The organism is Pontibacter mangrovi (assembly GCF_006385705.1).
GTDB lineage: Bacteria > Bacteroidota > Bacteroidia > Cytophagales > Hymenobacteraceae > Pontibacter > Pontibacter mangrovi.
Genome location: NZ_VFRQ01000001.1, coordinates 461372 through 519042, shown reverse-complemented (window position 1 = coordinate 519042; position 57671 = coordinate 461372). Strand labels below are relative to the sequence as shown.

At 52.3% G+C, this 57671-nt stretch carries 48 protein-coding genes and 1 tRNA gene (2 of these 49 running past the window's edge); 23 read left to right on the top strand and 26 right to left on the bottom strand.

Translation table 11 applies throughout. The features are described from left to right. The 5 genes from FJM65_RS02300 to FJM65_RS02280 form a co-directional block, all read left to right on the top strand. A protein-coding gene (locus FJM65_RS02300) for a cation diffusion facilitator family transporter (protein WP_140618995.1) crosses the window boundary here: on the top strand, positions 1 to 779 show its 3' portion. Its footprint begins 118 nt before the window's first position; the window shows 779 of its 897 coding nt (coding positions 119–897); its start codon lies beyond the left edge, outside the window; the stop codon is at positions 777 to 779. Between the two features lie 40 nt (positions 780 to 819). Further along, complete coding sequence (locus tag FJM65_RS02295) at positions 820 to 1839, top strand: cation diffusion facilitator family transporter (protein ID WP_140618993.1); 1020 nt, start codon at positions 820 to 822, stop codon at positions 1837 to 1839. 253 nt (positions 1840 to 2092) lie between these two features. Next, on the top strand, positions 2093 to 2671 hold the full coding sequence (locus tag FJM65_RS02290; protein ID WP_140618991.1) for a DUF305 domain-containing protein: 579 nt from the start codon (positions 2093 to 2095) through the stop codon (positions 2669 to 2671). 404 nt (positions 2672 to 3075) lie between these two features. Beyond that, complete coding sequence (locus tag FJM65_RS02285; RefSeq protein WP_140618989.1) at positions 3076 to 4218, top strand: hypothetical protein; 1143 nt, start codon at positions 3076 to 3078, stop codon at positions 4216 to 4218. Positions 4219 to 4608: 390 nt separating this feature from the next. After that, a complete protein-coding gene (locus tag FJM65_RS02280; RefSeq protein WP_181163616.1) occupies positions 4609 to 5136 on the top strand; it encodes a DUF4142 domain-containing protein in 528 nt (175 codons plus the stop codon). Positions 5137 to 5348: 212 nt separating this feature from the next. Here FJM65_RS02280 and FJM65_RS02275 read toward each other — a convergent pair whose 3' ends face one another. From FJM65_RS02275 to FJM65_RS02230, 12 genes are all read right to left on the bottom strand, one after another. Beyond that, positions 5349 to 5906 (bottom strand): hypothetical protein, encoded by a 558-nt coding sequence (locus tag FJM65_RS02275; RefSeq protein WP_140618984.1) that lies wholly within the window; start codon positions 5904 to 5906, stop codon positions 5349 to 5351. After that, the gene (locus FJM65_RS02270; RefSeq protein WP_219855934.1) at positions 5899 to 6999 is read right to left on the bottom strand and encodes a PQQ-dependent sugar dehydrogenase; all 1101 of its coding nucleotides are present in this window, start codon (positions 6997 to 6999) and stop codon (positions 5899 to 5901) included. Before FJM65_RS02270 ends, FJM65_RS02275 begins: the two co-directional genes overlap by 8 nt. Positions 7000 to 7041: 42 nt before the next feature. Then, positions 7042 to 7401, bottom strand: a complete 360-nt coding sequence (locus FJM65_RS21435) for a hypothetical protein (RefSeq protein ID WP_219855933.1) — start codon at positions 7399 to 7401, stop codon at positions 7042 to 7044. 427 nt (positions 7402 to 7828) lie between these two features. After that, positions 7829 to 8602, bottom strand: a complete 774-nt coding sequence (locus FJM65_RS21620; protein WP_219855932.1) for a cation:proton antiporter domain-containing protein — start codon at positions 8600 to 8602, stop codon at positions 7829 to 7831. Next, positions 8556 to 9050 (bottom strand): cation:proton antiporter domain-containing protein, encoded by a 495-nt coding sequence (locus FJM65_RS21615; protein ID WP_219855931.1) that lies wholly within the window; start codon positions 9048 to 9050, stop codon positions 8556 to 8558. Before FJM65_RS21615 ends, FJM65_RS21620 begins: the two co-directional genes overlap by 47 nt. 888 nt (positions 9051 to 9938) lie before the next feature. Beyond that, complete coding sequence (locus tag FJM65_RS02260; RefSeq protein ID WP_181163615.1) at positions 9939 to 11180, bottom strand: alpha/beta fold hydrolase; 1242 nt, start codon at positions 11178 to 11180, stop codon at positions 9939 to 9941. Between the two features lie 407 nt (positions 11181 to 11587). Next, positions 11588 to 11659: transfer RNA gene (locus FJM65_RS02255), tRNA-Glu, on the bottom strand. A gap of 111 nt (positions 11660 to 11770) precedes the next feature. Continuing rightward, positions 11771 to 12664: an immunoglobulin domain-containing family protein gene (locus FJM65_RS02250; RefSeq protein ID WP_140618980.1), complete on the bottom strand. Its 894-nt coding sequence runs from the start codon at positions 12662 to 12664 to the stop codon at positions 11771 to 11773. Positions 12665 to 12933: 269 nt separating this feature from the next. Then, positions 12934 to 14055: a hypothetical protein gene (locus tag FJM65_RS02245; protein ID WP_140618978.1), complete on the bottom strand. Its 1122-nt coding sequence runs from the start codon at positions 14053 to 14055 to the stop codon at positions 12934 to 12936. Positions 14056 to 14144: 89 nt separating this feature from the next. Beyond that, complete coding sequence (locus tag FJM65_RS02240) at positions 14145 to 14936, bottom strand: FRG domain-containing protein (RefSeq protein ID WP_140618976.1); 792 nt, start codon at positions 14934 to 14936, stop codon at positions 14145 to 14147. 67 nt (positions 14937 to 15003) lie between these two features. Beyond that, a complete protein-coding gene (locus FJM65_RS02235) occupies positions 15004 to 15849 on the bottom strand; it encodes a DUF3298 and DUF4163 domain-containing protein (protein WP_140618974.1) in 846 nt (281 codons plus the stop codon). Positions 15850 to 15917: 68 nt separating this feature from the next. Continuing rightward, on the bottom strand, positions 15918 to 16982 hold the full coding sequence (locus FJM65_RS02230; protein WP_140618972.1) for a PA0069 family radical SAM protein: 1065 nt from the start codon (positions 16980 to 16982) through the stop codon (positions 15918 to 15920). 298 nt (positions 16983 to 17280) lie between these two features. Here FJM65_RS02230 and FJM65_RS02225 point away from each other — a divergent pair, with 298 nt between their 5' ends. The 3 genes from FJM65_RS02225 (at position 17281) to FJM65_RS02215 (ending at position 23568) form a co-directional block, all read left to right on the top strand. After that, positions 17281 to 20724: a pyruvate carboxylase gene (locus FJM65_RS02225; protein WP_140618970.1), complete on the top strand. Its 3444-nt coding sequence runs from the start codon at positions 17281 to 17283 to the stop codon at positions 20722 to 20724. A 266-nt stretch (positions 20725 to 20990) separates the two neighbouring features. Continuing rightward, on the top strand, positions 20991 to 23228 hold the full coding sequence (locus FJM65_RS02220; RefSeq protein WP_140618968.1) for an ATP-binding protein: 2238 nt from the start codon (positions 20991 to 20993) through the stop codon (positions 23226 to 23228). A 43-nt stretch (positions 23229 to 23271) separates the two neighbouring features. Beyond that, a complete protein-coding gene (locus tag FJM65_RS02215) occupies positions 23272 to 23568 on the top strand; it encodes an antibiotic biosynthesis monooxygenase family protein (protein ID WP_140618966.1) in 297 nt (98 codons plus the stop codon). 714 nt (positions 23569 to 24282) lie between these two features. On the opposite strand, the gene FJM65_RS02210 is transcribed toward FJM65_RS02215, so the two are convergent. Beyond that, a complete protein-coding gene (locus FJM65_RS02210) occupies positions 24283 to 24615 on the bottom strand; it encodes a tetratricopeptide repeat protein (RefSeq protein WP_140618964.1) in 333 nt (110 codons plus the stop codon). A gap of 66 nt (positions 24616 to 24681) precedes the next feature. Here FJM65_RS02210 and FJM65_RS02205 point away from each other — a divergent pair, with 66 nt between their 5' ends. The 4 genes from FJM65_RS02205 (at position 24682) to FJM65_RS02190 (ending at position 28437) form a co-directional block, all read left to right on the top strand. Next, on the top strand, positions 24682 to 25422 hold the full coding sequence (locus tag FJM65_RS02205) for an electron transfer flavoprotein subunit beta/FixA family protein (RefSeq protein ID WP_140618961.1): 741 nt from the start codon (positions 24682 to 24684) through the stop codon (positions 25420 to 25422). A gap of 2 nt (positions 25423 to 25424) precedes the next feature. Beyond that, entirely contained in the window at positions 25425 to 26405 is a 981-nt protein-coding gene (locus FJM65_RS02200) for an electron transfer flavoprotein subunit alpha/FixB family protein (protein ID WP_140618959.1), read from the top strand. A gap of 19 nt (positions 26406 to 26424) precedes the next feature. Then, a complete protein-coding gene (locus FJM65_RS02195; protein ID WP_140618957.1) occupies positions 26425 to 27027 on the top strand; it encodes a bifunctional nuclease family protein in 603 nt (200 codons plus the stop codon). Positions 27028 to 27135: 108 nt separating this feature from the next. Beyond that, positions 27136 to 28437 (top strand): NupC/NupG family nucleoside CNT transporter, encoded by a 1302-nt coding sequence (locus tag FJM65_RS02190; RefSeq protein ID WP_140618955.1) that lies wholly within the window; start codon positions 27136 to 27138, stop codon positions 28435 to 28437. Between the two features lie 90 nt (positions 28438 to 28527). Here FJM65_RS02190 and FJM65_RS02185 read toward each other — a convergent pair whose 3' ends face one another. Further along, positions 28528 to 29295, bottom strand: coding sequence for an ABC transporter ATP-binding protein (locus tag FJM65_RS02185; RefSeq protein WP_140618953.1), 768 nt, complete (start codon positions 29293 to 29295; stop codon positions 28528 to 28530). A 70-nt stretch (positions 29296 to 29365) separates the two neighbouring features. Further along, positions 29366 to 30097 carry an MlaE family ABC transporter permease gene (locus FJM65_RS02180; RefSeq protein ID WP_140618951.1) on the bottom strand — a complete coding sequence of 244 codons (732 nt, stop codon included), beginning with the start codon at positions 30095 to 30097 and terminating at the stop codon, positions 29366 to 29368. Between the two features lie 112 nt (positions 30098 to 30209). Between FJM65_RS02180 and FJM65_RS02175 the strand changes: the two genes are divergently transcribed. The 7 genes from FJM65_RS02175 to FJM65_RS02145 all read left to right on the top strand — a co-directional run bounded on the left by FJM65_RS02175 (position 30210) and on the right by FJM65_RS02145 (position 37979). Then, the gene (locus FJM65_RS02175) at positions 30210 to 30917 is read left to right on the top strand and encodes an SDR family oxidoreductase (RefSeq protein ID WP_140618949.1); all 708 of its coding nucleotides are present in this window, start codon (positions 30210 to 30212) and stop codon (positions 30915 to 30917) included. Positions 30918 to 31019: 102 nt separating this feature from the next. Beyond that, positions 31020 to 31724 carry an SDR family oxidoreductase gene (locus FJM65_RS02170; protein ID WP_140618947.1) on the top strand — a complete coding sequence of 235 codons (705 nt, stop codon included), beginning with the start codon at positions 31020 to 31022 and terminating at the stop codon, positions 31722 to 31724. Positions 31725 to 31850: 126 nt separating this feature from the next. Next, the gene (gene gldA / locus FJM65_RS02165; RefSeq protein ID WP_140618945.1) at positions 31851 to 32768 is read left to right on the top strand and encodes a gliding motility-associated ABC transporter ATP-binding subunit GldA; all 918 of its coding nucleotides are present in this window, start codon (positions 31851 to 31853) and stop codon (positions 32766 to 32768) included. An 80-nt stretch (positions 32769 to 32848) separates the two neighbouring features. Continuing rightward, positions 32849 to 33577 (top strand): gliding motility-associated ABC transporter permease subunit GldF, encoded by a 729-nt coding sequence (gene gldF, locus FJM65_RS02160; protein ID WP_140618943.1) that lies wholly within the window; start codon positions 32849 to 32851, stop codon positions 33575 to 33577. After that, a complete protein-coding gene (gldG, locus tag FJM65_RS02155; RefSeq protein ID WP_140618941.1) occupies positions 33571 to 35262 on the top strand; it encodes a gliding motility-associated ABC transporter substrate-binding protein GldG in 1692 nt (563 codons plus the stop codon). The genes gldF and gldG overlap by 7 nt, the downstream gene beginning before the upstream one ends. Before the next feature lie 107 nt (positions 35263 to 35369). After that, positions 35370 to 36494 (top strand): DNA polymerase III subunit beta, encoded by a 1125-nt coding sequence (gene dnaN, locus FJM65_RS02150; protein ID WP_140618939.1) that lies wholly within the window; start codon positions 35370 to 35372, stop codon positions 36492 to 36494. Positions 36495 to 36653: 159 nt separating this feature from the next. Next, positions 36654 to 37979, top strand: a complete 1326-nt coding sequence (locus FJM65_RS02145; RefSeq protein ID WP_140618937.1) for a sensor histidine kinase — start codon at positions 36654 to 36656, stop codon at positions 37977 to 37979. Positions 37980 to 37991: 12 nt separating this feature from the next. Here the strand turns inward: FJM65_RS02145 and FJM65_RS02140 are convergent, their stop codons facing one another. Further along, the gene (locus tag FJM65_RS02140; protein ID WP_140618935.1) at positions 37992 to 39029 is read right to left on the bottom strand and encodes an endonuclease/exonuclease/phosphatase family protein; all 1038 of its coding nucleotides are present in this window, start codon (positions 39027 to 39029) and stop codon (positions 37992 to 37994) included. Positions 39030 to 39102: 73 nt separating this feature from the next. Between FJM65_RS02140 and gldC the strand changes: the two genes are divergently transcribed. Beyond that, complete coding sequence (gldC, locus tag FJM65_RS02135; RefSeq protein ID WP_140618933.1) at positions 39103 to 39456, top strand: gliding motility protein GldC; 354 nt, start codon at positions 39103 to 39105, stop codon at positions 39454 to 39456. 98 nt (positions 39457 to 39554) lie between these two features. Here gldC and FJM65_RS02130 read toward each other — a convergent pair whose 3' ends face one another. From FJM65_RS02130 to FJM65_RS02105, 6 genes are all read right to left on the bottom strand, one after another. Next, positions 39555 to 39890, bottom strand: coding sequence for a hypothetical protein (locus FJM65_RS02130; protein ID WP_181163614.1), 336 nt, complete (start codon positions 39888 to 39890; stop codon positions 39555 to 39557). 300 nt (positions 39891 to 40190) lie between these two features. Continuing rightward, positions 40191 to 40727, bottom strand: coding sequence for a dCTP deaminase (gene dcd / locus FJM65_RS02125; RefSeq protein ID WP_140618929.1), 537 nt, complete (start codon positions 40725 to 40727; stop codon positions 40191 to 40193). 138 nt (positions 40728 to 40865) lie between these two features. Then, entirely contained in the window at positions 40866 to 42164 is a 1299-nt protein-coding gene (gene hemL, locus FJM65_RS02120; RefSeq protein WP_140618926.1) for a glutamate-1-semialdehyde 2,1-aminomutase, read from the bottom strand. A gap of 31 nt (positions 42165 to 42195) precedes the next feature. After that, on the bottom strand, positions 42196 to 43896 hold the full coding sequence (locus tag FJM65_RS02115; RefSeq protein ID WP_239022790.1) for an ABC transporter substrate-binding protein: 1701 nt from the start codon (positions 43894 to 43896) through the stop codon (positions 42196 to 42198). Positions 43897 to 43989: 93 nt separating this feature from the next. Next, positions 43990 to 45519, bottom strand: a complete 1530-nt coding sequence (gene guaA, locus FJM65_RS02110) for a glutamine-hydrolyzing GMP synthase (protein ID WP_140618924.1) — start codon at positions 45517 to 45519, stop codon at positions 43990 to 43992. A 199-nt stretch (positions 45520 to 45718) separates the two neighbouring features. Beyond that, the gene (locus FJM65_RS02105; protein WP_140618922.1) at positions 45719 to 46267 is read right to left on the bottom strand and encodes a serine acetyltransferase; all 549 of its coding nucleotides are present in this window, start codon (positions 46265 to 46267) and stop codon (positions 45719 to 45721) included. 254 nt (positions 46268 to 46521) lie between these two features. On the opposite strand from FJM65_RS02105, the gene FJM65_RS02100 reads away from it, so the two are divergent. The 3 genes from FJM65_RS02100 (at position 46522) to FJM65_RS02090 (ending at position 50969) form a co-directional block, all read left to right on the top strand. Further along, entirely contained in the window at positions 46522 to 47469 is a 948-nt protein-coding gene (locus FJM65_RS02100) for a manganese catalase family protein (protein WP_140618920.1), read from the top strand. 14 nt (positions 47470 to 47483) lie between these two features. Continuing rightward, positions 47484 to 48272, top strand: coding sequence for a DsbA family protein (locus FJM65_RS02095; RefSeq protein WP_140618918.1), 789 nt, complete (start codon positions 47484 to 47486; stop codon positions 48270 to 48272). A gap of 102 nt (positions 48273 to 48374) precedes the next feature. After that, the gene (locus tag FJM65_RS02090) at positions 48375 to 50969 is read left to right on the top strand and encodes a phosphoenolpyruvate carboxylase (RefSeq protein ID WP_140618916.1); all 2595 of its coding nucleotides are present in this window, start codon (positions 48375 to 48377) and stop codon (positions 50967 to 50969) included. A gap of 13 nt (positions 50970 to 50982) precedes the next feature. On the opposite strand, the gene FJM65_RS02085 is transcribed toward FJM65_RS02090, so the two are convergent. The 4 genes from FJM65_RS02085 to FJM65_RS02070 form a co-directional block, all read right to left on the bottom strand. Further along, the gene (locus tag FJM65_RS02085) at positions 50983 to 52632 is read right to left on the bottom strand and encodes an alpha-amylase family protein (protein WP_140618914.1); all 1650 of its coding nucleotides are present in this window, start codon (positions 52630 to 52632) and stop codon (positions 50983 to 50985) included. A 73-nt stretch (positions 52633 to 52705) separates the two neighbouring features. Continuing rightward, positions 52706 to 53851: an App1 family protein gene (locus FJM65_RS02080; RefSeq protein WP_140618912.1), complete on the bottom strand. Its 1146-nt coding sequence runs from the start codon at positions 53849 to 53851 to the stop codon at positions 52706 to 52708. A 51-nt stretch (positions 53852 to 53902) separates the two neighbouring features. Continuing rightward, on the bottom strand, positions 53903 to 54736 hold the full coding sequence (locus FJM65_RS02075) for a M48 family metallopeptidase (protein WP_140618909.1): 834 nt from the start codon (positions 54734 to 54736) through the stop codon (positions 53903 to 53905). A gap of 203 nt (positions 54737 to 54939) precedes the next feature. Beyond that, positions 54940 to 57671, bottom strand: partial view of a M16 family metallopeptidase gene (locus tag FJM65_RS02070; protein ID WP_140618907.1) — the 3' portion only. The gene runs 118 nt beyond the window's last position; only the last 2732 of its 2850 coding nucleotides appear in the window; the start codon falls outside the window, past its right edge; it ends in the stop codon at positions 54940 to 54942.

The window sequence follows — 57671 nt, the reverse complement described above, 5'->3', positions numbered from 1 at the left end:
GCCTGGCCCTGCTGGCCGACGCGGGGCACATGCTCACAGACGTGGGTGGCATTGTCTTCGCCCTTGTAGCCATTAACCTGGCCGAGCGGCCCGCCTCGCCGGAGCGCACGTACGGTTATTACCGGGCTGAGATATTGGCGGCGCTGGCCAATGCTGTGGTGCTGATCGGCATCTCACTCTACATACTTTATGAAGCATACGAGCGTTTCAGGAACCCGCCGGAGGTGGAGAGCAAAGCCATGCTCATAGTGGCGGCGGTTGGGTTGGTGGTGAACCTGGCCAGCATGTTTATACTTCGCAAGGGATCTGAAGAGAGCCTGAACATGAAAGGGGCTTACTTTGAAGTGCTCTCCGACATGCTCACCTCCATCGGCGTGATTGTGGCGGGCGTGATCATGTGGACTACCGGCTGGTACTATGCCGATCCGATCCTTTCTGCTGGCATTGGCCTGTTTATACTTCCGCGGACGTGGGTGCTGCTGAAGGAGGCGGTGGGTGTGCTGCTGGAAGGAACGCCGGCAGACGTGAACATCAAGGAAGTGCGCACGTGCCTGGAAGGCGTGGCCGGCGTGGAAGAGGTGCACGACCTGCACGTGTGGTCGCTGACCACCGGCGTAAACGCCCTGAGTGCGCATGTGGTGGTGTCGCCTGATAGTTCGGACGCCTATAACCAGATTTTAACCAAACTCAACAAGGCCGTTACCTCGAAATTCAAGATCTCGCACACTACCATACAGCTGGAGGGCAGCGGGCTGGAAGAAGGCGAAACGCACCTGTAGCATGGCCCATTACCCCTGGGCCTAAACTTATAATCACACGATGGCTGAACAGAAGAAAAGTAAAAGCGTCCGGACGGCTTTCCTGCTGAACCTCTCCTTTACCATTCTGGAGCTGGTGGGCGGGCTGATCTCGGGCAGTATCGCCATACTTGCAGACTCGCTGCACGACTTTGCCGACAGCCTGGCTTTGGGTTTGGGCTGGTACTTTGAGCGGAAGTCGGAGAAGGAGGAGAGCAACGACAAGTATACCTACGGCTACAAGCGCTTCTCCATGCTGAGCGCCCTCATCAACGCCCTGGTGCTGATGCTCGGGGCCATATACATTTTCTATGAAAGCACCCGGCGCATCCTGAACCCGCAGATGCCCAAGGTGGAGTGGATGATCGGGATTGCCATACTTGGCATGGCGCTGAACGGCCTCGGTGCCTGGAAACTGAAGTCGGGCAAGTCGCTGAACAGGAAAGTGCTGACCATACACCTGCTGGAGGACACGGTGGGCTGGCTGGCGGTGTTTGTGGTGAGTATCATCCTGCTGTTCTGGGACATTCCCGTACTGGACCCCATACTTGCCATTGTCATCAACCTGGCTGTGCTCATACTTGTCACCGTGAAGATGGTGGATGTGGTGAAGGTTTTCCTGCAGCGGGTGCCGGAGGGGGTGAACGTGCCCCTGCTCCGGCAGAAGATCCTGTCGCTGAAGGGGGTGGAGCGGGTGAACCATTTCCACGTCTGGGGCCTGACCTCGCAGAAAAAGGTGGTGACGGTGCACGTGAAGATAAAGGACATGGATTTGGCGGACCAGAAAATCCTGAAGGAGAGGATCAGCGAGGTATTCCAGGGCATGGACACCGAACACGTTACCATCGACCTGCAGGACTATACCTCTTATGTCGCCTCCCTGTTTGAGGATCATCAGCCACGGCTTAATGTGCTGGAAGACCTGACCCGAAGTATGGCCCTGCGCTACGCCGAGGAAATGTACAACGATAAACATTGCTCCAAAGAAGAGGCCCTGGAAAGGGGTATCGTGAAGGCGGAGATGAGTTTGAAGAATTTATAAGTAGCTGTGGAAGGTAAAGAACAAGCGGGTCATCTCTGTGCCTCTATACGCAGCCAAGTTTAGTATCAGCTCATTAATTTTAAGAAACGCTTATAGTATAAGTGCCCTCCTACTAAAGAACTTTCTGCAAAGTATGCTAAAAGTATCTAAGTATGTTTTTTAGGCTATAGAACTTATTTTGATGATAAATGTCATTAAACCGTTTAAATTAATGTTCGTTTATTTATATAAATGAAAACGAACTTATATTTAAATGAAAACAAACTTTGTAAGTATAAAGAGTATTGCCTGTTTACTGGCAGCTTCACTTGCTTTCTCAAGCTGTGATAACGAGTCGGAGACTGTCGCGCCTGTTTCCGTAACCCCGACAACAGAAGCTTCGAAGGACGCAGGCAAGGTGGCGGACGATTTGTTTGATAAAGAGGTGCAACAGGCTATAAGCTCTACTATAAAAGCCATTAGCCAGATGGAGAGCACCTGTGATAAAAGCATAGACCACGCTTCTGTAATGCTCATACACCACGAACTGATGCTGAAGTTGGCAGAAGCTGAGATAAAGTATGGGGATGACCCTAACGTTCTCTTAATGGCGGATAAGGCTAAATCTGCTCATACAGCCAAAATATCAGAGCTAAAAGCTTTTTTAGAAACACAGCCTGTACCGGTTCCTCTGCCACAAAACGAATGTAGTTTATACCTGGCATCGATGAAGCAGCACACGATGGACATTATACAATGCATGAAAAAGGTAAAAGACACTCCAGACCCCGATGCAGATTATGTAGCTTTGATGAATTGCCATCCTGAAGGGTGCAATTGCAAGGAGGGTTAAGCGAGTTAACGTTTGATAAATAATTGTCTGCCTCAAATTTCAATTCGTCGGGCTGTTTTTACAGCAGAGCATATTTTAATGAACTAATATTTGCAAGAAGTTGAAGTGCTTATAAAATTGAATAGCTGCTTAACTGCGTGACAAATATAGATTAAAGATCATCTGTCACTGGACCTTTAGCTTATACCGCCTACGCTCCAATACGGGCTGTTAAAGAACATCGGCCTTGGTGCCACAGGAATTGGTATTAACTCTTCCTCCTGATACTATAACTTTTTCATTCTCCCAAGCTCAAGTTCCTGTACTACATACAGTAGTATAAAATATCCTACCTGTTGGTTCTTCCTGAGAACTGTTCCTTTTGATTACCAAACTTTTATTTTTCCTGCTAATCTTTTCAAGGTATGAAGACAACCAAATCAATCCTTATTGCTGGCATTCTCTTGGCCGGCATGAACTTCTTTACATCCTGCGAGGATGAAAACTTTGCACCCGACACCTTCCAGGCTTCGAGTGGCCAGGATGCGCAAGGTGGCGGTAAAGGTCCGGGCGGCGGCGGTAGCGGCGGCAATGGTGGTGGCGGTGGCGGAACCGAAAGCACGGGCAACAACCTTTCCTTCCCGGTTATCTGGTCTGAGGGAGTGCCTTTAGTGCTCAGACCAGCACTAAACGGTGTACAACTTGGTGGCGATTGGTGGTATGTTTGGGGCGAAAATCCAATTGATCCGAGCTCTCCAATCTATAGCTGTAACCCGGATATTTCAGATCCTTGCTATCCTGCAGGCACTCCAGATGTGTATAAGGCGTACCTTCAGAAAGACGCAGCAAATCAATGGCAAGCTTCTAACTTTAATGCTACGGATGTTATCAACGTTGATGCTATTGACTGGGGCGACAACCTGGAGTCGAGCGACTGGAGCGTGACCTCTAAAGTGCGCACAGAGGTGGTGCTGTATGAGAACCTTGTTACTCCTGTAACAGAGTATGCCATGCGCCATGTATCCGGTTGGGGCATTGATGAAGTGCATGGCCTACAGGTTGAGTTAGATGGTGATGTTGTTTACGGCCCTGGTACGCAGGCTACCGTATTCTCGCCACTGGCCAGGCTTACTATCCAGCAGCTTACTTCCACTACTCCAAGCCTTACCTGGGATGCAAGTGTGCATGCCTGGACCGGCGATGTAAGCGCCCCACTCTTCAACAAGGCGGTATATGAGGCGGCAGATGGCCCTGGTTACTATAATGGAGAAGTGAACGTGAAAGGAAAAGTAATTTATGGCTATACCTGGGATGTGAAGAAGCTCGGTATGGGGCCAGGCACCTACCGCATCACCTTTAGCTTTGATCAGACCGGAGGAGGCGCAAATCTCAACACCTTCTTTGATAGCGGTACTACTATCATGCTGCCAGTAGAAGAAGTGGTTGCAGCCGAGGAGCCGGGCGGTGGCGGTACAGCAGTTGTTGACGCTACAAACAACCTGACTTTTATCGACGTGAATATAACTGCTGCAGGCGGTGGCAAAGGTGGCGGTAAGAAAGCGAAATAAGAAATATCTGGTTAGAGGAAGGCAAGGGTTATCATACAACTATCGATGCAGCAGTAACTCTTGCCGACTCTAAATTCTCATAAACCGACTGCCATCAACACTACAATAAAGCAAATAATGAAAACCTGGCTTTGAAGGTATTGCGGGTATTTTGCCTGTGTCAGCTAGGGAGCAGCAAAGAAATGTTGAGCACCAGTAGTCGCAGCGTGGCAGGACCAGGTAAACCAAAGAAAAAAGCAGGCTCGGTAGCGCAGTACGCCTAGTGCACAAAATAGCTGATATTCACGTATTTATAGTAATTTAAATATGATTTAACCTCTTTGAATTTTTAAAATCCAAAGTATGGAGGTATCATTTTTACTAACCCTAGACCAATAAGTTATGAAACAGATGAGAATTAAGAGATGGAACATCCTTCTCCTTTTGGTACCTTTTATTTTTTTTACAGCATGCGATGACGATGAGGATGTTGACGTAGATGTGATGACGCCTACTGCCTTTATTCAGGAAGCGGCTGCCATTGATACCTTTGAGATTGTAACGGCCAACCTGGCTTTACAAAACTCCACTCAGGCGGAGGTGCAGGAATTTGCGCAACTGATGCTGCAGGAGCATACTGCTACGCGTGCCCAGCTAAGAACCATGGCGCGGGAAAGAAACATATCCCTGCAAATGAACATGACCCAGGAGCGGGAGAGGATTAGAACCAGACTGCAGAGCCAAACAGGCACACCGTTCGACAAAGACTATGCAAATGTGCAGGTGGAGGCACATGAAGATGCCATCCAGTTCTATGAGCGGGCGAGAGACCGGCTTCAGGACCAGGACCTTAAAACACTTGCTGACCAAATTCTGCTAAGGCTGCGCGACCACCTGCGGGAGGCACAGCAATTAAAAGATTTTACAGACCAGCTTTAACAGAGAAAGGGACTGAAAAACAATAGAACATTTGTGCCTGCGTTAAAGGAGGTATGATTCGAAAGGTAGCTAATGATCTTACGTGGGCTTTAAAGTAAATCTCCAGGCGAGCCAGAGAGCATCGTTTAGGCCGGGAGCAGTATAAACAGACAGAAAGGGCACCCAACTTTATAAAGTGAGGCACCCTTTCTGTTTTTTACGTGAGAAGAAACCTAAAAGCTCTCCTTATAAAGTATGGACATGGAGCACATCTCCAGCACCGCTTCCTGCAGCAGCAGCTGGCTCGTGGATTTTTCCGCCACCACGCCAAAGGTGATATCCACCATGCGCGGGATACCTAAAGCCAACCCCAGCTGCTCTGCCACGGCAAAGGCACCCATCGAGTTATAGTTCGACAAGTATACCTGGTGCAGGTCTTGCCATGGCCCTTTGGCACCACCGGCCACCGCTATAAAGTCTCCGAGCGCCTGCCTGGCCTTGCCCATTACCTGCCCCAGCATTTGCCTTATATCCGACGGCTCCCGGTCGATCAGGGAGAACAGCTCGCGTGCTTTTTCCTCGTGCTGCTCCGCTTGCAGAGCCATTTCAGCCAGGTACTGTTTGATGTGCGGTTCCTCAATTTTCTCCACCGTGTCCTCCAGCAGCTTCCGGTGAGAGGCCTGTGTCAGGAGCACGTTATCGAGCCAGGACTTGGCGCGGTCCAGCTGCCGGTTCCTGGTTTCCTGGTCCAGTTCAATCAGTATGGTTGGGGTTTGCGTTGCGTTAGCCATTGTTTTCCTCCTTTCTTGTCACTTTCCATAATACCCCTGTATGGGCAAAAGCCAGCATATTGCCGGATGTTACGGTTGCCACGCCGAAGTCCAGCACGTACAGAGCTTTGCCGTCGGGGCTGAACTTGCAGGAGACAGGGCGCTCGATGCCCCCGGTGCCGTAAGTAGAGGCGGGCCCCATCTTCCGATTATGCATAAAAGGTTCTGCGGTGCCTTTTTCCACGTTTACCCGTATCACCCGAAAACCATGGTCCAGGTCCTCGGGGCGCGGGGAGTTGAGCGGTGCCAGCGTACCCCATTCCGCCACGAACAGTTCTCCTTTGTGGCCAAAGGCATCGGAGCGGGAAAAATCCATTTTGCACATGCAGGAATGCGGTTGTTCCAGGAAAACGGCAGGCCCGGCCCATTCCGGCGGGTTCTCCAGGAGCAGTTCCGCTGCTTTCCCACGGCTGGGCAGGTGGCTTTCGTGGTTCACCGGCAGGCCGTCGCCGCAGATATCCGGGAAGCCGTACCAGGCAGGAGTTTTAACAGACCCGAAAGGCAGGCTGGCGTTCTGAATGTGCCAGATGCGATCCGGGTCGTTGGCAACCGCGCGCTCTCCCTTCTCCTCAAAATCATTGTCCGACACGTACAACTCCCCGGCCTCGTTCATGGCCATGCCGAAGGGGTTGCGTACGCCCCAGGCCAACAGTTCCACATCGGTTCCATCAGGCCGCGACCGCCAGACAGCAGAATTACAGAACAGCTCCCCCTTTACCACTTCCCCCTTTTCAGCAGGCGTTCCAAATGGTTTGAACGCGCCGGTTTCGATCATGTAGGGGTAGGGGAGGCGGGGATCGCGGCTCCGGACGTTGTTGCCGGTTAGCGTCACGTCCTGGCCCGGCACATCGTGTGCGTTCGGGTGCTTGGCCAAGTCCACGGTAAAGCCTGCCGGCAGCGTCACGCCCTGCTGCGACACAGAGCCGTTGCCAAAGTACATCATGCCGTCCGGCCCAAAAATAGGTCCGCCCGGCTCGTGCCAGCCGCCACTGGGGAGTTGGTCTATGAGGATCTTCAGCTCACCGCTCGCCAGGTTATATTTTGCGATCTGCATGTGGTAGCCGCCTTTTAGCGCCATGTACAGTTCCCCGTTGCGCTAGGCAATGCCCCGGGGGCCAGCCTGCACGTTCATACTGATGGCCTCTGTTTCGCCGGAGGGGTGGCGCACCAGCACGCGTGCCGGCATGTAGGGGCGGGTAGGCCAGGAACTGCCGCCCTCGCTCACGAAAATAGTGCCGTCGTCGGCAAAGGCAAGATCGGTGGGGAAGGAGAGCCCTGCCATAACCGGCTCCACTTGATACCCTTCAGGCACCACCACATCAGCGGCATCCAGCATGGGTCTGGCCGGTGTGGAGAGCGTGCGAAGGTCCTGGGCCGAGGCAGTCGCTGTCTTGAGCTTAGTTTTGGAAATGGAGAAGCCGGTGTTTTTGCGTAATGATCTGTAGTCTGTTTCCATAGTATAAATTATTGGTGTATGCCTCAGTTACCGCAGCAAAGCGGGCAGCAAGTATAGCAAGTATGGTCGCCATGAGTCGGGTGGGTGGGGCAACTGATGTGTGGTAGAATGAAGGTGCGGTAGGTAATCAAAACGCTATCCCGTAGATAAGGTTGGATATGGAGTGTTTTGCAGAAGCTGACAAGTGTAGGTAAACAAAGAACACCTTAAACGGAAGACAAATATTGTTTTTGAGGCCTTATTCCTGTTGGAATTTTCATCTTCGGCTGGGCAGGAGGTGGATTTAGGCGGGGAGCGGAAAAACAGGTGTCTGATGGATGGAAAGCCAGCAAGACACTGTGTTGAACAACCTTACCTAAACAACCTCCACTTCTCGTAAAAGCGAATTTTACTTTTTCTCCTCTTTTTCATGCGTAGACCTGTATCCTTACAACTTTCCATACAGCTGCGTGAGCGGAGTAGAAGTTACCCCATGCACCACCACGGAGGCGCATATCACCAGGCTCACCACATCCCAGATAAGTGGCTCCTTTAGCTTGTGCTCAGCCATTGAAGCATAGTAGATGGCTGCCACCGCAATTGGTCCGAACCATCCCAGGAACAAGGCATCTTTTTTACTGCGCAAGTCGGGCAACAGGGGCTTGAGGAGGAGGAGCACCGGGGGGCGTCGTAGCAACAGTACCGCAACAACAAGCGCTATACCTTTCCAGCCAAGCTGAGCCCAACCCTCCCATGGGATTTCTGTGCCCAGTAACGCGAAGATTGGGTAGGAGAAGAACCTGTTTACTGCCTCCTGCCCTTTTTCCTCCTCACCTTGTTCCTTAGGGTTTACTACTTGTACAAAGGCGGCACCGGCTGCAAAGACCAACAACACTTCATCGCTTTTCATAAGTTTCCCGCCTCCTACGGCCAACAGCGATAGCGCTACGGTATACACGAGCCTCCAGTTTTCCTGCACCATCTCATACTTTTCTGCCAGCTTAAGGAGTTTACCAGCAACCAAGCCAAGTAGCAGGCCAAATATTGTGGCGCTAAGCACCTCCCAAAGAAATGTGCGCTTCAGCCACTCTTCCAGTGCCAGGTCAGGCCCAAGGGTAAGCATGAGGAGCGGCAGGTAGATGAACAGGTAGCTCAGCCCGTCATTCGCCCCCGACTCAAAGGAGATTGCATGCCTTATCCTTGGGCAGGTTCTTTTTGGCAACTGAGCCCGTCACAATGGGAGAGGCGGCAATGGGGTCAGTGGGCGTGATGATGGCTCCCAGCAAGGCGGAGAGCCAAAAGGAAGTGCCAAGTACAAAGTAGATGAGCATGGTGCTTATCACCCACATCAGCACCATACTGCCGCCGACCAGGATCGCCATTTGCCGCCAGTTCTGCCGTAGGTAAGCTGTGGGTATGCGTAGCGCTACTCCCACCAGGCCTACACCCAAGACAAGGTGTGCCGCACTCTCCAGTATAGTTGATTTATCGCCAAGCTCAGTCAGGTCTATTATGCCGAGAAACGCTGGCCCGATGAGGATACCGAACAACAGCGCGAGGAGTGTGGCTGGTATGGGACTTTTCTCCTGCTTTTTAGAAACCAGGGCAAGCAATAAAACCAAGCACCCTAATACAGTAACTATAACGTTTAGGTCGTCTTTGCCTATCATGCAGATGGTATAATTTGTCTGAGTATGGTGTTACGGCAGCAGGAGGAAAAGGTACAGGAGGAGGTTCAACTTGAAACCAAATGTAGATTGGCAGTGATGGAAGGCTTTGCTGCCGCAACCCCTAAATAAACTACGTTTATACTTTCCAGCCGATGTGGCGAAGCGGGGTTTTACTTCGTTATCTTGATTTTACATAAAGTAACAGAAGCTTGACTTAAGGTGGATATCAAAAGAATTCTTGAGTTTTCCCTCTATCCATAACAAGTTATTAACCTTTTCTGACCGAGAAAAGCCAACTCATGCTATCACTCCGAAAGCAAAAAATCTTTAATTTCGTTACAGTATACAAGTAAGATCATGATGGGCATGAGGGCTTTTAAGCTTTAGAAGCAGTTCCAGAAAATTAGAATTAGACAATGAGTACCAGATCAAGAGACCAACAGCGAAAGCAGCGCCAGAAAGAGTTCAAGGAAAGGAAAGAGCATCAGGAGTTGCTGAAAGCGGCTTCAAAAAAAGCCAAACGCGAATCAAATGGGAATGATGCTGAAACTAATTGAACCGTTAAAATCTTAGACTAGGCTTTACTCTTACAATTTCCCTCTCGGTTCTATATGCACCGTCACTGGTCCTGATAAAACAATTGCTCCTGGAAAGTAAGATTGGTGACTGAAACCTATAGAACCAAAAAAGCCGCTCCAGGTTTACCTGAAGCGGCTTTTGTAGCCCTAATAATGGAAATTTCGAATCATTTCTACAGGTATCTAGCCGCTGTAGGAGAGTGCTTCTCGCTGAAGAGTGCATTGTATATCTCCTCTTGTTTTGTTTAGCAGCTGCGACGGTATCTGCTCATGATAGAATCTTAGTGGTCTTTTGCCGGAGTAATCCGTGTCATTTTGATTTTTCGAGCTGGCTTAGTTTTTCAAGGTTGCTTTTGCTGGTTTCAAGCATAGCGTCATCATGGGCAGCAGTGGCCAGTTCGATGGCTTTGTTAAACTGTTGGGCTGCCTGCTTGAGCTTTCCCTGTTGCATCAAGGCCTCGCCATAGCTGTCGAAGGCATTGGCCGAAGCAGCATAAGTCACGGTATTGTACTTGAACAACAGCAGGGACATGTCAATGGTAGCCGGGTTGCTCAGCTGCTGGTAGGCCATGGTGTTGATGGTGCGCTCATCAAATCCGGAGACCTTCAAGGCGTCAAATACCACGTCTTCAGCTTTCTGTTCTTTTTGCTGTTTCAGGTATGCAGCTGCCTGCGCGAATGCAGCCTCCAAAGCCTTTACTTTCACTTCGTGCTCCTGCCGGCCCTTTTCCTTTTTGGCTGCTTGGACCACTTGGTTGATGGCCTGGATCACTAGTTCGGGCTCCTGGCGATGGATGTTGTGGCCGCTGGCAGTCGTTACGATGTGAGCGCCGTTGGTAAACTGGCTGAAGAACTCGGCGTGCAGGTTGCGCCATACTGCCACGCCTTCAGGTTCGTGCAGAAACAGCTCCGGCTTTGCCCTTTGCTGCACCGAGGTGAGCACCACTGCCGGCACCTGTGGCAGTTCTCCGAATTCCGGCAACGTGCCGGCTTCAAAGATTTGGTTGATCAGCTCGTTTTCCTGCTTAAATTCATCGGGCACAAAGCTGTTTTGCAGCTCGATATCTCTTACTGCTTTGGCAGGATTGACTTTCTTGAGCTCCAGCATCATTTTCTCATGCGCCGGATCGACAAAGACCAAGCCCTTTACCTGCTTTGGGTGCTGCGCCGCATAGGCCCGGATGATAAAGGCGCCGTACGAGTGGCCGACCAAAATAAAGGGTGGTTTAAGGTTAGCTCGCTTGATGAGATTGCTTAAATCCTGCACCGCCGCTTCGAGTGTTTGCGGCTGCGGGTTTGGCTCAGACTTGCCCGTGCCAGCCCTTGAATAGAGCAGGACCTGGTTTGTCTGCATCACTTCTGAAGCGACATTACCCCATACTTTGCAATCGGAGCCAAAGCCTGACTCAAAAATGATAGTATAGTCGCCTGTTCCTGCCTGTATCATTTCCAAGGAGTGGCCTCCGACGTTTAGCATCTGTGTTTGCTGTGCCTGGGCAAGAGCCAGAATTCCAAGGAAAAACAGCAGAAGAAAAATTCTTTTGGGCATCATAGTTTTGGTTGGTTTGAAAGAGGGCGCAACCGGTCTTAAAATAGAACTTCTATCGCAGCAGGTTAACATGCAGCAGATGCGGTAAAAGCAGGTATGGTTGCCTGAGGCAAATAGCTTTTTTGGAAAGTACTGCTGCAGAAGAAGCGGAACATACAGCGATGAGTGTTAGAAGTCGACAGCAGGTAGAAAAATATGCAGAAGGAAGGTGAGCTACTTCTTATGTGAGATTCAGAGGGTAGAAGGCAAGGTGTTCTCTACCAAAAGAAGTGGAGCCAGGCAGAAGTGGGAAGGAAATTTCTATCAGGGCGATGTCTCTCTGATATGTAGAAAGATCGACTATCCTAACAGAAGGGGGGAAGTTAGAGAATCCAAAAAAGCCGCTCCAGTTTTACCTGAAGCGGCTTTTGTAGCCCGTAGGGGAATCGAACCCCTGTTACCAGAATGAAAATCTGGCGTCCTAACCCCTAGACGAACGGGCCGTTCTGTCTGATTGTGGTGCAAATATAGCGGGTGCTTTTTAAACTGCAATAGTATGGCGTTGAAAAAAATACGTTAGAGGTGAAACGCTTTGTAAAACAGCGCCATAAATTTTATCGCTCAAAAGAAATCACACTATACATTTCCGGCTCCAGGAACGGGCCGCCAGGATAGTCCGCCGTGTAGTCGAAGTTAATCCAAAGGTCCTCGCCTGTTTCGTGGAAGTGGATCTTACCGCCTGCCACTTCATCGGGGAAAAGTGTGCGCACGGCATAACTCACTTTGTCAAGGTCGTCCACGTGGCCCAGCTTCACCTCTGTATACATGTGGTTGGGAGAGATAACCACGCGCGCCTCGCCGCCAATGGCCATCACCGAGGAAGCCATCAGAATAGCATAGTCGTCGCAGTCGCCGGCCAACAGCTGCATGCTCTCCGTAGGCGGAGAATAGTAATCCATGCCCAGCGGGTCGTTCACGTACCTCCAGTTCATGCGGATATGTTTGAAGAGAGAGAAGTAGCGCGTCATTTTGCCGAACTTGCGGTAATACTCATCGTGGAAGTAGCGGGTGGAGTTTTCGACGGCAAAGTCGCGCACTTTTGGGTGTGTAGCCTGCATCGCGCTTTTTACCCGCTGGTTCTGAAAATAAGTGCCGCGCACGGGTTTAAAGTAGGATACCTTGTGTGGGTTACTGGTCATGTTCACCAGCATGGCATTGTAATCATCATACACCCCTTCAAAGGTTTGCGCTTTAAAAGTGCTGTTAAAAGCAAACATGCCAAGCAAGCCCACAAACATCAGCACAATCAGCTTGCGACTATACTTGGTAACCAGCACCGAAACTGCCGCCGCCGCCATCAGGCACAGCAGAAAGTGCAGTTCATAGTTCATGGACTGGTAGGGCTCAATGTAGAAGCTCAGCAGCACGGCCATCGGGAACACAATGATGATCTGGATGAACCGCACGACAAAGTTCACGAGGTTGTTGCGTAGGTAGTGGTGCGTCATGGTTGATCCTTTGTTAGGTATTGGAAGCATCGGAACAAAGCGGTCAGCCCTAAGAGGTATGGAGTGAGTCGCTCTGTTATTCTAACGCAAAATCCAGGCCTTTTTGCTCCATCTATTCAGGATTTTTTCCTGTTTTTTTGTTTCGCCGGTACATAAAAGCCTGTTGCTTAGGAAAAGTTAAATATATGTGTTTTAGAATGAGTGGCTTATGTTTGAAAAGCGTAAATCGCAGCGCTTGTTCAGAAAATCCTGAACAAGCGCTGGCTTGGCTACTGATATTGTATGTAAAGCGGTTTAGGGTCGAGCGCGAGGATTTCTTCCGGTGACATCAGGCGAGGGCTTTTGCGCAGGTCGTTTTTGTAAAATAACTTGAAGCCGGTAAACTGCACAGGCTCTTTCTGGATGTAGCGGCGGTAGGTATCCTTTTTCAGCGCGGGATGTCCCCAACCGTCCATGTGCATCACCACCTGCGTTTCGGGCCGGAGCTCTATCTGATCATAGTTCGTGACCATGCCTTGGGTGAAGCGGTGCACGATCAGGAGCTTTGGCGGGATGTTATACTGCTTCACCAAGCTCGATAGGTATTCCGTCGCGTAGTTGATGTCCGCTGCGTCGAACGTGCCGATGCGGCTGCCCGGTACATTGCCTTCCTTCATCGAGAACTCCGGGTCGATACCCAGGTGAACGTCGGGCATTTTCAGGTATTTCTCCAGTTGCGGAAGCTCTTCTTGCAGCGTGCTGTGGCCTACCTGCACATCCAGGAAAACGATGGCATTGCGCTGGTGGGCCAGTTCGAGCACATCGTCGATCATTTTATGGGTCATCCGGAGCCTATATTTGCTGCCCGCGCTCGGGTGCCCCTGCGCCGTTACCACGATGGCGTGCAAGGCAGGCTGCACCGGTGTCAGCGAGTCGGCTTTTTGCCAGCTGGCCACCTCCTCATCCAATTTAGCCAGCATGTCCTGGGCAGGCAGCTCACCTAAAATCCCCATGCGCTTAGACAAAAGATTGCCATAGAACGCGATAATGCGCTTGCCGGGCAAAACCGCCCCCGGCAAAGGCTTTGGGCCTGGGTAGCTCCACTCTGTGGCAGCCGGCGATGCGGAGGCTAACGAAGTAGAGGTGGCAGTTGTAGCCGGAGTCGCTTGCTGTGGAGCAGCAGAGGCAGAATCCGGGGGAGTCGCAGGTGCTTCTGTTGTTTCTTCAACTGCCAGGTCAGAGGCAGCAGCTTCCTGCTCCTGCATACAAGCGGTTTGCAACAGCAACAGGCAGGCCGCACTGGCTCCAAAAGTATAACGAATGAAAGTATTGAATGAAGTTTTTCTGCCCTTGGCAGTTGTCTTGGTGGTGCGTGATAGGAGTGTTTCACGCAGCTCGCGGCACGGGATCATCAGCTCGGTATTAAAAAGTAAATGTCAGCCTTAAATTAGACATTTCCGCTGAAATTACCCGAAGCGAGATTAAAATTTCCGCAGAAAAATCAGGAGTGGGTATAATGCCGCTTTAGCCATTGGCTCAGGCCCGAGAGGCCCGGGAAAAGCACCCGCTCCGTAATGTTGGCCTGGTCCAGCTTGTCGCGTATTTCCCATTTGAGTTTTTTGGGGATGATGACCCGGAAATATAGCTCCGGATGCTGCTGCAGCCAGCCGCTCAGCTCGGCCTTTACATCGGACATCATAGAGAAAAGGGCATACTGGTGCACAATGCGCGCATCGAGTGACGGCGGCTCCAGAAACACCACGTAATCCTGATCCTGAAAGCTCTTCAAAGACTTAAACGTTGGCGCCACCGGCTGCAGCATCTCAGGTGTGAACACGTTAGAGCCTTCATCCTGCAAGGTGTCGCGAAGCTGGGGCGGCAGGAATTCCTTTGATTTAACATAATTAACGCACCATATACATCCGTCCTGGTCGTAACGGTCCAGATCGGCGGTGGCAAAGTGCAGGGCCACGTAAGGGGAGTAGGTCCAGTCGAGGAGGCGGGTGGGCAGGCCGTGGTGCTGGGCTACTGCCAGCCAGTTCCAGATGGAGTCGCCGGGGGCGGAGTTGCTGTAGGCATACTTGCGGAAGTTGCGCAGCAGGTGCGGTTCCAGCTGCTCATACTTAGGGCCGATGCGCATGATGCTCGTCTTCAGGTCGAAGGCTTTGTCCCAGGTGCCTCTATAAATATAGGAAGAACGGAAACGGCTGATGTTCTCGTCCCAGCTATGGTCGAAGAGGGCGGTCTGCAGTTCTGCCCAGGTGCTTACTACTATGTCTTTTCCGTGTTGCATGTTGTTTTTGTAGCGTTGCCGCCTAGGTTTACTTCTGCCGGAGGCGAAGGTTTCCGGACCGGTGCTTTTACCGGGGCCTATACTTGCTGCGCAGCAATCCGTGCAGCTGCGGGTAGGGCAGCAGTAGGTCTGTGGCGCCAAAAGCATAAGGCCCGATTTCATAGGCGTTATAGTATAAACTCAGGCCTTGGGCCGTAAGCCCCATCTCCTGGGGCAAGGGCAGTTGGTTGTCTTCAAGGAAAAGCCCGGCTTCGGAGAGGTGTTGGCCAGTTGGGATCTCCCGTACCCGCCGGAACTCCTGCTCCACCATCTGCTTGAGTTGCAGGGTGTCTGTCACGATGTCGGCTGGGCGCAGCTTCTTGCCTTCCATTTCAAAACTCTGGAGGCTGATGTAGGAGTTTGGGTGAGCCCCTCCCGCATAGGCGTAATAGCTTGACAGGATCGTGGTCACGGAGTCAGACTGAAACAAAGGCTGTACCTCCAGCTGCAGTTCCCAGGCTGCCGAGGCCGGAATCTCATCCATCTCCCTCACAAAGTCTTCCTGGGCTTTCACAAAAGCCTCGGCTACGGTTACCGCTGCTTTTTTTCCCACTGCCGAAGTGTCTGCGTCTGGGTTATAGTCTAGTAGCAGGCGCATAATATTCTGCTCCAGAAACTTATTAATACGTTGCCGAAGCTCCTCACTGCCTCCAAAAGCCTCCAGGTAGGTAATAGTAGCTTCTGCGCAGGCCTCAGGGCTTTGCCCGCAATAGCTTGAGCGGCGCGATACGGTTTGGGAGCGGAAGGAAAGCGGCTGCACCTCGGCTTGCTGCATCGCCTCGGGGGCGGTGGTGGCTTCTTCCGTGGAGCCGGACTGGCAGCTGTAAAGTATGGCTGTGGTGATTAGGCAAGTATAAATCAGGCGTTTTGGCATGCGAGGAGAAGTATGTTAGGTGCTCTGAAGCTAAGTTAGCAATTTATACTTTCAGCACATGCTGCTTATTAAAACAAATCCAGCTGTTTGCCCTTGCGCTGGCAGAAATGGCTGTAATTATAAGCTTTCATACTTCTGCCAGCCATATACTTCTGTTTACTTACTTTAAACAGCCTGTTAATCAGCTCCGCAAACTTTCCTTCGCCGTGCATGCGCACGCCAAAACGGCTGTCGCTTAATTGGCCGCCGTGGCAGTCAGCTATCTGGCTCAGCACTTTCCTGGCTTTATCGGGGAAGGCCTGCTGCACCCAGTCCTCAAAAATTTGCCCTACGCTGCCGTTGAGCCGCACAATGGTATACGCTACGTTGCTTGCTCCCGCCTCGGCGGATGCTTTGATCAAGGCAGGTATCTCAGCATCGTTCAGGCCCGGAATAACAGGTGCCACCATCACGTTAACCGGTATACCCAAAGCGCTTAGCTGGCGTACGACATCCAGGCGTTTGGCGGCGGAGGCGGTGCGCGGCTCCAGTTTCTGGCGCAGCTTCTCGTCCTGGGTGGTGATGCTGATGCTCACATGCACCAGGTCATACTTGCTTAGCGCCTGCAGCAGGTCCAGGTCGCGGAGGATGAGGGCGTTTTTGGTGATGATGCTAACCGGGTGGCGGTACTGCAGCAGCACCTCCAGGATGCGGCGCGTCAGTTTCTTTTTGGCTTCTATGGGTTGGTAGCAGTCGGTGTTGCCCGCCAGCATGATGGGCATCACCTGCCAACCCGGGCTTTCCAGTTGCCGGGCCAGCGTCTCGGGGGCGTTTTCTTTTATGATGATCTTCCGCTCAAAGTCAAGGCCGGCGCTGTAGCCCCAGTACTGGTGTGAGTTGCGGGCGTAGCAATACACGCAGCCATGTTCGCATCCCTGGTAAGGATTTAGGGAGTAGCCCAGGCCCAGGTCCGGACTATCCACTTTGTTCACCACCTTCTTCGGAAACTCGCGCAGAAACTCGGTCTTGGAATTTTGCAGCAGCGGCTCGTCCAGTCCCTCCACGTAGTCTGTTACATACTCCTGCTTCAGGTAAGGGTTGGCAGCATTCAGCTGAGCTCCTCTTCCTTTAAAATATGGTTCTGCTTTCTCCATAAACAACTATACTTTGGCTAAATAAATTAGTTTTGCTAATGTAGTTGGCTTTGTGATGCCGAGCAAATTTAAACGCAGGCACGCGGCGTTAAGTATGTTTTCGGCAGCTCCATTAGTGTCTCAACAGCTAATTTGGACTGCCGGAAGAAGTATAACCTTCTAAAGAAAAATTATGTACTACCAGCAGCCAGGCTGATAGGAAGTATGGCGAAAATCCGTGGCTGTTGCAGTTTGGGCATTGGGAGCCCTTAGTACTGCGCACGCACCAAAAACTAACTTATTTAAGCGCTCACCTTCTATGAAAATTAAAAAAGTACTCGTTGCCAACCGGGGCGAGATCGCAATCCGTGTTTTGCGTGCCTGCACCGAGCTCAACCTTGAAACGGTGGCCATTTATACTTACGAGGACCGTTACTCACTGCACCGCTATAAAGCCGACGAGGCCTACCAGATCGGCAAGGATAACCAGCCGCTGCAGCCTTACCTGGACATCGAGGGCATCATCAGAATCGCTAAAGAGAACAAGGTAGATGCCATACATCCCGGTTATGGCTTTCTGTCCGAGAATCAGCATTTCTCGCAGAAGTGCGCCGATAACGGCATAATCTTCATCGGGCCGAAGCCGCAGGTCATGGCCTCGCTGGGCGATAAAATAGCGGCCAAGAAAGTGGCGAAAAGCTGCGAGGTGCCCCTAATCCAAAGCAACGACCTGGACCTGAACACCTTTGAGACGGCGCTGGAGGAGGCGCACCGCATTGGGTACCCGGTGATGCTGAAGGCAGCGGCGGGCGGAGGCGGACGCGGCATGCGCGTGATCCGGGATGACGAGCAGTTGGAGAGAGGCTTTTTTGAGGCGAGAAATGAGGCGCTGAAAGCCTTTGGCGATGACACGGTTTTCCTGGAGAAGTACGTGGAGAACCCCAAGCACATTGAGGTGCAGATCGTGGCAGATGCCTACGGAAACATCACCCACCTCTTCGAGCGCGACTGCTCCGTGCAGCGCCGCTTCCAAAAAGTGGTAGAGGTGGCCCCGGCGATTAGTTTGGATGAGGAGACGCGCCAGAAGCTGTACGATTACGCGGTGCGCATTTGCAAAGCCGTGAACTATAACAATGTGGGCACGGTGGAGTTCCTGGTGGAACCGCATACCCACAACATCTACTTTATCGAGGTAAACCCGCGCATACAGGTAGAGCACACAGTCACGGAGATGATAACCGGCATCGACCTGATCAAAACGCAGCTCTACATTGCCGACGGCTATAGGCTGGACGATGAGGAGGTGCTGCTGGGGCCGCAGCATAGCGTACGGGCAAACGGCGTGGCCATCCAGTGCCGCATCACTACCGAGGACCCGGAAAATGATTTTAAGCCGGACTACGGCACTATCATCGCCTACCGCAGCGCCGGCGGCTTTGGTATCCGGCTGGACCAGGGCAGTGTGTACCCGGGTGCCAAGATCAGTCCCTTCTTCGACTCGCTGCTGGTTAAGGTTTCTACCCATGCGCCTACGCTGGCCCTGGCTGCCACCAAAATGTCGCGCACGCTGGATGAGTTTCGGATTAGAGGCGTAAAGCAGAACATCCAATTCCTGCAAAACATCATCAACCACCCAACTTTTATTTCAGGGGATGCCACTGTGGATTTCGTGAAAAACCACCCGGAGCTGTTTGTGTTTAAGCAGCGGAAAGACCGTGCCACCAAAATGCTGACGTACCTGGCCGAGGTGATCGTGAACGGTAACCCGGATGTGAAGAAGGTGGAGCCGGGGCGCGTTCTGCGTAAGCCGGACCTGCATGGCTTCGATTTGACCAAGCCATACCAGAAAGGCACCAAGGACCTGCTGACCGAGCTGGGGCCGGAGGAGTTTTCAAAGTGGCTGCGCAAGGACCCGCAGATCCACTATACCGACACCACCTTCCGGGACGCGCACCAGTCGCTCCTGGCCACGCGCATGCGTACCTTTGATATGCTGAAGATTGCCGAAGCTTATGCCAAAGACCACCCTCAGACCTTTAGTATGGAAGTATGGGGCGGTGCCACGTTTGACGTGTGCCTGCGCTTTCTGCACGAAGACCCCTGGGACAGGCTGGCGCAGATCAGGAAAGCAGTGCCGAACATACTTTTGCAGATGCTGCTTCGCGGCTCCAACGGCGTAGGGTACAAGGCATACCCGGATAACCTGATCGAGACGTTCGTGGAGAAATCCTGGGAGACGGGCGTGGACATTTTCCGCATCTTCGACTCGCTGAACTGGATGAAAAGTATGGAGCCCTGCATCAACTTTGTGCGCAAGCGAACACAGGGCCTGGCCGAAGGTACCATTTGCTACACCGGCGATATCCTGCATCCGAAGAAGACAAAGTATACCTTGGAGTACTACCTGCAGCTGGCTAAGCAGCTGGAGGATGCCGGGGCGCACATACTTGCCGTAAAAGACATGGCCGGCCTCCTGAAGCCTTACGCTGCCGCTGAACTGGTGACTGCGCTGCGGGATACGGTAAAGTTGCCGGTTCATTTGCATACCCACGATACATCCTCTATACAATCAGCTGCTTACTTAAAGGCAATTGAAGCTGGGGTTGATGTGGTGGACGTTGCCTTAGGGGCCATGTCGGGGCTTACGTCGCAGCCAAACTTTAACGCGGTGGTGGAGATGATGCGCTTTCAGGAGCGCCACCGGGAGTTTGACCAAAAGAGTCTGAACCGCCACTCCACCTACTGGGAAACGGTGCGGGAGTATTATTATCCTTTCGAGTCGGGGCTGAAGGCTGGCACGGCCGAGGTATACCGCCACGAAATACCGGGAGGGCAGTACTCTAACCTGCGCCCGCAGGCCAATGCGCTGGGGCTGGGCGATAAATGGGAAGAGATAAAAGAGACCTATGCCGAGGTAAACCAGCTGTTTGGGGATGTGGTGAAGGTAACGCCTAGCTCAAAGGTGGTAGGAGACATGGCCTTGTACCTGGTGTCGAATAACCTGACGACGGTGGATGTGCTGGAGCGGGGCGAGGAGATTTCCTTCCCGGAGTCGGTGCAGTCTTTTTTCAGGGGAGAACTGGGGCAGCCGGTAGGCGGTTTCCCGAGGAAGCTGCAGGAAATTATATTGAAAGGCGCGCAGCCATTTACAGACCGGCCAAACGAGCACCTGCAGCCAGTGGACTTTGAAGAGGGATTCGCAGACTTTCAGCAAAAGTTTGGCAAAGACACGCAATTCACTGATTTTCTGTCGCATCAGCTTTACCCTAAAGTATACGAGGCTTACCGCAAGCACCTGGAGCTGTATGGCGACGTGTCTAAGATTCCGACCCGCCTCTTTTTCTATGGCCTGCAGCCCGGCGAGGAGGCCATTATCGATATTGCCCGAGGCAAGTCCATTGTCGTCAAATACCAGTCGTTAGGCCATGTGGATGAGGACGGTATGCGCACCGTTTTCTTTAAACTGAATGGGCAGAGCCGCAACATTGACGTGCGGGACACGTCGGTGAAAGTGGAGCGTGTGGAGCATCAGAAAGTTGAAAAAGAAAACCCTAACCATGTTGGAGCGCCACTTCAGGGACTATTGTCTAAAGTACTGGTTGAGAAGGGACAAAAGGTAAAGCGAAACATGCCTTTGTTTATCATAGAAGCCATGAAAATGGAAACCACCATCACCGCTCTAAAAGACGCTGAGGTGGCCAGCCTGGTGCTGCCGGAGGGGGAACTGGTACATGCCGACGACCTGGTGCTGACCCTGAGTTAATGGCCATACTTGTAGTAGTGCGGGCCTGCCTCAAATCCATAAGTAGGCCCGCACACTTTATAGCCGCCCGTGTTTTTCGTAGTGCTTTTTACAGATGGGCAGGTGCGGCCTGTGCTGTATTTTCTTTTTTAATGCTTACCTTTCAGTTTCTAAACAAAAAAGACCGTTTGGCTTTTAGCCAGCGCATAGCGAGCGTGCGTAACGCCCTATCACTTTAAGAGGTTCGGCAGAACTGGTTTTATAGTGTCGCGCTCTCTTCTACGTGTATGCAGAACTATCAGAATTTTAACGTGGACCTCTCCAACTGCGACAGCGAGCCGATCCACCTTATCGGGCGCATACAGCCCCACGGATTTTTAGTGATACTGAACAGGCAGTCGCTCGTAGTGGAGCAGGTGAGCCAGAACATCGGATGCTTTCTTGCAGCTGACGTTGTCACATTGCCAGGGCAGCCACTGCAGGCGCTAACCAGCCCGGGTGAGTATGAGGAGCTTTTGGCGAACCTGAATGCGGGGGTGGCCGGAAACGCGCAGCTGCTTGAGTTGCAGGGTAAGAAATTCCTTGGGTTTCTGCACCAGTCGCAGGGGAGCCTGGTGCTGGAGTGCGAGCCCTACGAATCGCAGGCCAGTGATCGCGAGACGCTAGAACTGCTGTCTGCCTACAGCTCCTTGCAAGCCGAACTGGACCGTGTGTCGACGTTGCAGGAGCAGGCCGAGCTTACGGTTAAGTTTATACAGAAATTCATCACCTACGACCATGTGATGCTTTATCGGTTTGATGAAGACTGGCATGGCGAAGTAATAGCAGAGAAACTGCAGGGAGAAGGCCGTTCATACCTACACCATCATTTCCCGGCAACAGACATTCCTGCCCAAGCCCGCGAGCTACTGGTTAAGAAGACCGTACGGCAAATAGTAGATGTATCTGCCCCCGCTGTGGATATCAAGCCTTACCTCAACCCCGCCACAGGCCAGCCCTCTAATATTATACTTTCGGAGCTGCGCAACCCTTCAGAAATCCACCTGGAGTATTTGCAGAACATGGGGGTGCAAGCCACGCTTTCGCTTTCCATTGTAGTGGGAGGCAAACTGTGGGGCATCATTGCATGCCAGCACAAGTCGGCCCATTTCGTGAACTACTGGAAGCGGCAGGTCTGCAACAACGTGGCGCAGGCCTTTGCCAACAATGTGCTGGCCCAACAGGAGCATCGGGACGTGCAGCAGCTAAAAGTATACCGTCAGAAAAAAGACGCACTTGTGCAGCAGCTGATGAGGGCACCTGACCTTGGAGAGGAGCTACAGAAACAACCCGAACGCCTGCTAAGTATAAATGCGGCTGGCGGCGTGGCGCTGCTGCTCGGCGGCCACTACTTCAGTGCAGGGGCTGTGCCTGACAAAGAAGATGTGCAGGGGCTGGTGGATTGGCTATCGGCAAGTATGGCAGATGGCCTGTTTTGCACGCGCGAACTTTCAGCTCATTTTCCTGCAGCGTCTAAGTACAAGCAGCTTGGCAGCGGTCTGCTTGCCCTGGAGGTGTCCAAGTTTAACAACGAGTTCCTGCTGTACTTTAAGCCCGAGATTACTGAAGCGCGGATTTGGGCCGGCAAGCCCGAAAAGAACAAAGAAGAGGTGGCAGGTCGCATTCACCCGCGCAAGTCATTTAGCGGTTGGAGCCAGCAGATCAAAGAGAAATCGCAGCCCTGGGCGCTAAACGAGGTTGATGTGGCGCAAATGTTTGTAAAAGACTTAACGGCTATTATGTTGCGGAACCAGAAGAAGGACCTGCTGGACCTGAACGAAAAGCTGCAGCTGTCCGGGGAGATGATGCAAGCAAAAAACCGGCGCCTCGAAGACTTCACCAAGATCATCGCCCATAACCTCCGTTCACCTTTGTCTAATATGGAAGGTTTGACGGACCTGTATCTGGAGCAGCCTAGCGGGCAGGAGCGGGTAGAGATCGTACAGCATATGCGGAACGTGATCCGGAACATGGGCAACACGCTGGAGGATATGAACCAGATTTTGGAGAACGAGCTGAACCTGCACCTGTCTTTTACAGAAGTAAACCTGGCCGATGTAGTGGATAAGGAGCTGCAGAACCTGCAGGCCGCTCTGCTGGAAAGAAAAGCGCATGTGGAGAAGGACCTGCAGGTGGCAAACGTATGGGCTCCGAAAGTATACATGGAGAGCATAGCCCATAACCTTATTTCCAATGCGCTGAAGTATAGCTCACCGGAGCGTGTGCCGGAGATTTACATTAAGTCCTGGCAAGAAGCAGGGAAAGTATACTTCTCTGTCTCGGACAACGGCCTTGGCATCGACCTAAAGCGCCACGGGCACAAGCTTTTTGGTCTTTACCGGACCTTTCATGTGAACAAAAACGCTAAAGGCCTCGGCTTGTACCTCACCAAAGCCCAGGTAGAGGCAATGGGCGGCGACATTAAAGTGGATAGTGCTCCGAAGCAGGGCACCACATTTACCGTTATTTTAAATCAACTTACTTAACGAGTACAGAAGCCGCGAGCGGTCTGTGCCGAAATCCCAGAATATGTTTATAGCATCCAGTACCTTTACCATAGCCAACGACATGGCCCCCGAAGTAAGAGAAGCCTTCATCAACCGCCCGCACATGGTAGACAGTGCGCCAGGCTTTATTAAAATGAACGTGATGGTGCCGCAGGATAACCCCAATGAGATCTGGCTCCTGACATACTGGAGCGACGAGGGGAGTTACCAGGTCTGGTACAAGAACCACATGAAAGAAGCGCACAGCGGCATTCCGCAGGGCTTAAAGCTGGTGCCGGGCAAGACTAAGGTAAGATTCTTTGAGTTGGTAGGGGAGTAAGGGAGCTTGACCTTACCTGAGACCTGCTCCTTTTCCTACTCCTGTGCTTCATCAGGCTAGTGGCAGTTGACAATGTTTCCTGCTTCAAGCCCTTTTCACCCCACCCCAGCCCTCCCCTAAAAACAGGGGAGGGTTCGCAGTTTAAGGGGGAGTGTTCAGCAGAAGTAAGAATCCACCCTGGCCCCTCCCGGAACAAGTTCGGGATCCCTGACTTCGAAGGGGGACTTGGTTCAAGCTTCGTCAGAAGTGGCTATTGAACTTGATCCCAGTTCTTAGGTGGGGGTATCCCCCAAGAGCGCCTTCTAGATTTCCGGTGCCCTTAAGGACATTGCGACGTCAGGAGCAAAGGAAATGTAGAAGGCGCGATGCTCTTATTGAGCCCCCAAGGCGAGGCCACCCAGCCTTGAGAGCTCCAAAGTATGAGATGCATCTTTAGGCAAGAATGGCTGAGGATGAACGGCAGCTAGGAAGGATAGCTTGTATCAAGACGCAAATAGCGGCAGCTAAAGTATAAAGGTGCAAGCACCCGTTTATGTCGCTTTTATATACCTTTACATGTAATTTTACTGTCTGCACCAAATCTCAAAACTAAAGCATAACCCCGCTGTTGCTAAAACAAACGGTAACTGTTTCGGCAAGTATAAAGTATACTTGTAAATATGATGCATGCATACTATTTTTGGTGCATGCGCTTCAGGGGAAATTGGCAGCCGGTTAATCGTCCTCGTAGTCCAGGCCCATCATTTTGTTGAAGGCCTGCTGCAGCTCTGCAAAAGCATGCATGTTGCCTTCGCGGCGGCTGATGAGCATACCTTTCTTATAAGTTTGCTCGGCAACATCGTTTTGGCCCAGCTCCTCGTATAGCTTGGCAGAGTGATAGTAGGTGCCCACGTAGTTCTCGTGCTCGGTCAGCAGCTTCTCGTAATATTCCAGCGCTTTCTGCGGGTTTTCCTGGCGATATTCTGTCGCGATGGCGTACAGGGTAAAGGCATCATTCGGGTCGTCTTCCAGAAATTTGAAGAGCTGCGCTAATCTGCTTTCGTTCATTTCGAATTGGCTATATTTTAATTAACTTCGCACAAATCTAAATTTAAAAAGCTAACATTTCTAACCATGAAAATATTAGTTTGCATCAGTAACGTACCGGATACCACATCCAAGATAAACTTTACGGCTGATAACAAAGAATTTGACAAAAACGGCGTGCAGTATGTGATCAACCCATGGGATGAGTACGCACTGACAAGAGCCATTGAGCTGAAAGAGGCTAAAGGCGGCACCGTAACTGTATTAAACGTAGGCGAGGCGGACGCTGAGCCGAATATACGCAAGGCACTTGCCATTGGGGCAGACGACGCCATCCGCGTGAACGCAAAACCAGTAGACGCTTTCTTTGTGGCCCAGCAGATTGCTGCCGTTGCCAAGGAAAATAACTACGACATGATCCTGATGGGCAAAGAGTCGATTGACTACAACGGCTCGCAGGTGCATGGCATGGTGGGCGAGATCCTGGGTATCCCTTCTGTTGTTCCGGCCTTCAAGCTGGATATGGTAGACGATAGCACTGCCCGCCTGGAGCGCGAGATTGAGGGTGGCAAAGAAGTGGTGGAGGTGAAGCTGCCGTTCGTGGCCAGCGCACAGCAGCCTATGTCGGAGCCACGCATCCCAAACATGCGCGGCATCATGACGGCCCGTACCAAGCCGCTGAAAGTGGTGGAGCCAACAGGCGCTGAGGCCAAGGCCGAGTACGTAAACTACAGCAAGCCTGAGAAGAAGGGCGGGGTGAAGATGATCGACCCGGAGAATGCTGGAGAACTGATAACATTATTGAGAAACGAAGCTAAAGTACTATAACTATGTCTGTATTAGTATTTGTAGAAGGTCTTAACGGAGAGATCAAGAAGTCCTCTTTGGAGGCGGCATCCTACGGAAGCCAGGTAGCGCAGCAGCTGGGCACCACGGCCACGGCCGTGGCCATCGGCGAGGTGCACGAGGAGGCGCTGGCCAAACTGAGCGAGCAGGGAATCGGCAAAGTGCTGTACGACGCGGACGACCGCCTGAAGCAGTTTGTGGCTGATGCTTATGTGAAAGTGATCGCCAAAGCGGCGCAGCAGGAAAGCGCCAAAGTGCTGGTATTCTCCAACTCCAATATCGGAGCTGCCGTGGGCGCTAAGCTGGCGGTTCGCCTGAACGGCTCACTGGCTACCAACGTAACGTCGCTGCCAAAGACAGACGGTGGGCAATTTGTGGTAACGCGTGGTGTGTTCTCTGGCAAAGCCTTTGCTGATGTGAACCTGGCAGCCGATGTAAAGATCATCGCTGTTAAAAAGAACTCTTTTGAGATTTCCCAGAATGCGGGCAACGCCGCTACAGTAGAGAAACTGTCTGCCGACCTGACGGACGCGGACTTTGCCGCTGCGCCTAAAGAAACGGTGATGCAGGATACGGATGGCGGTGTGCTGCTGCCTGAGGCAGAGATTGTGGTATCGGGTGGCCGCGGCCTGAAAGGGCCGGAGAACTGGCACCTGGTGGAGGATCTGGCAAAAGCGCTGGGTGCTGCCACTGCCTGCTCCAAGCCGGTTTCTGACATGGACTGGAGACCGCACCACGAACACGTGGGCCAGACCGGTATCACGGTTAGCCCTAACCTGTATATCGCCATCGGCATTTCAGGCGCCATTCAGCACCTGGCCGGGGTTAACTCTTCTAAAGTGATTGTCGTTATTAATAAGGATCCTGAAGCGCCGTTCTTCAAAGCCGCTGATTATGGCATTGTAGGCGATGCGTTTGAGGTTGTTCCGAAATTAATTGAAGCTGCCAAGGCTTTAGACAAATAGACTTTAGAAGAAAGATACTGTGGATAAAATTCAGTTAGAGATACTCGGCCTTTCTTCCAGCCAATCGCAGACGGGATCGTTTGCGCTGGTGCTCGGGGAGAAAGAGGGAAACAGAAGGCTGCCCATCATCATCGGCATGTTTGAGGCGCAGTCCATTGCCATCCAGATTGAGAAGATAAACCCCAACCGCCCGCTTACGCACGATCTGTTTAAGTCGTTTGCCGAGGAGCTGGATGTGCGGGTAACAGAAATTGTCATTTCTGACCTGAAGGAAGGAGTTTTTTACTCTAAAATAGTATGCACCAACGGCTCCCGTGAATTTGAGCTGGACGCCCGTCCTTCTGACGCCATTGCCATTGGTCTGCGCTTTGGCGTACCGATTTATACGGTAGAGAGTGTGCTGTCGGAGGCAGGTATCATACTTAGCGATCTGGAAGAGGAAGAGGAGGAAGGAGAAGAAATGGCTGTGAAGAGCAGTACTGCCTCGGCAGGCTCCGGAGCCAAAGAGTCTCTTAGCCAGACCTCTGTGGATGAGCTGAACAAGATGCTGAACGAAGCCCTCGAAAAGGAGGATTACGAGAAAGCAGCCAAGATTCGAGATGAGCTGAATAAGCGAAACTAATTTGCACAAGTATAATTTCAGAAGGTTCGGCGCCGTAGGTGCCGAACCTTTTGTTTTGTAATATATTCGGCTTAATTTTGGCCGATTTTGTCTTTCAACCCACTTTAGATGTACGATATTTTGAGAGGTGCTGGCGGCTTGCTAGTGCTAATTGGTATAGCTATTCTCTTTTCTAGAAACAGAAAAGCTATAGATTGGAAATTAGTAGGCTTTGGTATCTTCCTGCAAGTTCTTTTCGGAGTTTTGGTAACACAGGTGCCTTTCGTGGCCGATATGTTTGCCTTTGTCAGCAAAGCCTTCGTAAAGCTGCTTAGCTTTCAGCAGGCAGGCGCCGAGTTCCTTTTCGGTAATCTTGCCAACCCCGCCAACAACAGTGGCTTAGGCTTTATCTTCGCCTTCTCCGTACTGCCCACCATCATCTTCTTTTCTACTGTATCGGCAGGCCTCTACTACCTGGGTGTGCTTCAGAAAATTGTATTTGGTATTGCCTGGGTTATGTCCAAAGGCATGCGCCTGTCCGGTGCGGAGAGCCTTTCTGCGGCTGGCAACATCTTCCTTGGGCAAACGGAGGCGCCGCTGCTGGTGCGTCCGTTCATCTCCCGAATGACCCGATCGGAGCTGATGTGCCTGATGACAGGCGGCATGGCAACGCTGGCAGGTGGCGTATTGGCTGCTTATGTCTCCTTTTTGGGGGGCAGCGACCCAGCACAGCAGGCAATTTTTGCGGCTCATCTGCTTACGGCCTCCATCATGAACGCCCCGGCAGGCATTGTGTTGGCTAAAATACTGGTGCCTGAAACAGAGCCGGAATTGATAAACACTGAGCTGGAGGTAAACGAAGAGCAACTGGGCGTAAACCTGGTTGATGCCTTAAGCCGCGGCGCCGCCGATGGACTGAAGCTGGCCGCCAACGTGGGCGGTATGCTGCTGGCCTTTATTTCGGTAATCGCCCTGTTAAATTACGTTTTGATTAAATTCGGTGCCCTTACCGGCTTAAACGGGTTTGTTGTCGCCAGCACAGGCGGCCAGTTTGATGGTTTCTCTTTTCAGTACATTCTGGGGCAGATTTTCCGGGTGTTTGCCTTCATCATGGGTGTGCCGTGGCAGGACACCCTGCAGGTGGGTAGCTTGCTGGGGCAAAAAACTGCTGTTAACGAATTTGTGGCCTATCTGGATTTGGCCAATATGAAGGCAGCAGGCACCCTTGGCGAGAAATCTCTCATCATGGCCACCTACGCCCTCTGCGGCTTCTCTAACTTCAGCTCTATTGCCATTCAGATAGGCGGCATCGGAAGTATGGCGCCCATGCAGCAGGGCAACCTGTCTAAGCTAGGCTTCCTGGCGCTGTTGGGAGCTTCTTTGGCTTGTATGATGACGGCCACCGTGGCTGGTATGCTATATGCCTTGTAACTGTCAGGCAAAGCGCTAGGCTGTTTTATAAGATAAAAAAGCCCCGGTTATGCGCCGGGGCTTTTTTTGTGTTTTGGCTCTAGGCTATCCTTATTTTGCTGCGCCTTTCTCCACTTTTTTTGCGTCGCGCATCAGGCGATTGGCAAAAATAAACTCTTTCAGCTCCGGTACCTCCGCATCTAATATATTGTCGCGGGAGCCTTCCCATATCTTTTTCCCCTCATAGAGGAACATGATTTTCTCACCGATCTCAATTACCGAGTTCATGTCGTGGGTTACCACAATGGTCGTGATGTTATACTCTTCTGTGATCTCTGCAATCAAAGCGTCAATTTTGAGGGCTGTCAGCGGATCAAGGCCGGAGTTAGGCTCATCACAGAAAAGGTAGGTACAGTTGGGTGCAATGGCCCTGGCAATGCCGACACGTTTTTTCATGCCGCCGCTAAGCTCGGAAGGCATTTTCTTATTGGCGTTTTCGAGCCCCACACGCTGCAGGCAGAAATTTACACGGTCCATACGCTCGCTTTTGGGCATGTGCGAGAGCATTTTAAGCGGGAACTCCACGTTTTCCTCCACTGTCATCGAGTCGAAAAGCGCTGAGCCCTGAAACAGCATCCCGATCTTCCGGCGGATTTCCTGACGAATGTCCAGCTTGTTATTCGTGAAATAGGTGCCATCGAAAGTAACGCTGCCGATATCAGGCTTCACAAGGCCTACAATGCACTTCAGCAGCACGCTTTTACCGGTGCCGCTGGCTCCCAGCAGCAGGTTTGTTTTGCCTGTCTCAAACACGCCGCTAATGCCGTCCAGCACCTTCTTGCCGTCAAAGCTTTTATGTATGTTATGTATTTCTATCATGTACAAAGATTCTATTCAAGCTAAACAGGGTCCTGCCTGTCGCTGAGGTAAATATGGCGAACAAGTGAGATCACAGCAGGAGCTGCGCACTGATAAAGTCTGCGATCAGCACCGCGATAACGCTTTGGGTTACCGCAGTGGTACTGGCAGCGCCAACCTCCAGCGCACCTCCTGAGGTGTTATAACCCCTGAAGGAGGAAATGGAGGAGATCAGAAAGGAGAAGATGACAGACTTAATCAGGGCAAAGACTACGTTATAAGGTATAAAGTCTATGCGAATGCCTGTGATGTACTCTTGCGCGGTCAGCTCGCCGGTTGCCGTGCCTGCCACATAGCCTCCGAGCAAGCCCAGGAACATGGCGATCACCACCAGCATCGGGAAGACAAGAAGCGAAGCCAGAATCTTAGGCAACACCAGGTAAGATACCGAGTTCACGCCCATGACCTCCAGGGCATCCACCTGCTCGGTAATCTTCATAGTTCCCAATCCGCCAGCTATACTAGAGCCCACCTTACCGGCCAACACAATAGAGGTGATGGTGGGGGCAAGCTCGAGGATCACCATCTCGCGCACGATAAAGCCGATGGTAGAGCGGGGAATCAGTGCGTTTACCATGTTGTAGGAAACCTGCACCGTGGATACCGCACCGATAAACGTAGACACCAGTGCCACAATAAAAACCGAATTGGTGCCGATAAGAATGGCTTCGTCTATGGTGCGTTTAAAAATTATCTTTAGAGATTCGGCCCGGGTGACGAGGGTCTTCAGGAAGAGTAAATACTGTCCGAAATTATGCAACATATAGGGATGCTCAGGTTATAAAGCTTGGTAAATTACCTCTATTAAAGCAAAAATACTGTTAAATACCTATATTACGGTTAAAATTGTAAAACATATAAAACTGCACAAAATCATGCAACAATACATTTTGGTAACAGGAGGAACGAAGGGCATCGGCAGAGCCATCATTGAACAATTTGCCAAGGAGGGCTTTCATATCATCACCTGTTCCAGAAACGGCTCGGACCTACAGAAGCTGAAGCTTGAGATTGAGCAGAATTATACTTTCTCCAAGGTTTTCTGTCAGGAGGCAGACTTAAGCGACCGCAGCTCCCTGAACCAGTTTGTAAAATATGTGCAAGGCCTGAAGGTGCCGGTAGACGTGCTGGTGAATAACAGCGGCCTTTTTATACCGGGCAAAGTAACCGAAGAAGACGATGAGGCGCTGCCGTTTATGATCAACACCAACCTGTACAGCGCCTACTACATCACCCGTGCCTTTGTAAAAAATATGATCTCCCGCCGTTCCGGCCACATCTTTAACATGTGCTCTACTGCAAGTATAACGGCATATACGAACGGCGGTTCGTACTGCATCTCTAAATTTGCCATGTATGGCATGAGCAAGGTGCTGCGCGAGGAGCTGAAAGAGCATAAAGTGCGGGTAACGTCGGTGTTGCCGGGTGCCACGCTCACGGCCAGTTGGGAAGGCGTAGACCTGCCGCCGGAGCGCTTCGTAAAACCAGAAGACGTGGCCATGGCCGTCTGGAACGCCTATAGCCTGTCAGAAAACAGCGTGGTGGAAGAACTCCTGATCCGGCCACAGCTGGGGGACCTTTAAGTGAGAGAGGTAGCGAGTTTAGGAATTGCGAATGAGTGAATGGCGGATGTGCTTGTTTTAAACAATTGACAATCAGCAACCAACAATTAAGCCTATAAAACGATGGAATTAAAAGGAAAAGTTGCGGTAGTGACCGGCGTTAGCAAGGGCATTGGCCTGGCTACTGTAAAGGCGCTTCTGGAGAAAGGAGCTATCGTGGCAGGCTGGGGGCGAAATGCGCCTGAGCTGCAGCACGCGCATTTCCACTTTTTTGAGTGCGATGTGCGTTACAGCGAGTCGGTGCAGAATGCCTTTGACCAGACCATTGCACGGCTGGCCACGCACGTGCAGGTGCTGGTAAACAATGCAGGCCTGGGCATAGCCGGTTATTTAGAGAATATGAGCCTGGACGATTGGCACCTGATGTTTGAAACGAACGTAAACGGCATCTTTTATAGCACGCGCCTGGTGCTGCCCGGCATGAAGGAACTGGGAGAAGGCCACATCATCAATATTTCTTCTATAGCGGGTACCACGGGCGTAGAGCAGATGGCTGGTTACTGCGGCACCAAGCATGCCGTGCGCGGCATTTCGCACTCGCTGTACAAGGAGGTGCGCGATTACGGCGTTAAAGTTACCTGCCTATACCCCGGCTCGGTGCAAACCAATTTTTTTGACAACATCGAAAGCGTGCAGGTAACCGAGAACATGATGCGCCCGGAGGACATCGCCTCTACTATTCTGCATGCTCTGGAGTCGCACCCGAACTACCACCACGTAGATATTGAAGTGCGGCCCCTCATGCCCAAAGGCAAGCGCACGAAATAAACTTTAAGTATGGCCAGGCTTTCGTAGCTTTGCAAGCCTACTAAATGAATAAGCAATAATGATGAGCGAATAATGGTGGGGCCGTAGCTGTTCAGCATTATTCATTATTCATGGATCGTTACACAGATGTCAGTTGAAGTAAAGAACCTTACCAAGTTATATGGCGCACAGCGGGCCGTGGACGATATTTCGTTTACGGTGGCGAAGGGGCAGATCCTGGGGTTTCTGGGGCCAAATGGAGCCGGCAAGTCTACCACCATGAAAATTGCCACTTGTTACCTGCCGCCCTCTTTGGGCACGGTGGTGGTGGCCGGCCACGATGTGGTGCAGGACCCGATGGCAGTGCGACGGAATGTGGGCTACCTGCCCGAGCACAACCCCCTGTACCTGGATATGTACGTGCACGAATACCTGCAATTTGTGGCGGCGGTGTATGGCCTTAAGGGAAAGCATGGGAAAGGGCGCGTGCAGGAGATGGTGGAGCTGTGCGGGCTCACGCTGGAGCAGGGCAAGAAGATCGGAGCGCTCTCGAAAGGTTACCGGCAGCGCGTGGGGCTGGCGCAGGCCCTGGTGCACGACCCGCAGGTGCTGATACTGGATGAGCCGACCACCGGTCTCGACCCAAACCAAATCGTGGAGATACGCTCGCTTATCAAGCAGATCGGCCAAAATAAAACCGTTATCTTCTCCACCCATATCATGCAGGAAGTTACCGCTATCTGCGACCGCGTGGTGATCATCAACCGGGGCAAATTAGTGGCTGATAGTGACGTGGCAAGCTTGCAGGCACAGGGTAGAAACGAGAAAATCACCTTAGTTGAGTTTGAGGCGCCTGTGGAAACGGAGGCTTTGCAAGGTATACCAGGTGTGCAGCGGGTGGAGCTGGCGCAGCCCCATACCTACCGCATCGTCTCCAGCACCGACGCCGATGTCCGTTCCAACGTGTTCCGAATCGCAGCCGAGCGCAACTGGCCACTCGTTGGCCTGAAGCAGGAGGAAAACTCGCTGGAGCAGATTTTTCAGCAACTAACCAAGAATGAATAATTAAGAATGAATAGTGAAGAATGGTGGCAGCGCAGTCGCTTCTAAGTCATTAATCATTAGTCATTACTCATTAACTAAAAATGCTCGCGATACTTAAAAAAGAATTTAACGGCTTTCTTAGCTCGCTGATCGCCTACATGGTGATTGGGGTGTTTTTGGTGGCCATTGGAATGTTTATGTGGGTATTCCCGGAGAGCAGCGTGCTGGAATACGGCTTTGCCGACATGCAGACGCTGTTTGCCATGGCGCCCTGGCTTTTTTTGTTCCTCATACCTGCCATTACCATGCGCACCTTTGCCGAGGAGAAGCGGGAAGGGACCATCGAGCTGCTGCTCACCAAACCCATCACCGATTTGCAGCTGATACTTGGGAAATACCTGGCGGCCCTGCTGCTGGCACTTTTTGCTTTGCTGCCCACACTGCTATACTATTACTCGGTGTATGAGCTGGGCAACCCGCAGGGCAACATAGACTCCGCCGCCGTGGTAGGTTCTTATTTAGGATTATTTTTCCTGGCAGGCGTGTTTGCGGCCATCGGCGTGTTTGCCTCTGCCATTTCCGATAACCAGATCATCTCCTTTGTGATAGCAGTTTTCCTGTGCTACATCATTTACACTGGCTTCGACCTGATAGCCTCTATGCCGGTGTGGGGGGGATACGGGTATTTTATAAGCCAGTTGGGCATCGCCTACCACTATAGCGCCATCAGCAAAGGCTTGATTGACTCGCGCGACGTGCTATACTTTCTCAGCGTCATCACGATCATGACCTTAGCCACTAAACTTGTATTGAGGAGCAGAAAATGGTAACAGAAACGAACAAGAGCAGGCGCGGCAGCGACATAATCCGTTTTCTGGCTTGGGTGGTAGGAATCATACTTCTGAATGCGCTGGCAGCCAGCTACTTCTTCCGGCTGGACCTGACCGAGGACAAGCGCTATACCATTGCGCCCGTAACCAAACAAATGCTGGGCAACCTGCAGCAGGAGGTAGTGGTGGATGTATACCTGGAAGGCGATTTCCCGGCAGGCTTTAAGCGGCTGCAGCAGTCGGTGCGCGAGACGCTGGATGAGTTTCGCATCTACGCCGGTGGCAACCTCCGCTATAATTTTATCGACCCCACCGACATTAACGACGAGAAAGAGCGCAACGCATTTTATACTTCCTTGGCCGAAAAAGGCATTATGCCCACGAACCTGCGGGCCACCGAGGAGGGCAAGCAGGTAGAGCGGCTGGTGTTTCCGGGCGCCATCGTAAAGTATGATGGCCAGGAAACGGCCGTAAACCTGCTGAAAGGAAACCTGGCCGCCACACCTGACGAGCGACTGAACCAGTCGGTGGAGGGCGTGGAGTATGAACTGGCCAGCGCCATTCGGAAAGTAGCCTTTAAAGGCAACAAGATCATCGGCTACATAACGGGCCAGGGGGAGTTGGAGCAGCAGTACGTTACCGATCTGCTGGGCTCACTGCAGGAGTATTACCGGGTGGCACGGGGTGATCTGGATCAGATTCCAAGCCTGGAGGGGCTGGACCTGATCATTGTGGCCAAGCCTACGAAGGCCTACAGCGAAGCCGACAAGTATAAGATTGACCAGTTTATCATGAAGGGCGGTAAAGCAGTGTTCTTCGTAGACCCGATGCACGCCGACCTGGACAGCGCAGCGGCGGGGGGCACGTTTGCCATGCCGTATAGCCTGAACCTCGACGACCTGTTCTTCCGTTACGGCATGCGCCTGAATTCCACGCTCATCATGGACCTCAACTCTGGTTTTATCCCGGTGGTAACGGGATATCTGGGCGATAAGCCGCAAACAGAGATGCTGAACTGGCGCTTTTACCCTTTGCTCAACAACTTCGCCAAGCACCCGATCACCCAAAACCTGGATGCGGTGTATTCTAAATTTGTGAGTACCATGGATACCGTAAAAGCCGATGGCATACGTAAGACGCCACTGGTTTATACTTCCACCTACTCAAGGGTAATGGAGGCGCCGGTGCCGCTGACCCTGGAAGAAGCGCGCATGGACGTAAACCCCGAGCAGTACCAGGCCGGGCAGCAGGCTGTGGGCTATTTGCTGGAAGGAAAATTTACTTCTCTGTTCCGCAACCGCAGGGCGCCCGCAGGCGTGCAAAACTCCCAGGTGCAGGAGCGGGGGGTAGCGAGCAAAATTGCGGTTTTTTCGGATGGTGACCTGGTGCGCAACGACGTGAACCCGCGCACCGGGCAGGCGTATGAGCTGGGCTTTGACAGGTATAACAACATGACTTTTGCCAACAAAGAACTGGCGATGAACACGATCCACTACCTGCTGGACGCCGAAGGCCTGATAAACGTTCGCAGCAAGGAAATCGCGCTGCGGCCGCTGGACAAAGTGCGGGTGCAGTCTGAAAAAACGTACTGGCAGCTGCTGAACCTGGTGGCCCCGATCGTGCTGCTGGTTGTATTTGGCCTCGCGCGCTTTTACTTGCGAAAGCGCAAGTATGAGCGCATATAAATTTATCTGCTTCTAACACAGCCTGCCACGAAAAAGGAGGGTGAAAAGTCTTAGGAGAAAAACGAAATATTTTTAACTTTGCCTAAATAACATTATAGGTATACATAATGAAATTCATCGTCTCTTCCTCTGCTCTTCTGAAGCAGCTATCCAGCATAAACGGGGTGGTTACCAACAATCCGGTGGTGCCAATCCTCGAGAACTTTCTGTTCGAGATAAACAACAGCAAGCTCACCATCACAGCCAGCGACCTAGAAACTTCCATGATCACGGAGCTGCCGGTGGAGGCGAAGGAGAACGGCCGCATCGCCGCCCCTGCCAAAATCCTGCTGGAGACCCTGAAGAACCTGCCCGATCAGCCGGTCACCTTCACCATTGACGAGGAAACGTATACCATCGAAATCAGCTCTTCCAACGGCCGTTATAAACTGTCTGGCGAGAATGCAACGGATTTCCCGCGCGTACCGTCCGTGCAGGGTGGCAACTCAATCGAGATTCCATCTAACGTGCTGGCAAGAGCCATTAACAAGACCATCTTTGCAGTGAGCAACGATGAGCTGCGCCCGGCCATGACGGGTATTTTCGTGCAGCTGCGTTCTGAGAATGTGACCTTTGTGGCCACCGACGGACACCGCCTGCTACGCTACCGCCGCACCGATGTTGGGACTGCCCAGGAGGCTTCTATCATCGTGCCGCGTAAGGCTTTTACGCTACTCAAGTCTACGCTGCCATCCGAGGCGACTGCTGTGCGCATGGAGTTCAACCAATCCAACGCCTTCTTCAGCTTCGACAACATCCGCATGATCTGCCGCCTGATTGACGAGCGCTACCCGGATTATGAGAACGTGATTCCGGTGCAAAACCCGAACAAGCTGGTAATTGACCGCTCGGACTTGTTGAGCTCTGTGAAGCGTATCTCTATTTATTCTAACAAAACCACGCACCAGATCCGCCTGAAGCTTACCGGCTCGGAGCTGCAGGTATCTGCCGAGGACCTGGACTTCTCGAATGAGGCGAACGAGCGCCTGACCTGCCAGTACGACGGCGAGGACATGGAGATCGGCTTCAACGCCAAGTTCCTGATGGAGATGCTCAACAACATTGACTCCGACGAGATCACCTTTGAGCTTTCCACCCCGAACCGTGCCGGTCTGCTGATGCCGATCGTGAACGAAGAGGCTGAGGACGTGCTGATGCTGGTGATGCCGGTAATGCTGAACAACTACGTGTAATAACATTCAAAAGTATACTTATTGATCAAAAGCAGGCGGGCCATTAAGGTTCGCCTGCTTTTGTTTAAGCTCTACTATAAATATAATTTCTAAATTTTTTAAAAATTGAATGTTATTATTTAAAGATAAGCTATCTTTGGAGCTTTATTCAGCTTGCCTATGAGGCTTTACTTTTACCACTCTGCTCCCAAGAAGTACCGTGCAGGCTTTCAGCTGTATATCCTTCCTTCAAATGTAAAATCGCTGCACCTCCTCTCCAGGCTGTGGTTTGTGATAGCTATGCTTGTTTTGGGTAGTGATATGGTATTTAATTACTCTGTTTACTTTAAAGGAGCCGCTCTTTACCGCATAGCTTATCTGAGTTATGCCATAGCTGGTGCTTTGGTGTTTGCCATAGCGCGGCTGCTCCGAAAGTGGCCTATCGAAGAGCGCCCCTTGGTCTATCGCTGGCTATACTTAAGCTATGCCTATATTTTTGCCGTTACCTGTCTGTTGATGTCGGTGGCGGTGCAGGGCAACCCCATGAACAACATGACGATGTACTTGTTCGGGTTAGCGCTGGTGGCCAGTCTTTTTGTACTTGATTTAGCCGAGCTGCTGGGCTTGGCGGTTTTAGTAGAGCTAAGCTTTGCCATAGGCGTTTCCTTCCTGGACTTACCAACAGACAGGTTGATCATGAACCAGACCGGCTCGCTGTTTCTGGTGCTTTTCTTTTTCCTGATCAGCAGGCTAAACTACAGTTTCCGCTTAAACCATTATCTGCAGCTTCAGGAGATAGCGCAAAAGAATAAGGAGCTGGAGGCGTTAAGTAGTGAGAAGTCTAATATCCTGGGTATTGTGGCACATGACCTGCGTGGGCCCTACGCCAACATTGAGGCGATGACAAAAATGCTGCAAAGCAGGCCCTTTCCCGAAGAGCAGCAACAGCGCTTCTACGACATGATCCTGAAGAGCTGCCGGAGCGGCAGTAACATTATAGCGGAACTCCTGGAAGTGGCGAAGCTGGAAGGGGAAAAGAACTGCGAACTGGTGCCAACCGAGCTTAACGCTTTTCTAGTGGAGGTGGAGCGGGAGTGGCAAATCAGGCTGAAAGGATCGCGTCAGCTGCTGCTGCAAAAAGCGGATGAGCATGTCATAGTGAAACTGGATGCAGAGAAGCTGAAGCGTGTGCTGGACAACCTGCTGTCGAACGCCGTAAAGTTCACCAGTGAGAACGGCAATATCAGGCTTAGTCTGTCCAAGCAGGACAGGAAAGTGCTGCTGCATGTGGCTGATGACGGAATCGGCATACCTGATGACATGAAGCCATACTTGTTTGAGCCTTTTTCCAAAGCAGGCCGCAAAGGTATGCGCGGCGAGCAGTCTGTTGGCTTAGGGTTAAGTATAACGCGCAAGCTGGTGGAGCTACAGCATGGAAAAATTGAGGTGGAAAGCCTGGCAAACCACGGTGCTACCTTCCGGATCGCCTTCCCGGCTGCAAAATAACCCAAGCTGCCGCTACTTTCGCCGTACCTGTATAAACACCGGGAAGTGATCGGAGTAACCGCCCAGGTATACGGTGCCACTATACGTGCTCTTGGGGGCTTCTTTAAATTTACCCAAGGTATACTTTATGGTGATCGGATCGTAGATCTTGGCAGAGCCCCGTACGTATTCCAGGCCCTCTTGGGGATCTATCATCGCCTTGGATACCATGATTTGGTCCAGCATCTGAAAATCGCCGCGGTAGACGTAGCTGCCAAACCCGTTGACGGAAGAAAGATAGTGCGTGTTAAACAGCTCTTCCTGAAAGGCAGGGTTGGGGCGCCCTGTGGCCTTTAGCGTCTGCTCCAGCACAGCATCTCCCGGTTCTGCGTCAAAATCACCAAGAACGATTATTTTTACATTTGGGTCAGCTTTCTGCTGTTTGTCGATCTCGCGGCGCAGCGTGGCAGCTGCAGCGCGTAGGCGGCTGTCCTCTTGCCGGGCCCGGCGGCTGCGGGCAGGCCAATGGTTTACGTAGATTGTCACCAATTGCCCTCTCAACTCACCCTTTACCTGCAGGATGTCCCTGGAGGCAAAGCCTTTTTCCCCGAAATCTACCTTTATATACTGCGTGGCCGTGGGTTTAAAGAGTTTAGGCTTGTAGAGCAGGGCCAGGTCCAGGCCTTGCCTGTCGGCCATTTCCTGGTGCACGATGCTGTAGCCGGCCCTATGAAGCGGGGCAGCTGAAATTAAGTCTTCCAGTACCTGGCGGTTTTCAATCTCGCTTAAGCCTATGACGGCAGGTCCTCCGTTATCGCCTATCCCGGCAATAACGGAGGCGATGTTCTTTATTTTCAAGTCGTAGCGTTCCTGCGTCCACTGCATTTCACCGTCTGGCGTAAAGGCGTCGTCGTCTGTCTCAGGGTCGTTTTGCGTGTCGAAAAGCTTCTCGGTGTTATAAAAGGCAATCGTATAAAGCTTCCCGTTTTTTGAAGTTATAGGTAACCTGGAACATCCGGTAAGGGTGAGGATGGTAAAAAAAAGAAAGAGGGTTTTAATTCCGTGGCGCATAGCGTAACTTTGTGCAGTCTTATGTTTAAGCATATTACGAGAACCCTATACTATAAAGTTTAAAATTGAGCTCATGAAGAAGTCAGAAATATACTTTAGCATTGCCCTGGACGAAAACCGCATCCCGGAAGCCATCAGCTGGCGCGCCACGGATGCAGGCGATAAAATACATTTTGCGAAGGCTATTAACATCTCGCTCTGGGACCGCGACGAGGCTGGCACGATGAAGATTGATCTTTGGACAAAGGACATGCCGGTAGATGAAATGAAGTATTTCTACATCGATACGATGGGAGCCATGGCGCAAAGCATTGCCACTGCCACCAACGACCAGGTGATGGCCCAAAAAATACGTGCCCTTTGCCAGGAGCTGAACGACCATGTAGAGCAGGACCGCTTGAAGAACGACCCAGGAACAGCTAAATAAGCATGCCTATAAGTATAAAAACAGGAAAGCCGCTCAGATGAGCGGCTTTCCTGTTTTTATAGTATATCAGAATACTACTGGTAAGCTTTGCAAGTTGCTTAGTTTAATGTTGTGGCTGGCTGACCTGAAGAAGTAGCGGCTTCTGCCACAGCGCCTTCGTTGTTGTTCTGGCCGGTGTTAAACGAGGCCATGAACTCCTGGTCAGCTGCACGGTAAATCTTTCTATCGCCGAAATAATCATTATACTGCACGGTGCTCAGCACGTTCTCCAGGAACATATCGCGCTCGGCGTAAACGCTCTTGCAAAGCTCCTCTATCTTATGCTGGTTATTAGCGTTCTGCTGCTCAATGGCAGTCAGCTGCTCGGCAACCTGCAGGTTAATTTGTCTAACTTTCCTAGACTGATAGTTATTCAGACGCAGTTCTTTAATCATCTGCTCTGAAAGGTGCTGTGCTCTTGCTGCTGCAACTGCCTTAGAAGACTTGTCTCCGTTAGCTTTTGTAGCAAACACACATCCGAACATCATGCAAATCATTACCAATAGCTTTTTCATAATCTTATCCTTTCTTTCGTTTTATTTTCCGGTTTACTTATACTTACAACGTGGCTAAACGCGTAAATAATTCCGGTAGTTTTAATTAATTTTTCTACCTAATATAGTGCAGATACCATGCCAAAAAGCCCGTTTAAACGAATTTAAACGGGCTTTTTTATTGTTTTTCAGTAAGTTACGCTACCACTCGTTCATCCACATCATGGATTCCACGGGTGTGATGGTGCGTCGGTTATACTTGGCGTTTTCTTTCTTATTATAGTAGTTCTCGATGCCGCCTTTTACCTCAAAGTAGATTAGCTGGCCAATGGGCATGCTGTAGTAGACGCGTACTTTCTGAGACACGGAGATTTCCAGCGTCCAGGTATTGCAGAAACCTACATCGCCCTTGCCGGCCGTGGCATGTATATCAATTCCCAAACGGCCCACACTTGACTTTCCCTCCAGGAATGGCACGTGCGCGTGGGTTTCGGTATACTCCAGCGTTACGCCCAGGTATAGCTTACCCGGCTCCAGCACAAAGCCTTCTTCCGGAATCTCAAAAACATCGATCTCGTTGTGCTTGCGGGCGTCCAGCACTTCGTCTTTATAGGTGGCCAGGTAACGGCCCAGGTGCACGTCGTAGGAGTTGGTGCCGAGGCAGGAACGGTCGAAAGGCTCCACCAGAATGGTGCCTTTTTCCATCTCCTCCAGTATCTGCTTATCTGATAAAATCATGTCGGTGGGTATTTTGGAACGTAAAAGTAAGGAAAATGCGTGACTGTTGAAGTGTGAATTGCTGAATTGTTAACCGGTAGAATAGCAAACGGCAGCCATCTGATAAGCTGCCGTTCCTGGTATCATAGAAGATATACTTTACTGCTGTACTGCTTCCTGGAGGGCCTCAAAGCTTGCCTGCACGTACTGCTCCACTAACTCCTCGGTAACAGCCGTAGACACGAACAGCGCCTCGTACTGCGACGGGGCCAGGTACACGCCACGCTGCAGCATGCCGTTAAAGTAGCGGCCAAACAGGGCGGTATCAGATGTCTTGGCCGATTCGAAATCGTACACCGGCTTATCGGTAAAGAAGATGCTGAACATGGAGCCTACGCGGTTGATAGTATAGTTGAGCCCCAGCTTCTGCAGGTTTCGCTGCATGCCGGCCACCATGTTACCACTAGTCTGCTCCAGTTGCGTGTATACTTCCGGGTGCTCCTTCAGGTAAGTGAGCATGGCCATGCCTGCCGCCATCGCAATGGGGTTACCAGACAAAGTGCCCGCCTGGTATACCGGACCGGCAGGTGCCACAAATTCCATAATCTCTTTTTTGCCGCCGTAGGCACCAACTGGCATGCCGCCGCCAATAATTTTGCCCATGGTGCTCATGTCTGGCGTAACGCCGTAAAGCTGCTGCGCGCCCCCGGCTGATAGCCTAAAGCCCGTCATCACCTCATCAAAGATCAGCACGATGCCTTCTTTGTCGCATAGGGTACGCAGGCCCTGCAGGAAGCCTTCTGCCGGCGTTACCAGGCCCATGTTACCGGCTACCGGCTCCAGGATAATGGCCGCGATCTGCCCCTTGTTGGCATCTACCAATGTCTGTACGGCCTCCAGGTTGTTGTAAGGCGCTGTCAGGGTATCGTTGGCTGTGCCTTTGGTAACGCCCGGGCTATCCGGCACGCCTAAGGTAATGGCCCCGCTCCCTGCCGAGATCAGGAAAGAGTCGCCGTGGCCATGGTAGCAGCCTTCAAACTTGATGATCTTATCGCGGCCGGTAAAGCCACGCGCCACGCGTATAGCCGACATCGTGGCCTCCGTGCCGGAATTTACCATGCGCACCTTTTCGATACTGGGCATCATGCTTACGATCAGCTCGGCTATCTCCACTTCCTTGCGCGTAGGGGCTCCGAACGACAAAGAGTTCGGGATGGCCTTTATCACCGCCTCGTTCACTACCTCTGCTGCATGGCCCAGGATCATCGGTCCCCAGGAATTGATGAGGTCCAGGTAGCGGTTGCCGTCTTCGTCATACATGTAGGGGCCTTTGGCCGATACCATAAAGCGCGGATTCCCGCCCACAGCCCTAAAGGCGCGAACAGGGGAGTTTACCCCGCCCGGTATAGAATGCTGGGCTCTCTGAAACAGTTCTTCGCTAATTGGTGCGTGTATCATAAGTATAAAAAGTCTTTTGTGATGATCAGGGTTAAAAAATAGGGTTTACCACGGTCAACTCCAGGTTCTCCAGCTTCAGGAGCGGCACGTATTGGTTGTCCGGCTGCGCCTGGTTGCCTTGCGTAGGGGCGCTGTAGCCAATGCCACTGTAGAACACGCCGGGGTGCAGACCGGCGCTGGCTAGCTGTCCGTTAAACTGCGGCCCGTACTGGTGCAGCATCTGGCCAAAATAGAAAATCATCTCGTAGCCGGCGTAGGCATACTGCGATGGCGGCAGGTTATACTTGCTCACATACTTCTCGGTGAAGCTCTTGCTCACGGGGCTCAGCTTGTTTACATACTTTGGGCTGATGAAGTATACTTGCAGGTAGTCGAGTTGCTGCAGGGTGATCTGGTTGATGTCCAGCCAGCTGTCGTAGGTGATCAGCGGCAGTTCCGGCGCTTTGCCTTGCAGCAGGCTGGTGGCGTTCATGGCAGCAATCATTTTATCTGAGAAAACTGCCATGTGGCCCGTTCCTTCCAGCTTTAGATCACGGAAGGCGGCAGCCGTGGCCGTTGCCTCTTTGGGTTTGATCTTTTTGAACACCTTTATTTTGCCTCCAAGCTGCTGAAACTGGTTGCGGTACTGTATGGCAAAGGCACTGTCGGCCGGTGTGTTCTCGTAAAGTATAATGGCCGATTTGGGCGCAAAATTCTGGAAGGCATAGGTAGCAGCCTGACGGGCCTGCGTTGCCGCCGAGGACTCGAACAGGAAAACATTGTCATTGCCGGCCGCCATCTCCAGGTCCTGCGACAGCGGGTTAACGATGTTGATGTTATTCTTGGCTGCATAACGTGCTGCCACGCGCGCGGCCGATTTATAGACCGGGCCGATGATGAGGTCCATACTTTGCACCTCGGGTGTCTCCAGCACGCGCTTTACGCTGGCGGTGTCGGCGCCGGTATCGTAGCTGTACAGGTTTACGTTGATGCCTAACTGCTGCAGCGAGTCCTGCGCCAGCTTCATACCCGCATACATATCCGTTATAAACTGGCTTTTGCGGGCTGTGGTGGCGTAGTTCTGGTTTAGCTGGAAGGGGAGGAGCAGCGCGATATCGATGGCTTGGCGGTTCAGCGCCTCTTTGCTCAGGTAGCGGTTGCGGTCTAGCTTAAACTCCTGCACCAGGCTCTCCAGCATCTTTCTATCTTCGGGCTTGTACCAACCGCCAATTAATTTGTCGGCATAGATTTGAGCCACTACTTTATCGGAGCCATAACGCCGCATCAACTGCTCATACTTGGGACGGTCGTTCAGGCGGGTGAGGTAGTAGCGCTTCAGGTTTTCAGCGTCCTGGGCCAGCTTGGTGCCCTGCAGCTCCTGCAGTTTGCTCATGGCGCGCTCAAACTCGTTCTGCTCAAAAAGCACATTGGCCAGCAGGTAGTCGGCCTCTGCCATGCCTCCCCATTTGGGGTGTTGGTTTTGCAACTGCAGCAGCATTTCGTACGCCTCATTTGCTTTACCCGATTTTAAGGCGGCCAGGGCATAAAAGTATGATGCTTCGGGGGCATAGGCGCTGTTTGTGCCGATAAGTGGTCTAAGTTCAGCCATAGCCTGGTCGTTGCGTTGCTGTTGCAGCAGCACTTTACCGTTGCTGTAAGTAATGGCGGGGTCCTGGGTCTGGGCGAAGGCAGGCAGCACCAGCGCCCCACTAATGGCCAGGCAGGCTATGTGTTTCCGGAAGCTTTTGTTCATACTTTAGATAATTTCATATAAGCGAATGAGTGATTGAGATCTCCTTTTTATCGATTCGCTCAATCACTCATCCCTAATTTACTTATTTTATACTTATTCCCACTCAATCGTTGCCGGTGGCTTCGAGCTGATGTCGTATACGACGCGGTTTACGCCTTTTACTTTGTTAATGATCTCATTCGATACGTCAGCCAGGAACTCGTACGGCAGACGGCTCCAGTCGGCGGTCATACCGTCCACAGATGTTACAGCACGCAGCGCCACCACATTTTCATAGGTCCGCTCGTCGCCCATCACACCCACCGACTGTACCGGCGTGAGGATAGCGCCCGCCTGCCATACTTCGTCGTACAAACCTGACTTTTTCAGGTTGCTGATGAAGATATGGTCTACCTGCTGCAGCACGTGCACTTTCTCCGGCGTGATGTCGCCAAGTATACGGATGGCCAGGCCAGGGCCCGGGAACGGGTGGCGGCCGATGATGATGTCATCAATTTGCAGCGCCTTACCAACCAAACGCACCTCGTCCTTAAATAGTGTTTTCAGCGGCTCCACTACCTTCAGTTTCATAAAGTCTGGCAGGCCGCCCACATTGTGGTGCGACTTAATAGTAGCCGACGGTCCTTTCACGCTCACTGATTCAATCACGTCCGGGTAAATGGTGCCCTGCGCCAGCCACTTCACATCCTCAATCTGGTGCGCTTCGTCGTCAAATACTTCTATAAACACGCGGCCAATGGCCTTACGCTTCTGCTCCGGGTCTGTTAAGCCGGCCAGGGCGGTGTAGAACTTGTCTTTGGCGTCAACGCCTTTCACGTTCAGGCCCATGTGCTTGTAAGAATCCAGCACCGTTTCAAACTCATCCTTGCGCAGCAGGCCATTGTCCACAAAGATGCAGTACAGGTTCTTGCCGATTGCCTGGTGGATGAGCATGGCTGCCACGCTGGAGTCCACGCCGCCGGACAGGCCCAATACTACCTTGTCGTTACCCAATTGCTCTTTCAGCTCGGCCACGGTGGCATCAATAAACTGCTCGGAGGTCCAGTCTTGCTGGCAGCCGCAGATATGCACCACAAAGTTGCGCAGCAGGGTTTTTCCCTCTTCCGAGTGGGTTACCTCCGGGTGAAACTGAATGCCGTAGGTCTCCTGGTCGCGCAGCTTGTAAGCTGCCACGCGCACGCTTTCAGTGCTGGCTATGACTTCTATGTTATCAGGGATTTCCTTGATCGTATCGCCATGCGACATCCACACGACGGAGCCCAAGGTTAATTCTTTCAGGAGGCGGTCATGGTTGTGCAGTTCGCTGAGGCGGGCGCGGCCATACTCTCGGATTGTAGACGGCGTTACGTCGCCTCCGTGCTCAAAGGCAATGAGCTGCGCACCGTAGCAAACACCCAATACCGGCAATTTGCCTAAAAACTGGCTGAGATCAATGGTGGGATGTTCGTCATCGCGTACCGAGCAGGGGCTGCCCGACAGAATCACGCCTTTTACTTCATCTGTAAGTTCCGGCACATGGTTGTACGGGTGAATCTCACAGTATACGTTGAGCTCGCGCACCCTTCTGGCAATTAGCTGGGTATATTGCGAACCAAAATCGAGGATGAGAATTTTTTCTGGCATGCGCAAAGGTAAGGGAGTTTGGCTGTATAAGGCAATTTATTTTACCAGAAGATGCAGGCTGCGCCAACTCCGGGCTACCCTTAGCCATAAAATATCATCTGTTAAAGCGCTATACTGATACTTGCACAACTCGTAATTTCTACAAGCCTCCCCCAACTCTCTACCTTAAAGCAACCGGCGTTATCCTTACTCCACCAGCTTATACTTGTGCTGGCGCCATCTCGGGGTCAGGCGATGCGGCGGGTTGTAAAGGGGCAATGGTTTTTATCACCCGGGCCGGATTGCCCACGGCAATGGAGTTATCCGGAATATCCTTAACCACCACAGAGCCCGCGCCGATACGCACATTATTGCCCACCCGCACTTCGCCGATGATGCACACATTGGAGCCAAGCTCTACATTGTTGCCGATGATGGGCGAGCCGGAGTAAGAGCCGTCTTCGCGCCGTACGTTACCGAGCGTGGTGGAGTGCCTGAAAAAACAGTTTTCGCCGATAACGGTGCAGCCGTTTACCACCAGTGCATGGCCATGGCCGAGGTAAAAATTCTTGCCAACCTGCGTCCAGTGGGGCAGCTCGATACACAGGAACCACTCTACAAACAGTTTATAAAACGCGAGGTATGGGAGCCAGAGTACTCTGAAAAAGGTGTTGATAGAAGCAGGGCGTGCCAGACGGAAAAGCACCATCACCAGACGCCCCTTCAGGTTGCCTTTGTTTGCCTTCCAGTCCTGAAAAATGTATGACATAGTGAAATAAAGATGATAGGGTGAGTATAGCTTTACGCTATCCGCGGGGCGGGTGTTACTGTATTGTGGCGAGCAGAGTCGCAAAGATGATCCCATCTAAAACCTTTAGAATGGACAAGAAAATTAAGCAAGTATAGCTACCTATCTATTTAGTTATATAAGTAATTGTTAATTAATCTGTTAGCTAATCTTTTGTGCTGATGGTCTCGTTTACCAAAGCTAGACCTATTGTTTCATAAAAGAAAGGAGGACAAATGTTTTACCACGTAAAGGAGCTACAGTTTAACGCACGTGTGTCCAAACCCGATCCGGCTTTTGCCAGCCTGCTGCTAGAGCAGTTTGGCGGCGCCAACGGTGAGCTGAAAGCAGCCATGCAGTATTTCACGCAGGCTTTTGCCATGCGTCAGCCCCACCCCGACAAGTATGACCTGCTGATGGACATCGCCACCGAGGAATTTAGCCACCTGGAGATAGTGGGAGCGACGATTCAGATGCTGCTTGGGCCTATCAACGGGGAGCTTAAGAACGCGGCCGAGCAGGCCGAGATCATGCAGCTGCTGGACGGCAAGGCCAAGAAGGAGGATTTCATCCACAACGCCATGATGAATCCGCAGTTCTTTGTGCTAAGCGGCGGCGGCCCAACCGTTACCAATAGCCAGGGCGTGCCATGGAGCGGCTCTTATGTGACGGCTAACGGAGACCCAACCGTAGACCTACGCTCCAACATTGCGGCAGAGTCTCGGGCGAAGATCGTGTACGAGTACCTGATGCAGTTCACCGACGACCCCTATGTAAAGGAGACGCTCAGCTTCCTGATGACGCGCGAGGTGGCCCACTTCCAGATGTTTGAGGCGGCGCTGGAGACCATACAGCCAAACTTTCCGCCTGGGGTGCTGCAGGGAGACCCGCGCTACAGCAACAGCTACTTTAACATGAGTAACGGCGCCGACGCCAAAGGACCCTGGAACGAAGGCAAGAGCCCGGGCCTTGGGGAAACCTGGCAGTATGTGGAAGAGCCGTTCAGCCATGTGGTGGAAACCAACGGCATGGTTAACCACAAACCTACAGGCACAGACCGAACGATGGAGTCGGTGAGTAGCAAAGACAAAGCGTTGAGCAAAGAGCGCAGCCAAAAAGTGAAAGCAGCCGTACCAAGTGGAGAAAATCAGTGGTGTGCCTATCCACAAAATTCCATGAAGTAGGTTAAATATCGCTAATGGCTAAAGACGAAAACAAATTTTCAGACATTCAAGAGGCAGGGTCGGTGGAGGTTGTGTACTACACCGACCCTCTTTGCTGCTGGAGCTGGGCCTTGGAGCCGCAGTGGCGCAAGCTGCGCTTTATGTACAGGGGCAAAATTAAATGGCAGTACCGCATGGGTGGCCTCATACCCAACTGGGACAGCTTCAACGATCCCATGAACGCTATCAGCCGGCCGCTGCAGATGGGGCCGCTCTGGATGGAGGCAAAGTATATTTCCGGCATGCCCCTTCAAGATAAACTATGGTACGAAGACCCGCCGGCCTCTTCTTTTCCTGCCTGCATTGCCGTAAAGGCGGCGGGGCTGCAGTCAGGAGTGGCGGCTGAGAATTACCTGCGGCGGGTGCGGGAGGCAGTGATGCTGCACGGGCAGAACATTGCCAGGTGGGAAGTGCTGCAGCAGGTAGGCGAGGAACTTTCCGAGGAAAACCCGGAGATATTGGATCTTGATCGCTTCCAGGAAGATTTGAGCGGGCAGGAGGCGCGCCACGCCTTTGAAGAGGATTTGAAGCAGGTGCGGTTGCACGGCCTGTCACGTTTTCCGGCGCTCACGATGCGGCGCGCAGGGGAAGATAAGGGAGTAAAAATAGTAGGGTATCGCCCCTACCAGGCACTGGAAGAGGCGCTGCATGCCATTGCCCCGGACCTTCAGCCGGCACCGCACACAACCGATGAGACTGAGTACAGAAGGTACTGGCACAGCGCCACAGCACGGGAGGTAGAAGAAGCGCTGAAGCAGGAGTAAAACTTCCGCGCCTGCGGCAATAGCAGCAAGCTTTAACGTATAAATGCTTCTATTCCACATATTTTTTGCTACCTTAAAGAGGTAAAACATACTTGTAGCCCTATGAACACTTCTTCTACTCCGTCTCGCACCGACAACAACCTGGACACCTTTTTGACGCTTGTCGGCACACGATATGAGATGTACAACAGCCTGTTCTCTTCGCTGCCTTTTCAGCGGGTAGAAAAGACGGGGGTGCTGCTCTCGCTGCTGCTACTGCATTGTGAGGAAGGCTACAGCCGCCAATTGAGTCCGCAGGAGATCATCCAAAGCTTCTTCAGCCAGTACACCAGTTATACTTCCGAGCAGGAGCAGAACGATCTGCTGTTTCGGTTTGTGCAGTATGCCGAGCGGCAGGTGGTGCTGTTCGACGCCTTGGAGGAGGCAGCCTTTACCCAAACCCACGACATGCACGGCATCGGAACGCTGAAGCAGCTGGGGGCGGTGGTGGTGCAGGACAAACTGCAGGAGAAGCTGGCGGCCAAGCTGCGCGATTTTTCGGTGCGGATGGTTTTAACAGCACACCCTACGCAGTTTTACCCCAGCAGCGTGCTTGGCATCATCAACGACCTCTCCAAAGCACTTGCAGCTGATAACACCTCGCTGGTGCATTCTTACCTGAGGCAGCTGGGCAAAACGCCGTTCTTCAAAAAAGAAAAACCAACACCCTACGAAGAAGCGGTGAGCCTGATCTGGTTCCTGGGCAATGTGTTCTACCGTGCCGCCGGCAATATCATATCATACCTATCTGCGCAGTTTCCGGACGCGGTGCGGATGGGCTCCAAAATGGTACGCATGGGGTTCTGGCCCGGCGGAGACCGCGACGGCAACCCCTTTGTAAAAGCCGATACGACGCTGAAAGTGGCAGATGCGCTGCGCGGGGCTATTATACGGGCCTATTACATGGATGTGCGCAGCCTCAAGCGCCGCTTAACATTTAGGGGAGTGGAGGATGTGCTGCGCGACCTGGAAACAAGGCTCTACAACAACCTGTTTGTACCCGGTTACAAGCTGGACCTGAAACAAGAGCAAATAATAAGCTCGCTGCAGGAGATAAAAAAGCTGCTGATTGAAGAGCATAACAGTTTGTTCCTGAGCCAGGTGGAGGCTTTGCTGATAAAGGTAGAGCTGTTCGGCCTTTTCTTCGCCTCCCTCGATATCCGGCAGGATTCCTCGGTGCATGCGCATCTGTACGAAGAGCTGTCGGAGCGAACAAACTTGCTGCCTTCGAATTACCGGCAACTAACGGATGAGCAGAAAATCGAAGCGCTGTTGAAGGTGGAGGAAAGTATAAATCATGATCTCTTTGCCGAAGATGATCTGCTGCAGGATACGATTGCTAGTGTTCAGGCCATTAAAACCATACAAGAGCTGAACGGAGAGGAAGGTTGTCACCGGTACATCATCAGCCACTGCACCAGCGCATTGAATGTGCTGGAGGTTTATACGTTGTTCCGCCTGGGCGGCTGGCAACCAGAAGCCCTCACCGTGGATATTGTGCCGCTGTTTGAGACGATCACAGACCTGCGGGAGGCGGCCGAGGTGATGCGGGAGCTGTATGAAAACGAAAGCTACCGAAGCCACCTGGGCAGGCGCGGCAAAGTGCAAACCATCATGCTGGGCTTTTCGGACGGCACCAAAGATGGTGGTTACCTGATGGCCAACTGGAGCATCTACAAAGCCAAGGAAGCGCTAACGCAAGTGAGCCGGGAGTATGGCATCGAAGTGATTTTCTTTGACGGCAGGGGAGGGCCTCCTGCACGCGGCGGCGGTAAAACGCAGCAGTTCTATGCCTCTATGGGCAGCAACATCGCCAATAAGGAAATTCAACTTACCATTCAGGGGCAGACGGTCAGCTCTAACTTCGGGGCTGTGGGCGTGGCGCAGTATAACCTGGAGCAGCTCCTGTATGCGGGGCTCAGCAACTCCCTTTACAACAGGAAAAAAACGACGCTGAATCAGGAAGAAGATGCCCTGCTGCAGGAACTGGCAGAGGTGAGTTTCGGGGCTTACAAAGAGCTAAAGGAGCAGCCGGTGTTTCTGGAGTACCTTACCTACGTAAGCCCGCTCCGTTACTACGGCGAAGCCAACATTGGCAGCCGTCCATCCAAGCGCAAAGCAGGCAAACTCAACCTGGATGACTTGCGGGCGGTGCCATACGTGGGCTCCTGGAGCCAGCTGAAGCAGAACCTGCCCGGCTACTACGGTGTGGGGAGGGCGCTGGAAGAACTGCACCGCCGCGGAGACTGGGAGAAACTACAGCAGCTGTACAAAAGCTCCCTCTTCTTCAAAACCCTGCTCGATAACTGTGAAATGGCCATGAAGAAATGCTTCTTCCCGGTGACAGCCTACCTGGCAGACCACCCGAAGTATGGCCAGCTTTGGAAACTGATCTTTGAAGAGTATGAGCGCACCAAAAAGTATGTGCTGATGCTGGCGGAGGCTGACACCCTGATGGCAGATAAACCGATGGATGAAATGTCGATACAGATGCGGCAGCGCATCGAAATGCCGCTCATCACCATTCAGCAGTTTGCACTGGCTAAGATACGGGAACTGGAAGAAGCGAAGCCAGGCGACGAAGCCAAAAAAGTATACGAAAAGCTGGTGGTCCGCTGCTCCTTCGGCATTATCAACGCAGAGCGTAACTCTGCCTAACCTTGCGGCGGGGCTAACTCTTCTTCATCAAGTGGGTTAGCCCTTCTGCTCTGAACCACCTGTAGCCGTATGCTTCGAGGTTAATCGTATGGCGGCCTTTTTTGTCGGCAGTGCAGCTTTCCAGGCGCATGAGGTCTATGAGTTCTCCTATCTTTATCGTTTTCAGGTCGATGATCACCTCGCAGGCTTTTTCTCCGAAGTTGTGAAGGATGAGGAGCGAGCTGCCCTGCCAGTGGTAGTGCATGCCCAGCACCGATGGGTTGCCGGTGTCCAAAATTTCCCAATCGCCCCAACCTATTTCTGTGCACTCGTGGCGCAGGCGCACCATAGTGGTCATCCAGTTCAGCAGTGAGTCGGGAGTGCGGCGCTGCCTGTCTACGTTTACATGCTCATAACCATAAGGTCCTTTGTCAATCACCGGGTGAATAAGCTTGTCGGCCGCTGAGAATCCTGCCTGCTTGTCGGCTGACCACTGCATCGGCGTACGCACCGCGCTGCGCTCTTTCAGGTCCAGGTCGTCGCCCATGCCTATCTCATCGCCATAGCGTATTACAGGGGTACCGGGCAGCGAGAACATCAAACTGTAAGCCAGCTCGCTTTGCTGCCGGTTGCCCAGCATGGTAGAAAGGCGCCGGCGAATGCCGCGCCCGTACAGTTGCATGTCCTCATCAGGTCCAAAGCGGGCGAACACCTTTTGCCGCTGCTCCTCTGTAAGGCGCCCCAAGTCCAACTCGTCGTGGTTACGCAGGAAGTGCGCCCACTGCGACACCGGCGAATGCAGGCGCGTCTTCTCCAGGGCTTCTATGAGCGGGGCTGTGTCTCCGGTGGCCAGGGCGTAGAACAAGTGCTGGTTCACATAAAAGTTAAACATCATGTGGATGCCCTCGCCCTCCTCTCCGAAGTATTTCTTGGTCTCTTCGGGCAGCACGTTTGCCTCGCCCAAAAAAACGGCGTCGCCGCGCCGCCATTGCAGAAACCGGCGCAGCTCGCGCAGGTAATTAAATTTTAGCTCCGGCTTGGGAGGTCCGGGAGCCGGGGTTTCCAGCAGAAAAGGCACGGCATCCACCCGAAAGCCCGCCACGCCAAGCTCGATCCAGAAACCCATGATCCGGCAGATCTCGTCCCGCACTTCCTGGTTGTTAACGTTCAGGTCTGGCTGAAATTTGTAGAAGCGGTGGTAGTAGTAAGCCTTAGCTTTTTTATCATAGGTCCAGGTGGCTTCCTGCACACCCGGAAATACCATGCCCTCATCCCAGTCCGAGGGCTTCTTTTCTGACCAAATGTACCAGTCTCGAAGTTTGGCGTCTTTGCCACTGCGCGCATTCTGAAACCATGGGTGCTCGTCAGAAGTATGGTTCACCACCAGGTCGATAATCACTTTAAGGCCGCGCTTATTGGCCTGGTGCATAAACTCTACAAAGTTGCCGCTGGAACCGTGCCGCGGGTCTACGCCATAATAGTCTTTAATGTCGTAGCCGTTGTCTTTGTTGGGCGTGGGCTGAAAGGGAGCCAGCCACAGCGTGTCCACCCCCATGGCGTGCAGGTAGTCGAGGCGGCGGGCAAGCCCTTCGAAGTCGCCTACGCCATCGCCGTTGTAATCCATAAAGGTTTCCAGGTCGAGGCTGTAAATGATCGCGTTTTTGTACCAGAGCTCTTCTACCATGTGGGTGTTTTTTTATTTCAGTATAGAATTATAATGTATGCTTTAAAAGAAGCATGCGTATGCAACGAGCGTGTTAGGCTTCGTCGCCTTTTTCGTCTATTGCGGCCTCTTTCTCTACCTCCTGCACTTCTTCAGAATGTATAAAGCCTTTATCGGCGGCATGGGCGGCAGCGGCGGCCGTATTTTTAACCAGCACCATCTCCACCTTGCCGTCTTGCTTCAAGGCATCGGCAATTTTCTGCACCGCCTGGGTACGTTTGGCAATGTTCACGTCCCTGATGTAGATGGCCATGATGCGGCCTGGATAGTTTTTCACCACCTCGTGATAAATAGGCGCATCCTGCTGGCCGCTGTCCCCAATCAGCACAAAGTTCAGGTGTGGATAGGTGATCAGGATGTTTTCGATCTCTTTATACTTGTGGCTCATGTGGTCCGAGTGGCCCAGCTTGTTCTCGTCAATCCCAAAGTCGCGGAGCAGGAGCGGCCCCTGCGGAATCTCGTTGAGCTCCAGGAAATGATAGAGCAGGTCGTAATTGTTCCAGGGACTGGAGCTGACGTAGAAGAAGGGGTTGTTGCGCTTGCCGTTGCGGCCCAGTTGCAGCGAGCGGTAAAACTGCGACACCCCATGAAAAGGGATGCGGGTGTGCGCGTTGTTTAGCAGAACGTTTCTGCCCGTTTGGAGCAGGCTGGTGGCGCCGGTGCGCACAATGGTATCGTCGATGTCGGAGATAATGCCATACTCTGCGTCAGGCGGCGGCACCAGCACGTAGGCCGTTTCTGTAATGCCGGGCTCAAAGTTATGGACGGGGGCATCGGTCAGGGCAATGTCGATCGGATGCCAGATATCCTCCAGCTGCAGCGGCTTTTCAGGCTTCAGGTTCATCACAAAATAACCTTCCTGGTCGGTGGTGATGTGGTGCTCCTCGTTTTGCAGGCACAGTTGCACGCGCGCGTTGGGTATTTCATCGCTCTCGAAGCGTCGGTACATGTTCAGCAGGTTCTCCCAGGTTGTGTCATTTTCTTCGGAGTGGGTGATGCCTTTGTCGGTGAGCACGCGCCCTTTTACGTAGAGACGTTCCGGGGTGCCATAGCTGCGGTAGGTCACGATTTGTAGCGGGCGGTTCATGCGGAGCTTGTTCTTTAGCTCAAAGGTCAGCAGATCCAGTTTTTCCTCCCCACGAAGTATGGCTTTGGCCAGGTTGTGCTTTAAATTTTTCATAGTTTATACTTTAAAAGCCACTGCCTGCCGGTAAGGGCAGGCAGTGCATACTTATAGTCCTAGTGCTGATTTAAGCTGCTGCAGGTCACTGTCGGGGGCGGTGGAGGTGCTGCAGCCGCGCTCCTCTGCTCGCTGTTCTATGTTCTGAATGCGGTTGTCGGGGTTGGGGTGCGTGCTCAGGAACTCCGGCGTGCCTCCCTGCTGTGACTCCTGCTCCATTTTCACGAAAAAGCCGGCAGCTCCGTCGCAGGCATAATAGTCTGTGCCGCCCAGGTATTGCACCGACATCTCGTCTGCCTCGGTCTCAGCATCACGGCTAAACTTGAGTCCGGCCAAGGAGCCGGTAAGTTGGGTAGCGATCTGGCGCAAGGTGCTGGGGTTGTTTCCTAAAGCCACTGTCAGGAGCAGGGAAATGCCGTACTGGCGTTGCAGCTGTTTTACGCTGTGGCGCTTGTCGGCATGCGCAATTTCGTGGGCCAGCACGCCCGCCAGGTGGTCCTCATCATCCAGGAACTTGAGGATGCCCGTGAACACGTAAATATGGCCGCCCGGTGTGGCAAAGGCGTTAAGCGTTTCATCATCTTTGATGATCTTGACCGTCCATGGGAATTCCTGCTGGTATTTTACCTCGCCGGAGGTGAGTACGCGATTCACGATACGGTCCAGGCTCTGATAGGCTTTCTGCACATTCGCATTGGAGCTGTTGCGCTCCAGCAGCGTGCCCTGTGCGCGGTACGTGGAGTCTACCTCCTCGGCCACCTGCTGCCCCAGGTTAATATCATCCTGAATAGAAAAAATGACGCCATCATTTCCGTCGCAGCTGCCTAAAAACAGCAAGCTTACAAGTGCCAGCAACCATACTGGCAGGTACATTGGTTTTTTCATGTTATAGTTAAGGGTTCTAATGGGTGCAACGTGCAGCACAGGTGTTCTTGTATACTTTGATGTTAAACGGCCACTGCATCGCCCATAGCATCCTGCTTTACGATAGCCGGCGCTGGCAGGGTTTCAGATAAACCTCCGATAAAACTATACAAAATAAAAGAGCCCCCGCAAGGCGGAGGCTCTTTGCTTACAGAAAAAGCAATTTATTTGGCTGAGGTGCTGCCAATCGGGTTGCCGTCAGTGTCCAGTTCCACGATCTCGTAGTGCAGGGCCTCCAGCTTCGGTAGCACCGTTTGCTTGTCGCCCACCACCACAATGTGCATGTTGTTTACCGGCAGGTTTTTGGCGGCCAGTGCGTCAATCTCCTGCTTGGTGATGTTCTGCAGTATATCGGTCTGCTTCTTCACGAAGTCCTTTTTCAGGTCATACTCCAGGATGCGGCCCAGGAAGCCAGCCTTCTGGTAGGGCGTTTCGTATTGCCTGGCATCCGCCTGGCCAATAGAGCTCTTCATGAACTGAAGTTCATCCTCTTTGATGCCGTTCTTCTGGAAATCGGTAAGCTCTTTCATGAACTCGGTTACAGACTCGGCCGTAGCATCGGCACGTACGCCTGCCGAAGCAGTAAACGGCCCAACATACTCGCTGCCGCTAAAGTAAGAGCGGGCTCCATACGTATAGCCTTTGTCTTCGCGCAGGTTCAGGTTGATACGGCTGTTAAAGGCACCTCCCAGGTTGTAGTTCATCAGGCCCAGTTTGTAGTACTCGCCGGTGGCGTCATAAGGTTTGGCCATGTACCCAATGCGGATCTCAGACTGCGCCGCGCCCGGCTTGTCCACCAGGTAAATGCGGGTCTTTTCGACAGCAGGTGTTTTTACATCGGCAGGCAGCTGCACGCTCTTTTTCTTCCATTTCTTCAGGAAGTCGAGCTTGCCGGTCAGTTCTTTTTCAGAAATGTCTCCAACTACCACCAGCTGTGATACCGACGGAGAATAGTTGGCGTTGTAGAACTGCTTTACGTCCTCCAGCGTGATGTTTGCCACTGTCTCTTCGGTGCCCGCTGCCGGGATGGCCATGATGTTGCCCTCGCCGTAAAGCAGCTTGCTGTATACATTGTTGGCGATGGCCGTTGGCTGGGTAGCCTGGTTGGCGATGGCCTCCAGCTGCTGCTTTTTCAGGCGGTCAAAATCCTCCTGCGTAAACTTGGGACGGAACAGACGCTCTTCGAGCAGGGCCAGTGTCTTATCCAGGTTCTTCTTCAGCGATTGCACCATAATGTAGGTTTCGCTGCTGCCCGAGCCGATGCGGATGGAGCTGCCCAGCTTGTCCAGCTCGTTGCTGAACTCCTCGGAAGTATAGTTTTCTGTGTCCTCGTTCAGCATGTCGGCTGTCAGGGAGGCAATGCCAGCTTTTTCGGGTGTCTTCGCTTCCAAGCGGTGGCCGCCCTTAATCGAAAGCTGCAGGGTTACAGTTGGGAGTTCGTTGGAATTGGTGCCGATAAACTCCAGCCCGTTTTTGAACTTGCCCGTGTAGTAATCCGGAACAGCCACTACCGGATTTTTGCCGGACGTTGGCCGCTGTGTGCGGTCAAAGGTATCGACAGCTTTTGTATACTTCAGGCCGCTGTACTCGTCTGCACCGGCAGTGTAACCCTCCTTCGAGATGGTATAGTTAACCGCCTTCGCCAGTAAATCGGACTTACCTTTTGGCACCACGCTAAGTATAACGGCAGGCTTGCCTTTGATGTACTGGTTGTACACGCGCTGCACATCCTCCTTTGTAACGGCCTGTATGCGTTTCAGCTCCTCCTGAATGTAGTTCGGGTTGTTGCGGAAGGTCTCGTAATAAGCGAGTTGGGATACTTTGCCGCTCACGCTGGCCATGCGGTTGATCAGGCTCGACTCGGCCTGCGCCTTAAAGCGTTGCAAGTCCTCATCGTTGATGCCGCGTGTCTCAAACTCAGCGATAGATTTGCGCGCCAACTCCTCCGACTGCGCCAGCGGTGTATTCGGGTATGCCATTACTGTAACACTAAACTCCCCGGACAGCTCAGAAGTAGAGTTGTACACAGAGGCTTGCATGGCTTTCTGCTCCTTCACAAAATTCTTGTAGAAGATGGAGGTTTTGCCCTGGCCCAGGATCTCGGCCAGCACATCCAGCGCCGGCTCATCCTTGTGCCCCGACTCCGGGGTAGGGAAGGTCATGCGCAGCATCGGGAAACGGATGTTGTCCTCGTAGCTCACGTAGCGATCCTTGTCAAGCTTGGCTACCTGCGGCTTCATGTCCTGCACGGCAGGTCCGGCAGGTATGGACCCGAAGTATTTCTCCACCAGCTTCACCACTTCCTCCGGCTTCACGTCGCCGCCCACAGTAAGCGTAGCGTTGTTTGGGCCGTACCAGCGCAGGAAGAAGTTCTTCAGGTCGTTCACGTTTACGCGGTTAAGGTCCTCGATATAGCCGATAGTGGTCCAGGAGTAGGGGTGGCCATAGGGGTAGAGGTTCTTGGAGGTCATCTCGTAGACCAGACCGTAGGGGCGGTTGTCGTAGTTCTGGCCGCGCTCGTTCTTCACCGTCTCGCGCTGCACCTCAAACTTTGGCTGCGTTACGGCGTCCAGCAAAAAGCCCATGCGGTCAGCCTCCAGCCACAGAGCGGTGGCCAGTTGGTTGCTGGGGATGGTTTCGTAATAGTTGGTGCGGTCGCGGTTGGTGGAGCCGTTTAGCGTGCCACCCGATTCGGAAACGATCTTGAAGTGTTCCTCGTCGGCCACGTTGTCGGAGCCCTGGAACATCATGTGCTCAAAAAAGTGCGCGAAGCCAGACTTGCCCACTTCCTCGCGGGCAGAGCCAACGTGGTAGGTTACGTCCACGTGCACCACGGGGTCGGAGTGGTCTTCGTGCACGATCAGGGTAAGGCCGTTCGGGAGTTTATACTTTGTAT

Excerpts from the sequence above, each read along its gene's own strand:
- dcd (WP_140618929.1), bottom strand. The coding sequence starts at position 40,727 with ATGATTTTATCAGATAAGCAGATACTGGAGGAGATGGAAAAAGGCACC.
- FJM65_RS02090 (WP_140618916.1), top strand. The coding sequence starts at position 48,375 with ATGAACACTTCTTCTACTCCGTCTCGCACCGACAACAACCTGGACACC.
- guaA (WP_140618924.1), bottom strand. The coding sequence starts at position 45,519 with ATGCCAGAAAAAATTCTCATCCTCGATTTTGGTTCGCAATATACCCAG.
- FJM65_RS02210 (WP_140618964.1), bottom strand. The coding sequence starts at position 24,615 with ATGAACGAAAGCAGATTAGCGCAGCTCTTCAAATTTCTGGAAGACGAC.
- FJM65_RS02215 (WP_140618966.1), top strand. The coding sequence starts at position 23,272 with ATGTTTATAGCATCCAGTACCTTTACCATAGCCAACGACATGGCCCCC.
- FJM65_RS02115 (WP_239022790.1), bottom strand. The coding sequence starts at position 43,896 with ATGAACAAAAGCTTCCGGAAACACATAGCCTGCCTGGCCATTAGTGGG.
- FJM65_RS02175 (WP_140618949.1), top strand. The coding sequence starts at position 30,210 with ATGCAACAATACATTTTGGTAACAGGAGGAACGAAGGGCATCGGCAGA.
- FJM65_RS02200 (WP_140618959.1), top strand. The coding sequence starts at position 25,425 with ATGTCTGTATTAGTATTTGTAGAAGGTCTTAACGGAGAGATCAAGAAG.
- FJM65_RS02220 (WP_140618968.1), top strand. The coding sequence starts at position 20,991 with ATGCAGAACTATCAGAATTTTAACGTGGACCTCTCCAACTGCGACAGC.
- gldG (WP_140618941.1), top strand. The coding sequence starts at position 33,571 with ATGGTAACAGAAACGAACAAGAGCAGGCGCGGCAGCGACATAATCCGT.
- gldF (WP_140618943.1), top strand. The coding sequence starts at position 32,849 with ATGCTCGCGATACTTAAAAAAGAATTTAACGGCTTTCTTAGCTCGCTG.
- FJM65_RS02100 (WP_140618920.1), top strand. The coding sequence starts at position 46,522 with ATGTTTTACCACGTAAAGGAGCTACAGTTTAACGCACGTGTGTCCAAA.
- FJM65_RS02095 (WP_140618918.1), top strand. The coding sequence starts at position 47,484 with ATGGCTAAAGACGAAAACAAATTTTCAGACATTCAAGAGGCAGGGTCG.
- FJM65_RS02205 (WP_140618961.1), top strand. The coding sequence starts at position 24,682 with ATGAAAATATTAGTTTGCATCAGTAACGTACCGGATACCACATCCAAG.
- FJM65_RS02130 (WP_181163614.1), bottom strand. The coding sequence starts at position 39,890 with ATGATTAAAGAACTGCGTCTGAATAACTATCAGTCTAGGAAAGTTAGA.
- FJM65_RS02105 (WP_140618922.1), bottom strand. The coding sequence starts at position 46,267 with ATGTCATACATTTTTCAGGACTGGAAGGCAAACAAAGGCAACCTGAAG.
- FJM65_RS02245 (WP_140618978.1), bottom strand. The coding sequence starts at position 14,055 with ATGATCCCGTGCCGCGAGCTGCGTGAAACACTCCTATCACGCACCACC.
- FJM65_RS02185 (WP_140618953.1), bottom strand. The coding sequence starts at position 29,295 with ATGATAGAAATACATAACATACATAAAAGCTTTGACGGCAAGAAGGTG.
- hemL (WP_140618926.1), bottom strand. The coding sequence starts at position 42,164 with ATGATACACGCACCAATTAGCGAAGAACTGTTTCAGAGAGCCCAGCAT.
- FJM65_RS02085 (WP_140618914.1), bottom strand. The coding sequence starts at position 52,632 with ATGGTAGAAGAGCTCTGGTACAAAAACGCGATCATTTACAGCCTCGAC.
- FJM65_RS02230 (WP_140618972.1), bottom strand. The coding sequence starts at position 16,982 with ATGGAGAAAGCAGAACCATATTTTAAAGGAAGAGGAGCTCAGCTGAAT.
- FJM65_RS02295 (WP_140618993.1), top strand. The coding sequence starts at position 820 with ATGGCTGAACAGAAGAAAAGTAAAAGCGTCCGGACGGCTTTCCTGCTG.
- FJM65_RS02170 (WP_140618947.1), top strand. The coding sequence starts at position 31,020 with ATGGAATTAAAAGGAAAAGTTGCGGTAGTGACCGGCGTTAGCAAGGGC.
- FJM65_RS02145 (WP_140618937.1), top strand. The coding sequence starts at position 36,654 with ATGAGGCTTTACTTTTACCACTCTGCTCCCAAGAAGTACCGTGCAGGC.
- FJM65_RS02250 (WP_140618980.1), bottom strand. The coding sequence starts at position 12,664 with ATGACGCACCACTACCTACGCAACAACCTCGTGAACTTTGTCGTGCGG.
- FJM65_RS21435 (WP_219855933.1), bottom strand. The coding sequence starts at position 7,401 with ATGGAAACAGACTACAGATCATTACGCAAAAACACCGGCTTCTCCATT.
- FJM65_RS02225 (WP_140618970.1), top strand. The coding sequence starts at position 17,281 with ATGAAAATTAAAAAAGTACTCGTTGCCAACCGGGGCGAGATCGCAATC.
- FJM65_RS02080 (WP_140618912.1), bottom strand. The coding sequence starts at position 53,851 with ATGAAAAATTTAAAGCACAACCTGGCCAAAGCCATACTTCGTGGGGAG.
- FJM65_RS02285 (WP_140618989.1), top strand. The coding sequence starts at position 3,076 with ATGAAGACAACCAAATCAATCCTTATTGCTGGCATTCTCTTGGCCGGC.
- FJM65_RS21615 (WP_219855931.1), bottom strand. The coding sequence starts at position 9,050 with ATGATAGGCAAAGACGACCTAAACGTTATAGTTACTGTATTAGGGTGC.
- FJM65_RS02235 (WP_140618974.1), bottom strand. The coding sequence starts at position 15,849 with ATGCCAAAACGCCTGATTTATACTTGCCTAATCACCACAGCCATACTT.
- FJM65_RS02270 (WP_219855934.1), bottom strand. The coding sequence starts at position 6,999 with ATGCAGATCGCAAAATATAACCTGGCGAGCGGTGAGCTGAAGATCCTC.
- FJM65_RS02075 (WP_140618909.1), bottom strand. The coding sequence starts at position 54,736 with ATGAAAAAACCAATGTACCTGCCAGTATGGTTGCTGGCACTTGTAAGC.
- gldC (WP_140618933.1), top strand. The coding sequence starts at position 39,103 with ATGAAGAAGTCAGAAATATACTTTAGCATTGCCCTGGACGAAAACCGC.
- dnaN (WP_140618939.1), top strand. The coding sequence starts at position 35,370 with ATGAAATTCATCGTCTCTTCCTCTGCTCTTCTGAAGCAGCTATCCAGC.
- FJM65_RS02275 (WP_140618984.1), bottom strand. The coding sequence starts at position 5,906 with ATGGCTAACGCAACGCAAACCCCAACCATACTGATTGAACTGGACCAG.
- FJM65_RS02140 (WP_140618935.1), bottom strand. The coding sequence starts at position 39,029 with ATGCGCCACGGAATTAAAACCCTCTTTCTTTTTTTTACCATCCTCACC.
- FJM65_RS02260 (WP_181163615.1), bottom strand. The coding sequence starts at position 11,180 with ATGATGCCCAAAAGAATTTTTCTTCTGCTGTTTTTCCTTGGAATTCTG.
- FJM65_RS02240 (WP_140618976.1), bottom strand. The coding sequence starts at position 14,936 with ATGCAACACGGAAAAGACATAGTAGTAAGCACCTGGGCAGAACTGCAG.
- FJM65_RS02280 (WP_181163616.1), top strand. The coding sequence starts at position 4,609 with ATGAGAATTAAGAGATGGAACATCCTTCTCCTTTTGGTACCTTTTATT.
- FJM65_RS02290 (WP_140618991.1), top strand. The coding sequence starts at position 2,093 with ATGAAAACAAACTTTGTAAGTATAAAGAGTATTGCCTGTTTACTGGCA.
- gldA (WP_140618945.1), top strand. The coding sequence starts at position 31,851 with ATGTCAGTTGAAGTAAAGAACCTTACCAAGTTATATGGCGCACAGCGG.
- FJM65_RS02190 (WP_140618955.1), top strand. The coding sequence starts at position 27,136 with ATGTACGATATTTTGAGAGGTGCTGGCGGCTTGCTAGTGCTAATTGGT.
- FJM65_RS02180 (WP_140618951.1), bottom strand. The coding sequence starts at position 30,097 with ATGTTGCATAATTTCGGACAGTATTTACTCTTCCTGAAGACCCTCGTC.